Origin of the sequence: Paraplanobispora takensis, assembly GCF_016863195.1 — a bacterium.
GTDB classification, from domain to species: Bacteria; Actinomycetota; Actinomycetes; order Streptosporangiales; family Streptosporangiaceae; genus Planobispora; species Planobispora takensis.
In genome coordinates this window covers 57672-115342 of sequence record NZ_BOOK01000024.1, presented here as the reverse complement: position 1 = coordinate 115342, position 57671 = coordinate 57672, and the positions used below count along the sequence as shown (strand labels likewise).

The following is a 57671-nucleotide window of genomic DNA, read 5'->3' as shown; positions in this document are numbered from 1 at the left end:
CAGCCGCTGCCCGCGTGGTCGGTCAGCCGCGGGTGGGCGGCGGACTCCGCCAGCATGCGGTTGACCAGCTCGGCGCGCTCGTGCTCGCCGGTCGCGTCGACGACCCTCTCCCACGCCTCCAATACGGCGTGCGTACGCTCCAGGTCCTGCGGCGTGACGGGGTGCTCAAGCGCGAGCCCGGCGGCCCGGCAGCGGTCCGCGAGTTCCCCGGCGGTCGCCGGGCGCCGGTTGGCCAGGTCCGCGGCCAGGTTCACGGCATCCTCGCCGTAAGGGTTGAGATGCATAAGACCATTACATCAGTCTGATCCGCATGACGCATCACACCGATGTACGGCCGCCGTCGCAGGACGACGTCGCCGAACTCGTCCGCCCGCGGCATCGGCACCGTCGAGCAGTGGTTCCCCGGCCCCCACTCGCGCAACGGCCGGGTCGGGCACGTGATCGGCGTGGTCACCGACCCGGCGTACCGGCGGCGCGTCATCCGGAGCGGGGAGCCGGATGAGCGGCGGCGAGCCGGCGCACCGCACGTGGCGATACCGGTGGGTCGTCCTCGGGGTCGCCACCTTCACCCAGGCCGCCTCCGGGTTCTTCGTGCAGGGCATCGGGGCGATGGGCGTCCACCTGCAACGTGATCTGAGCCTGAGCACGGCCCAGCTGGGCCTGTTGCTCTCGGCCGCCCAGCTGGTCCCCCTGGCCGGCCTGCCGGTGGCCGGGAAACTGCTGGACCGCTACGACGAGCGCTGGGTCGTCGGAGCGGGCGCCTGCGTCGTCGCCGTGAGCCTGGGGGCGGGCAGCGCGGCGCAGGGATACGGGTCCCTGCTCCTCGTCCTGCTGATCGTGGGCGCGGGATACAGCACCGTTCAGCCCGGTGGCAGCAAGTCGGTGGCGTCGTGGTTCGACGCCTCCCGGCGGGGGCTGGCGATGGGGATCCGCCAGGCGGGCCTGCCGCTGGGCGGCCTGCTCGCCGCGGCCGTGCTCCCCGCCCTGGCCGCCGCGCTCGGCTGGCGTGTGACGCTCGTGGCCGGCGCGCTCGTCGCGCTGCTGGGAGCCGTCGCCTTCATGGGCCTCTACCGTCGGCCGCCCGCCCGAAGCCTCCGCCGGTACGGCACCCCTCATGGCGGCGGCGTCCCTCGCGATGACGGCGTCCCTCGCGATGACGGCGTCCCTCGTGACGACGGCGCTCTTCATGGCTCACAGCCGCGTGTCCCGCTCGCATCGCGGTTCGGCACCCGGCTGCGGCCGCTCCGCGACCCGGCCACGGTGAAGATCATCCTGTCCGGGACGAGCCTGGTCACGGTGCACAGCGGCATAGGCGTCCTGACCGTGCTGCATCTCCACGAGGTGACGGCTGTCGGGGCGGGTACGGCGGCCCTCGTCCTGGTGGCCGCCCAGGGGGCGGGCGCCGCCGGCCGCATCTGCCTGGCGGCCTGGAGCGACCGCAGCGGGTCCGGGCGCTACGCCTCCGTCCTGACCTGCATGGCCGCTGTGACCGCGGGGATGCTGGCGCTCATCACTCCCCTGGGGCGTTCGCCGGTGGCGGCCTGCCTGGTGTTCGTCTGGCTCGGATTCTTCGGGATCGGCTGGTACGGACCGTGGGTCGCCTACGTGGCCGAATCGGCACCACCGGGCAGGACGGGATCCACCCTCGGCTCGGCGATGGCCGTCAACCAGATCGCCGTCGTCGCGGCGCCGCCCGCGCTCGGCCTGCTCAGGGATCTGACCGGCGCTTTCACGCCGGTCTGGGTCCTGCTCTCCGTGATGACCGCCCTCGCCCTGACGGTCACGGCCCGCGCGGGACACACCGGACCGGGTCACGGCGGGGGACCGGCCGCGGGTTCGCCGGTGAAGGTCCGGAAGAGCCGTTCGTGATCGATTCCGACCGTGATGAACGTCCGGCTTCCGGGGGCCGGGAGCGCGCCCCACGCGCCGCTCGCGTCCTGGACCATCTCGACCCGCGCCCAGATGGCGGCGGTGTGGTCGATGGCGAGGCAGGCCGCGGTGGGGTCGTGGAGCAGTTTCCCGCCCGGCTTCTTGCGCAGGTAGCGCTCCATGCCCTCGAACAACAGGGACAGGCCGGCGGAGCGCTCGCGCAGGGGCCGTAGCCGCTCGTGGAACCGCCGGTCGTAGACGACGCCGTGGGTGACGTTCTTGGAGACCAGCTCCCGCCGCCCGAAGCGGTCGCCCGAGGACAGCGCGAGCCTGGCCGCCCGCGGATCGCCGTTGAAGTTGAACGTCGGGCACGTGAGACGGCCCTCGAACTTGGGCAGCCGGTGCTCGGGGGCCACGACGTTGTCCCCGGCGAACCCGCCCTGGGCCACCCAGCGGCTCAGCCGTATCCGCGGGTGCTCGTCGAGCAGCCGCCCGAGGTTGCGCAGCGGCCCGCCGGTCAGCAGGACGGCGTCGGGATGCTCGCGCACGGTCCGGGCGATCAGCTCGGCGGGCGCGGCGTCGGCGTCCGCCGGAGGAGGAGTGCCGAGCCAGCGGTGGTGGAAGGCCGACACGTGCTCCCTGCCGGTTGCGGGATCGTCGGCGCCGACCGGGACGTCGTCGCGTCCCAGCCGCCCGAGCACGTGTCTGACCAGTCCCACCTGCGCCGGGGAGCCGGGGGTGACCGTGACGGCGCGCAGCCGTACCTCCGGGTGCGTCGCGACCAGGCAGAGGGTCAGCACGTCGTCGGGGTCCTGGGTCTCCAGGTCGAAAAGCAGATCCAGTGTCACGCGGCGCCACCTCGTCTCCGGCCGTACGGTGCCCCCTAATCAGGGGGCACCCACGGTTCCAGAGACTCCCGCGTATGGCGTCACCACACAGGACGGGCCGTCGCCGGTGCCGGGTCACCATGCGGGCGCGTGCCGGTCAGTCTCCTGACGGAGCGGCCGTCATCCGCGTGAGGGACACCGTACGGCGCCGCCCTCCGGGCGGATGACGGCGGGGAGGCTCAGTGGTGGCCGGGCACCGTCACGGGTGCGCTGAACGGGAGCACGAAGAGCGGTCCCGTCACCACGGCGCGCTCGCTGCCCGGGCCGAAGGGGAGATCGGCGATCTGCCGGCAGGTGCCGCGATCCTCGATCCCGTAGACGGCGTTCCGGCCGTCGCGTCCGGAGTTGAAGCGGCCGATGAGCGAGATGCGGTCCCGCACCCTTCCCTTCTCGTCGACGAAGAAGCCGTGGATCGGCGCCGTGGCGGAGAAACCGTCGGCGGTCAGGACCTCCTGCACCAGGTCGGAGATCAGGAAGCGCAGCGTCCTGCCCTCGGCGTCGGTCACGGTCCCTTCGAGCACGCCGACGAACGGGGTGAAGATGCCGGGTGAGCCGGTGGCGAAGCCCTCGGTGTAGGGCAGCGGCCGCTTGGCGAACTGCGAGATCCGCCAGGTGCGTTCGAAGGTGCCGGTCCTGATGGTGTACGTGCCGTTCTTGCACTCGAAGGGGCGCAGCGTGCGCCCGGTGAGGTCGATCGTCTGCCGCTCGATCGGGTTGCCGCCGGCCGGGTCGCCGAACCTCTCCTCGTCGATGCGCACGTCGATGTCGCGCGGCGAGAGCTTCAGCACGAAACCGGGGCCGATCGCCGTGACCCGGAACCGGCTCTCCTTGATCTTCAACCCGGGGGCGCCGGGCTGTCCGGGGCCGCCGGGCCGCGCGTGAGCGGCGGTCGCGGGCAGGAGGCCGACGGCCAGTGCGGCGAGAACGGTGACGGCGCTTCGGATGACGGGGGCAGCGGGACTCATGGGCCCTCCCTCGCAGTCGCGATGATCAAGGCATCGTATAGCGGGCGCCGAGGGCATGTCGATCATGCGGGCCGGCCGGGGCCTCGCCGAGAGGCATCGTCGCTGGTCACTGCTATATTCACGCGACGCGGCACACCCTCGGGGGGTCCGCGATGTGCGGTTCCGGAACGGACGGAGAACGATGACCCCTGAGCGGCGCCCGGTCACGCGGGAGGAACTCGAGAAGGCGGCCCGGGGGCGGGCCAGGCTCGAAGACGTCGTCACCTCGGACCCCGGCCTCACCGGCGTCTGGCTGCCCCGCCTTGAGGCGGACTTCCTGGACGCCTCCGGGGCGGACCTGTCCGGAGCCAACCTCTCCAACGCCCACCTCATGGACTGCGACTTCGCCGGCGCCCGATGCGGCCGGGCGGGGTTCAGCGGAGCCACGCTCTTCCAGTGCCGGTTCGAGAACGCCACCGGCGACGGCGCCTCCTTCTTCGGCGTGCAGTCCACGATGAGCCAGTGGCGGCGGGCCGACCTTCCCCGAGCGTCCTTCCAGCAGGCGCTGCTGTCGCACGCGGACTTCCAGGAGGCGGGCCTGGAGGAGGCGGCGTTCGACCGGGCCGACGGTGAGGCGGTGACCTTCCGCGGCGCCCGGCTCGCCCGCGCGTCGTTCCGGGGTTGCGGGCTGCCGGGAGCGGACTTCCGCGGGGCCGACCTGCGGGAGGCGGACTTCAGCCTCGCCGATCTCACCGGCGCCGACTTCACCGGGGCTGTGCTCGACGGGGCGATGTTCGGCGGCGCCGTCGTCGATTCCGCGCGTTTCGACGGAGACGGGCCCGCCGTCGAGCCGCCTCCGCCCGCCGTCGACCGTGCCTCGGCCGTACGGGAGTACCTGCGCCGCGCCGACGGCCGGGGGGCCGTCGAGCTCTACCGCCGCCGCCCGGAGGCCTGGGTGTGGGACGCACTGGACGGGCGGGACCTGGACCGGGCCGCGACCGGGGAACTGCTCCGGCTGCTGCTCGCCGACGACGCGCTGCTCGTGCTGCACCGTGCCTGCCGGGCCACGGCGGACCTCGCCCGGCGGGAGGGCATGGCGCTCGACGTCGTGGAGGAGCTGTCGGCGCTGCTGGCCTGCGGCACCGCGGTGCACGCGCCCGAGCACGGGGGCCAGAGGCGCTTCACCATGGACCCCGGAGGGGAGGCCGCGTTCGCCCTGGGCCGGCTCATGCGCCACCCCGGCACCGGGCCGGCCGCCGAGGCGGCACTGCGCACGGGCCTGGAGGGCAAGGCGGCCGTGACGGAGCGCTGCGCCGCCGGTCTGGTGGTGCACCTCGCGGGGGAGGGCAGGTGGGCGGAGATCGGCGAGATGCTCTCATCCGACAGGCCGCGGGTCCGCAAGGGTGTCGTCCTCGGCCTCGAACGGCATCTCGCCGACGCGGGCCGGACCGCCAAGGACGCGGAGACGAAGAAGCCGCCGCCGCAGGACGTGCGCTCCGCCTTCGCACTGCTGGAGGAGCTGTGCGCGCACTCCGACCCCAAGATCGCCGGGCTCGCCCGGACGCGCAGACGGTCCGTTGACTGGATCCGCCGCTGCTTCACCGGTTTCGACGGTCCGTAACCGCAAGCGCCTCGGCGGTCCGCCGTAGGGAAACGGTGACATGCGGCGGACAACGCGCGCATATCCGGCGCCGATCGTGGTTCGTCATGAACGAGCCACGCATGATCCCAGCTCGGCCCCGTGATCGGCTCTACGCCGTGCTCACGCTGGTGCTCGCCGTGTTCCTGCTGCCCGCGGCGTTCCTGCGCCGTCCCGGCCGGGCCCGCGAACTGGCCTGCCGCTGGGCGCTGAGAATGCGATTTCCCGCCGAGGACCTCACCGGGCTCACCGACGGCGCCCTGGCCGCGTTCACCGCGGCGCGCACCCGGGCGCTGTGGCGTCACGGTCAGCTCATCGGCCTCACCTCGGGATACCGCGATCCCGCCGTCCAGCAGCGGATGTTCGACGAGGAGGTGCGCCGCTCCGGCTCCCCGGCGTCGGCGCGCATGCTCGTGCTGCCGCCGGCGCAGTCCGGCCACGTCAAGGGCGTCGCGCTGGACGTGCGTCCCCATGAAGGCGCGCGCTGGCTGGAGGAACACGGCGCCCGCTACGACCTGTACCGCATCTACGACAACGAGTGGTGGCACTTCGAGTACCGCCCGGACAGCGGCGGCAGGCCGCCGCGACGGCTGCCCCACCCCGGCGCGGGCCATGCCGGCGAGGCCGTGACACAACCATGACGTGGCGCTGACGAGGCGGGGACACGGTCGGCCGACAGTGGACGGGGCCGACCGGCTCCGGCCCCCGGCGGCGGGTCCGGCCGTCTCCGTACCACCGAGGAAGGCTGATCGATCGTGACCGAACGCGTACGCGTGGCCGTGCTGGCGGGTGGACCGTCCGCCGAGCACGAGGTGTCGCTGCAGTCGGCGCAGGCCGTGCTCGACGCTCTGCCGAGGGACCTGTACGAGCCCGTCGCCGTCGTCATCGACCGGCGGGGCGGGTGGCCGGTGGAGCTGCGGCGCGACCTGGCGGATGTGGTCTTCCCCGTGCTGCACGGGCCGTTCGGCGAGGACGGCGTCGTCCAGGGGCACCTGGAGTCGCTGGGCATCCCGTACGTGGGCTGCGGCGTCCTGGCCTCGGCCGTGGCCATGAACAAGGTCGCGATGCGGCGCGCGTTCCTGGCGGAGGACATTCCGGTCACCCCGCATGTGTGGTTCACCGGGCACGAATGGCGCACCACCACCGACCACTGGGGCCTGGTGAAGTCGCTCGACTGGCCGATGTACGTCAAACCGGCCGGGATGGGCTCCTCCATCGGCGTCTCCCGTGTCACCTCCATGGAGGAACTGCGCGCGGGCGTGGACCTGGCCCTGGCCTACGACCGGGTGGTCGTCGTCGAACAGGGCGTGACCGCGCGCGAGATCATCTGCGGTGTGCTCGGCGGCCATGACGCCCCGGACGCCTCGGTGCCCGGCGAGCTCATCGTGCCCGGCCACTGGCTCGACTACGAGGCCAAGTACCTCAGCCGGGCCGAGATCGCCACCATCCCCGCCGTGCTGCCGGAACGGGTGGCCGAGGACGTGCGCGAGCTGGCCCTGCGCGCCTTCCGGGCGATCGACGGCTACGGCCTGGCCCGTGTCGACTTCCTCTACGAGGAGGACACCGGCCGCCTGCACGTGCTGGAGATCAACACCATGCCCGGTTTCACCTCCCGTTCCGTCTACGCCAGGGCCTGGGCCGCCGGCGGCGTGCCGTACCCGGACCTGCTGCGCCGCCTCATCGACCTCGCGTTCGCCCGGAGCGGCTCGTGACCACCCCGTACAAGCCGGCGAAACGGAGTTCCATGCGCGCGATCGGTCTCATCGGCGGGCTGAGCTGGGAGTCGACGGTGATCTACTACCAGATCATCAACCAGCGGGTACGCGAGCGTCTCGGCGGCAGCCATTCGGCCGACAGCCTCATCTGGTCGGTCGACTACACGACCGTCGAGGATCTCATCTTCGCCGACCGCTGGGACGAGGTGAGTGCGCTGCTGGCCGATGCCGGCAGGAAACTGGAGGAGCTCGGCGCCGGGGTCCTGCTCGTCTGCAGCAACACCTTCAGCCGGGTGAGCGACGACGTGGCGCGGGCCGCGAGCGTGCCCGTGCTGCACATCGCCGACGCCGTGGGCGCGCAGGTCCGTGCCAGGGGGATGGGCAAGGTCGGCCTGCTGGGCACCCGCTTCACCATGGAGCAGCCCTTCTACCGGGATCGGCTGGCCGCCCACGGCTTCGAGGTGGTCCTCCCGCGACGCGGGCAGCGGGAACTGGTCCATTGCGTGATCTTCGACGAGCTGGTGCGCGGGGTGCTCCGGGAGTCGTCCAGGGACGCGTACGCCCAGATCATCGCCGATCTCGCGGCCGACGGGGCCGAAGGCGTCATCCTCGGCTGCACGGAGATCGAGCTCCTGATCACCGAGAAGGACACCGCCGTCCCGCTGCTGCCGAGCGCCCGGCTGCACGCGGAGGCGGCGGCCGGCTTCGCGCTGGACGGCTGACGCGCCCCCGGCCTGCAGGGCTCACCCGTCCAGTTCGCCGACCGGTTCGAGCACGAAGACCGGGATCTGACGGTCGGTCCTGCGCTGGTAGTCGGCGTAGTCCGGGTACGCCTCCACCGCCCGGCTCCACCACAGGGCCCTCTCCTCGCCGGACACCTCGCGTGCCCGGTAGGTCCGGGTCACCGTGCCGTCCTGGAGTTCGACGACCGGCTCGGCGACCAGGCCGGCGTACCACTGCGGGTTGACGGGCGCGCCGCCCATGGAGGCCACGGCCGCGTAGCGCCCCTCGTGCTCGACGCGCATCACCGGCGTCTTGCGGACCTTGCCGGTCTTGGCGCCCCGGTAGGTCATCAGCACGGTGGGCCGGTCCTTGATCGTGACGCCGTCGGTCGTGCCGGTGCGCAGGATCTGCTCGACCTGCTCGCGGACCCACCCCAGCGCGCTCGGCTCGTAGTCGTCTGTCGGCATCAGGCCATGGTCGGCAGTGCGCGGCGATTGCGCAACCGGGGCGGGCCGGCGGCCGGGTGAGGTGCGGGCGCGCCTGGTGTCCACGTTGCCGGTCAGGGCGTTGAGGATGCCGGGCAGCTCGGCCACCGTCTCGGCGGGCAGGCCGGTCACGGTCTCCTCCGCCAGTGCGCACCACAGCTGCTTGACCTGCTCGGCCAGCGCTCTGCCGCCGTCGGTGAGCTCGACGACGCTGGCGCGCCTGTCGGAGGGCGCGGGACTTCGGCGGATGTGGCCGGTGGCTTCGAGCTTGCGGGTCATGAGCGTGACGCTGGGCGGCTCGCAGCCGAGCGCCTCGCTGAGCTGGGCCTGGATCATCGGGCCGGTCCGGTCGAGTTCGAGCAGGAGCACTTCCTGGCCGGGGTGCAGGCCGAGCGGGGCCAGCAGCGTCGCGGCCCTGGCCCGGTGGCGCAGGCTCAGCAGGCGGATGGCCTGGTTGAGGGCGTCGGCGGTCTCGAAGTCCATGGCTCTCCTTGACAGATTAGTTATGCGAATAACATTATGCGCATAACGTTATTCGCATAACTAATCCTATACCGAGGGAGTCCGCATGCCCGTGAAGGTCGTAGTCGTCCGCGGCGCAGTGAGGCAGTCATGACAAGCGCCGGAACCGCGACCCGGCGGGCCGCGCCGCGCACCGGCCCGGCATGGGTGATCATGACGCTGGTGTGCGCCTGCCAGTTCATGGTGATCCTGGACGCCTCCATCATCAACGTCGCCCTTCCCGCGATCCGCCGGGATCTCGGCTTCACGCCCACCGGCCTGCCCTGGGTGGTGAACGGCTACCTGCTCACCTTCGCCGGGTTCATGCTGCTGGGCGGCCGCGCCGCCGACCTGTTCGGCCACCGCCGGATGCTGGTCGCCGGGCTGGCGCTGTTCTCCGTCTCAAGCCTGGCCGCCGGCCTGGCGACCACGCCGGAGATCCTGGTGGCGGCTCGTCTCGCGCAGGGCATGGGAGCCGCCATGCTGGCCCCGGCGACGCTGGCGGTGATCAACACCGGTTTCACCGAGGGGCGCGCGCGTGCCCGGGCGTTCGGCGCGTGGTCGGCCGCGGGCGGGGTGGGCGGGATGGCCGGAGCGGTCGCGGGCGGCGCCATCACGACCGGCCTGTCGTGGCGGTGGGTCTTCCTCATCAACGTGCCGATCGGCGCCGCGCTGATCGGCACGGCCGTGATGTCGCTGGCCGGTACGCGAAGCAGCCGGCGGGAACCGCTCGACCTCGCCGGCGCGGTCACGGGGACGGCGGGGCTGGCCGCGCTGATCTACGGGGTCATGCAGAGCGCCGATCACGGCTGGGCGTCCGTGCCGGTCGCCGCGCCGATCGTGGCGGGCCTGCTCCTGCTCGCCGCGTTCATCGTGGTGGAGGCGCGTTCCGCCCATCCGATGATGCCGCTGCGGCTGTTCGGGATCCGGGGGGTGGCCGTCGGCAACGGCATGCTGCTGCTGTTCGGCGGGATCGCCATGGCGATGTGGTACTTCACCTCGCTGTTCCTGCAGAACGTCCTCGGCTACGACGCGTTCAGGACCGGGCTCGGGCAGACGCCCGCCGCGGTGACGTTCGTGGTGGTCGCGCGCCTGACGGCCGCCCTGCTGCCGCGGACCGGGGTGCGCCCCGCGGTGCTGGCCGGCTGCGGCTGCTTCGTGGCCGGTTTCGGCTGGCTGGCCCAGGCCGGTGCCGGCAGCGGCTACGTCACCGGCGTGCTCGGGCCCACCCTGCTCGTCGCGGCCGGCATCGGGCTGACCTTCCCCACCCTCATGGCCGCGGCGACCGCCGGGGTTCCCGAGGCGGACGCGGGGACCGTCGGCGGCCTGGCCAGTACCGCCAACCAGGTGGGCGGGTCGGTGGGCCTGGCGGTGCTCGCGTCGGCCGCCGGCGCCAGAGCCGCGATGGAGGCCGACGGGAGCTCCCCGGCCGCCCTCGCCGCAGGCTACGACCTGGTCTTCCTCATGGCGGCCGGGCTCGGCCTGGCCGTCGCGGCGATCAGCCTGCTGCTGCCGCGGCAGCGGCGCGGCTGACCGCCGGCGCCGCAGCCCACTGCGATCCGCCGCCCCGCAGGACTTTCGGGGACACTGGGCGGAGCAACCCATCCGAACGGAGAACATGAACCCACATTCCGAGGCGGGCAGCCGCCTGACCGCGCTGGGCACGCAGTTGCTCGAAGTGCACATCTGGCTCCGGGAGATGCTGGAGGACCTCCAGGACGGCATCGACGACTACTTCGACGGCAAGGGGCTTCCGCCGCGCGACCTGCGTGCCCACTGCATCTCCTTCTGCACGGCGTTGACGCGCCACCACACCGGCGAGGACAGGGGCGCCTTCCCGCTGATCGCCGAGGAGTTCCCCGAACTGCGCAAGGTGCTCTCCGACCTGCGCGCGGACCACAGTCAGCTGGACTGGATCCTGGGGAACCTGCAGAAACTCCTCGACTCCCTCCCGGAGAAACCGGACCCGGCCACCGCCGCCAAGGTGCGCGAGGAGGTGGACGCGCTGTCGGCGATCATGCAGACGCACTTCATCTACGAGGAGAAGAAGCTGATCTCCGTCCTCAACTCGATGGACGTGCCCGAGTGGCGCGAGAACCGGCCCGACTTCCTGCTGATCGACGACGAGGACTGATCGACGGCGAGGACTGATCGAGGACGAGAGCCGATCGACGGTGCGGGCGGGACCTAGTGTTGTGACCAGAAAGGTTCACCGGGCTCGCCGTCTCCGCCTTCCACCTGGTGTCCCGCCTCCTTCAAGGCGATGACGGCCTGCCGCTCTCTGTGTTGGGGGACCAGAACCAGATCGGCGTGGGAGGTCGAGGCGACGAACACCGGGATCGCCGCTGCTGCCAGCGGGTTGACGATCGCCGCCAGCATGCCGGGGACGTCCAGGCCATGGGCTGTGGCACCGCCGTAGAAACCGATCCACCGTTCCTCCGCGTCCGCGGGCCGGGCCGCGCGGACAACGGTCAGCCCTTCGGGCCCGCGGACAAGCGCGACCCAGTCGTTCTCGGGCGAGGCTGCATGCGGAAGCTGCTCGACGACGAAGGCTGGGGAGACGATGCGCAGGTGTTGAGCCGTGGGGGAGATCATGAGTGCGTGTCTACCAGAGATCCCGCGGCTCCACGCCTGTTCGCCGGTAGCACCCGGCGAACATCTCCGGTCACGGCACTAGGCCCGGCCGACGACGGTGCCGGCGCGGTCGATGACCACCACGTCGACCGCGACCGGCGCCCCGCGGAGCACGGACTCGGCGGTACGGCGGGCCCCCTCGGCGATCAGGTCCCCCAGGGGCAGGCCCTCCTCCTGGCACAGGCGCAGCGCGTGCAGCGCCGTGTTGGCGGTCAGCACCCGCCCGGTCAGGGCCTCGTCGCCGCCCGCGGCGCGGGCGAGTCCGGCGAGCAGGGCCGGGTTGACCTGGGAGCGTCCCGAGTGCAGGTCGAGGTGCCCGTCGGCGAGCTTGGACAGCTTGCCCACGCCCCCGGCGATCGTCAGCCGCGGCACGGGGTGCCTGCGCAGGTACTTCAGCACCGCCCCCGCGAAGTCGCCCATGTCGAGCAGCGCGTCCTGCGGCAGGCCGTACAGCTCGGCGGCGACCTTCTCGGAGGTGCTCCCGGTGCACCCGGCGACGTGCGTGTACCCGGCCGCGCGGGCCACGTCGATCCCGCGCCGGATGCTGTCGATCCAGGCCGAGCAGGAGTACGGCACCACGATGCCGGTCGTGCCGAGGATCGACAGCCCGCCCAGGATGCCCAGCCTCGGGTTCCAGGTCCTGGCGGCCAGCTCCTCGCCGTGCTCCACGGAGATCTCCACGACCACGTCGCCCGTCCCGCCGTGCCGGGCGGCCACCTCGGCGACGTGCTCGCGCATCATCCGCCGGGGGACGGGGTTGATCGCGGGCTCGCCCACCTCCAGCGGCAGGCCCGGTTTGGTGACGGTGCCGACGCCGGGGCCCGCGACGAACACCACGCCGGTGCCGGGGGCGCCGTGCCGTACGGTCGAGGAGATCAGCGCGCCGTGCGTCACGTCGGGGTCGTCGCCCGCGTCCTTGACCACCGAGGCCGTCGCCGTACCGTCCGCGAGACCCTCCCGGGCCAGGGCGAACGCCGGGCGCTGCCCCCTCGGCAACGTGATCTCCACCGGGTCGGGGAAGTCGCCGGTCAGCAGCGCCGTGTAGGCGGCGGCGGTCGCCGCCGTCGCGCACGCGCCGGTGGTCCACCCGTGGCGCAGGGGCGCGCTCACGGCTCGCGCACCGGCCGGTACGGTGTCCCGGTGCCGCGGGACGTCCTGCGCCGGGGCGGCCAGGTGGCCGCCCCGGCACGGGGGGTCCCCGGCGCGACGGACGGCGGGGCCTGGGCGCCCCGCGGAGCGGGAGACGAAGGGATGACGGCGTGCTGAACGTGCTCGTGCTGGGCGGCACCGACGAGGCCAGGCGGCTGGCCGCCGCACTGGCCGGGCGGGAGGGGACGCACGTGGTGTCCTCGCTGGCCGGACGGGTGCGCGATCCGAAGCTGCCGGTGGGCGAGGTGCGCGAGGGCGGCTTCGGCGGCCCGGACGGGCTGGCCGCCTGGCTGGCGGAACGCGGGATCGACGTCGTGGTGGACGCGACGCACCCGTTCGCCGCCCGGATGACCGCCTCGGCGGTCGAGGCGGCCGGCCGGGCCGGGCTGCCGCTGCTGATCCTGCGGCGGCCGGGCTGGAGTCCGGGCCCCGGCGACGACTGGCGGCCGGTGCCGTCCCTGCACGCCGCGGCCGAGCTGCTGCCCGCCCTGGGGGAGCGGGTGTTCCTGACCACCGGCCGCCGCAGCCTGCCGGTCTTCGCGGGCCTGGCGGACCTGTGGTTCCTGGCCCGCTCGGTGGACCCGCCCGAGGGCCCGATGCCGCCCCGGGCGCGGGTGCTGCTCAGTCGCGGCCCGTTCACCGTCGAGGGCGAGCTGGCCCTGATGCGCGAGCACCGCATCGACGTGGTGGTCACCAAGGACAGCGGCGGCGAGATGACCACGGCCAAGCTCCGCGCCGCCCGCGAGCTCGGCCTGCCGGTCGTGGTCGTACGGCGCCCGCCCGCGCCGGAGGGCGTGCCCGCGGTCCGGAGCGTCCAGGAGGCCGTCGCCTGGCTGGAGACCGTCGCTCATGCCGGATAGCGCCGGGGGGTGAAGACCACCCGGCGGCCGTCACCCCGGTCGGCCACCCGGGTGGTCGACGACCCGATCAGCAGCAGGCAGCGCATGTCCACCGCGGCCGGGTCGAGCTCGGCGAGAGTGGTCACCGTCATGCTCTCCCCCGTCCCGCCGACGTCACGGCCGATGATCACCGGGGTCTGCGGTGCGCGGTGCTCCAGCAGCAGGTCACGGGCGGCGGCCACCTGCCAGGTCCGGCTCTTCGACGCCGGGTTGTAGATCGCCAGCACCAGATCGGCCCGGGCCGCCGCGCTGATCCGCCCGGCCACCACGTCCCACGGCTTGAGCAGGTCCGACAGCGACAGCACGCAGTAGTCGTGGCCGAGCGGGGCCCCGGCCCGGCTCGCCACCGCGTGCGCCGCGGTCAGTCCCGGCAGCACCCGTACCGGCACGCCCGAGAAACGGGGCTCGCAGGACACCTCCAGCACCGCGCTGGCCATCGCGAACACCCCCGGGTCGCCCGAGGAGACGACCGCCACCCGGGACCCGGCCATCGCCAGCTCCAGCGCGTGCGCGGCCCGCTCGGCCTCCACCCGGTTGTCGGTGGCGTGCCGGCGCTGGCGCGGGTTGGGCGGGACCCGGTCCAGGTAGGGGCCGTAGCCGACGAGTTCGTCGGCGGCGGCCAGCGCCTCCTGCGCCTCCGGGGTCAGCCACGGCCGTCCCGCCGGGCCCAGGCCGACCACCACGACCTCACCGATCCGGCCCGCCTGCCCGGCCGTGCCCGCCTCCGTGCGGTCTGCCGTCTTCATCCGCTCTGCCGTGCCCGTCCGGTTCCGGCCGTCCGGCCCGGCCTCCGCCGCCGGGGCCGTACCCGCACCCGCGAGGCCCGCCGGTGCGGGCAGGTCCGCGTTGACCGGGCTGGTGATCAGGGCCAGCGAGAAGTACGGCACGCTGTCCGGGTCGACCTCGGCGAGCGGGGCCAGACGCTGGCCGCCGGTGGTGGCCCGCTCCACGTACCAGGCCTCGTCGAGCCGGCCCGCCTTCTCCAGCGCGTCGCGGACCTTGGTGAACGTCCGGCCGAGCTTGAGGACCGCCGCCGAGTCGGTGGCGGCCAGCCGCTCGGCGAGCACCTCGGCGGGCAGGGTGCCGGGCAGGATCGTCAGCGTCTCGTCCCGCTCGACCAGCGGCCGCCCGAGGACCGCCGAGGCCCCGCTCACCGAGGTCACGCCGGGGACGACCTCGGTGACGTAGCGGTGCGCCAGGCGCTTGTGCATGTGCATGTAGGACCCGTAGAACAGCGGGTCGCCCTCGCACAGCACCACCACGTCGCGCCCGGCGTCCAGGTGGGCGGCCAGCCGCAGCGCGCACTCGGCGTAGAAGTCGTCGATCGCCCCCTGGTAGCCCCCGGGGTGGTCGGTGGTCTCCGTGGTGAGCGGGTAGATGAGGGCCTCCTCGATCTGGCCCTCCCGCAGGTACGGCGCCGCGACCGAGCGGGCGATGCTCCGGCCGTGCCGGGCGCTGTGGTAGGCGATCACGTCCGCCGCACCGAGCAGCCGGGCGGCCTTGACGGTCACCAGCTCCGGATCGCCGGGCCCGAGCCCCACGCCCCAGAGCCGTCCCGTCCGGCCGGGGGAGGGGGAGGCGTCCGGGGATGCGGCGTCGGCCGGGACGGGCCCCGTGGTCTCGTCGGTCATGCCGGTCACTCCTCCTCGCTGGCGATCGCGTTGACGGCGGCGGCGGTCATCGCGCTGCCGCCGCGGCGGCCGTGCACGACCAGGTACTCCAGGCCCGCCGGGTGCTCGGCCAGGGCCTGCTTGGACTCGGCGGCGCCGATGAACCCGACCGGGACGCCCAGGACGGCGGCCGGTCGCCCCGCGCCCTCCTCGACCATCTCCAGCAGCCGGAACAGCGCGGTCGGCGCGTTGCCGATCGCGACCACCGATCCCTCCAGCCGGTCCCGCCACAGCTCCAGGGCGGCGGCGCTGCGCGTGGTGCCCAGCTTGCCGGCGAGCTCCGGCACACGCGGGTCGCCGAGGGTGCAGACGACGTCGTTGCCCGCGGGGAGACGGCGGCGGGTCACTCCGGAGGCGACCATCATCGCGTCGCACAGCACCGGGGCCCCGGCGTCCAGCGCGGCCCGCGCCGCCGCCACGACACCGGGCGACCAGCCCAGGTCGGCGACCAGATCCACCATCCCGCAGGCGTGGATCATGCGGACCGCCACCCGGGCGACGTCCTCGGGCAGCCCGGCCAGGTCGGCCTCGGCGCGGATGGTGGCGAACGAACGGCGGTAGATCTCCGCGCCGTCGCGGACGTAGTCGATCACTTTTCCCCTCTGCCCGCCGCCACCGCGGCAGCGGTCTGTTCGATGTCCGCACAGGTCAGGCTCCGGCCGTCCAGGTCCACGCGGTAGCCGTCGCCGGTCGCGACCACCTCCACGACCCGCCCCCTGGGGCGACCGCAGCGCCGCTCGCAGCCCGCCCAGTGCACCGGGAGCGTACCGCCCCCGGCCGCGTCCCGCCCCTCACCCCCGGACCGCCCCCCGCTCCCGGCCGGGGGCCGCTGCCCGCTCTCGGACCGGGGCGACCAGCCGGGGCCGGAGCCGGAGGCGACGGTGGCCGCGGTGGCCGCGGTGGCGATGGCGGTGGCCGCGTCGGCCCGGACGTCGGTCAGGGACTTGGCGCAGCCGGGGAGGCCGGTGCATGCGCTCACCCCGTCCCACGGAGATCCTGGGCCGGTCACCAGCCCGGCGCCGCGGAGCCCGGCGATCGCCGTCTCGGTCTCGGGGCGGGTCAGGCCGGGCAGCACGGCGCCCCGCCACGGCGTGAGCCGTACCTCGCCCGAGGCCGCGACGCCGGCGAGCACCTCCGCCTGGGCCGAGGTCAGCCGTCCCAGCGGCACCGTCACCCCCAATGCGGCGCGGCCGTCCCGACCGGGGATCACTCCCACGGGCCCCCGTACGGCGGGCCGGAGCCGTACCGGCTCCCCGGAGCGCAGACCGAGGGCGGCGCGGACACGGGCCACCACCGGGGCGGGGCCTCCGGGCAGCTCCCCGATCCGCCAGACGGTGGTCCCCCGGGCGGCCAGGGGCGCCAGCTCCGCCAGGAACGCCTCGGCGACGGCGAGCAGGGCGGGCACCGCGGCGTCCAGGGGTACGCGCAGGCCGCTGTCGGCGCCCGCGACGATCAGCGCGGCCTCGCCCGTGCCGAACGGCAGCAGCCCGGCGTCGGCCCCGAGCCCGGCCACGTCGCCCCGCCCGTCGTCCAGGGCGAACAGGAACCGCCCGGGAAGGGCCGCCAGGGCGGGGCGGGCGCACAGCAGCCGGTCCAGCTCGGCGGCCGGCGGGCCGACGTCCACCACGCCCGACCCGTCGCAGCCGGTCAGCGGGGAGGCCAGGATGTTGCGGACCTTCTCGTGGGTGGGGGAGGGCAGCAGTCCCGCCCGCGCCATCCGGTCCGCGAAACCGGACCCGGCGCCGGTCTCGCTACGGAGGCCGCGCACCTGGACGTTGGCGCGGGAGGTCAGCTCGATGACGCCGGTGCCGTGCGCGGCGGCGGCGTGAGCGAGTTCGCGCAGCTGGGCGGCTGTCAGCCGGCCGCCGGGAACCCGGATCCGCGCCAGCCCGCCGTCGGCGGCGCTGTGCATCTGAAGGGCCCCGGGACACGCGTCGAGTCGCGATCGTCCGGAGAAGTCGGGAATGACCACGCAGAGGATGCTAACGCCAGTTTCCTGCGGAGATCAGACTGCCGTAGTCTCGTCGTCAGCGATGGCAGAGGGAGGAAGCCGGTGTGAATCCGGCGCGGTCCCGCCACTGTGACCGGGGAGCGAACCCCGCTCGTGCCACTGTCCGCAAGACGGATGGGAAGGCCGGGGGGAGCGGCGATCCGGGAGCCAGGAGACTCCGGCCGTCGTGTCCGACGACGACCCGGGGCGAGGACCCCGAGGGAGGAAGCCCCCGTGTGCCCTTCGCCATGCCCCCGCCGTCACCGCGAACTCCCAGGGACGTGACGCATGATCCTCCTGCTGTCGACCTCCGACACCGACCTGCTCAGCGCCCGCGCCGGCGGGGCCGGCTACCGGCTGGGCAACCCCGCCCGGCTCTCCGCCGACGATCTGCCGCCCCTGCTGGAGGGCGTCGAGCTGGTCGTGGTCCGGCTGCTGGGCGGCCGCCGGGCCTGGGAGGAAGGGCTGGACGCCCTGCTCGCCGGGCCGCGGCCGGTGGTCGTGCTCGGCGGAGAGCAGATGCCCGACGCCGAGCTGATGGAGCTGTCTACGGTGCCCGGCGGCGTCTGCTCCGAGGCGCACGCCTACCTCGCCCACGGCGGCCCGGCCAACCTCGGCGAGCTCCACCGGTTCCTGTCCGACACCGTGCTGCTGACCGGCCACGGCTTCGCCGCCCCCGCGCCCACCCCCTCGTGGGGCGTGCTGGAGCGCGAGGCGCGCCGTACGGAGGGACCGGTCGTCGGCGTCCTGTACTACCGCGCCCACCACGTCGCCGGGAACACCGCGTTCGTCGAGAGCCTGTGCTCGGCGATCGAGGACGCGGGCGGGCGCGCGCTGCCGGTCCACTGCGCCTCCCTGCGTACGGCCGAGCCGGAGCTGTTGGAGACCCTGCGGCAGGCGGACGCCCTGGTGGTGACGGTGCTCGCGGCCGGGGGCACGCGTCCGGCGACCGCGTCGGCGGGCGGTGACGACGAGGCGTGGGACGTCGGGGCGCTGGCCGGGCTGGACGTGCCGATCCTGCAAGGGCTCTGCCTGACGAGCAGCCGCGCCGTGTGGGAGGCCAACGACGACGGCCTGTCGCCGCTGGACGCCGCCACCCAGGTCGCGATCCCCGAGTTCGACGGCCGGATCATCACGGTGCCGTTCTCGTTCAAGGAGATCGACGCCGACGGGCTCACCGTCTACGCGGCCGACCCCGAGCGGGCCGCGCGGGTGGCCGGGATCGCGGTACGGCACGCCGCGCTGCGGCACGTCCCGGCGGCTGAGCGGCGGATCGCGCTGATGCTGTCGGCCTATCCCACCAAGCACTCGCGGGTCGGCAACGCCGTCGGCCTGGACACCCCCGCGAGCCTGGTGCGGCTGCTGGCCGCGATGCGCGAGCACGGTTACGACATCGGCGCCGACGGCGAGCTGCCGGGCGTGGCCGGGCAGGACGGCGATACGCTCATCCACGCGCTGATCGCCGCGGGCGGGCAGGACCAGGAGTGGCTCACCGAGGAGCAGCTCGCCGCCAACCCGGTGCGCATCGCGGCGCGCGACTACGCAGCCTGGTACGGCACGCTCCCGCAGGACCTGCGCGAGGGGATCGAGCGGCACTGGGGCCCGCCGCCCGGCGAGCTGTTCGTGGACCGCTCGCGCGATCCGGAGGGCGAGATCGTGCTGGCGGCGCTGCGGGCCGGCAACGTCGTGGTGATGGTCCAGCCGCCGCGGGGCTTCGGCGAGAACCCGATCGCCATCTACCACGACCCCGACCTGCCGCCCAGCCACCACTATCTGGCGGCCTACCGCTGGCTGGGCGACGGGTTCGGCGCGCACGCCGTGGTGCACGTCGGCAAGCACGGCAACCTGGAGTGGCTGCCCGGCAAGTCCGCCGGGATGTCCGCCTCCTGCGGCCCGGACGCCGCGCTCGGCGACCTGCCGCTGATCTATCCGTTCCTGGTCAACGACCCGGGCGAGGGCACCCAGGCCAAGCGCCGCGCCCACGCCACGCTGGTGGACCACCTGGTCCCGCCGATGGCCCGCGCCGACACCTACGGGGACATGGCCCGGCTGGAGCAGCTCCTCGACGAGCACGCCTCCATCGCCGCCATGGACCCCGCCAAGCTCCCCGCGATCCGCGCCCAGATCTGGACCCTGATCCAGGCGGCCAGGCTCGACCACGACCTCGGCGTCGAGGACCGTCCCCACGAGGCCGAGTTCGACGACTTCCTGCTGCACCTGGACGGCTGGCTCTGCGAGGTCAAGGACGTCCAGATCCGCGACGGCCTGCACGTCCTGGGTGCGGCCCCGGAGGGCGGGACCCGCGTCGACCTGGTCCTCGCCATGCTCCGAGCCCGCCAGATGTGGGCCGGCGCCCAGGCGCTCCCCGGCCTGCGCGAGGCCCTCGGCCTGGTCGAGGACGGTACGGCGGGCCGTACCGGAACCGACGAGGCCGAGACGCTGGCCCGCTCCCTCGTCGAGGCCATGGAAGCCCGCGCCTGGGACCCGGAGGCCGCCCCCGGGGTGACCGCGACCATCCTCGGCTCCGCCTCGGAGCAGGCGGAGCGGATCCTGCGGTTCGCCGCCACCGAGATCGTGCCGAGGCTGGCGCGGACCACCGATGAGATCGGGGCGATCCTGCACGCGCTCGACGGCGGGTACGTGCCCGCGGGGCCGAGCGGTTCTCCGCTGCGCGGGCTGATCAACGTGCTGCCGACCGGGCGGAACTTCTACTCGGTCGATCCCAAGGCCGTGCCGAGCAGGCTGGCCTGGGAGACCGGGCAGGCCATGGCGGACTCGCTCCTGGAGCGCTATCGGGCCGACACGGGGGAGTGGCCGCGTTCGGTCGGGCTGTCGGTCTGGGGGACCAGCGCCATGCGCACCGCGGGCGACGACGTGGCCGAGGTGCTGGCGCTGCTCGGGGTCAGGCCCGTCTGGGACGAGGCCTCGCGGCGGGTGACCGGCCTGGACCCGATCCCGCCCGACGAGCTCGGCCGTCCCCGCATCGACGTCACGGTCCGCATCAGCGGGTTCTTCCGGGACGCCTTCCCGCACGTGGTGGCCATGCTCGACGACGCCGTACGGCTGGCCGCGGGCCTGGAGGAGCCCGAGGAGGACAACTACGTCCGGGCCCACGTGCTGGCCGACGCGGACCGGGGCGACCGGGCGGCCTTCCGGATCTTCGGGTCCCGCCCCGGCGCCTACGGGGCCGGGCTGCTGCCGCTCATCGACAGCCGCAACTGGCGCGACGACGCCGATCTCGCCGAGGTCTACGCGGTCTGGGGCGGTTTCGCCTACGGCCGGGGCGTCGACGGCGTCGCGGCGCGCGAGGACATGGAGACGGCCTACCGGCGCATCGCGGTGGCGGCCAAGAACGTCGACACGCGAGAGCACGACATCGCCGACTCCGACGACTACTTCCAGTACCACGGCGGCATGGTCGCCACCGTGCGCGCCCTCACCGGCCGGGCCCCGGCCGCCTACATCGGTGACAGCACCCGCCCCGACGCCGTGCGCACCCGGAGCCTCTCGGAGGAGACCTCCCGGATCTTCCGCGCCCGCGTGGTGAACCCGCGCTGGCTGGCCGCCATGCGCCGGCACGGCTACAAGGGGGCCTTCGAGCTCGCCGCCACCGTCGACTACCTGTTCGGCTACGACGCCACCACCGGCGTCGTCGCCGGGTGGATGTACGACAAGCTCGCCGAGACCTACGTCCTGGACCCGGAGAACCAGGCCTTCCTGGCCGAGTCGAACCCGTGGGCGCTGCACGGCATCGCCGAGCGCCTGCTGGAGGCCGCCGACCGGGGGATGTGGGAGCACCCCGACCCGGAGATCCTCGCCGGTCTGCAGGAGGTCTACCTCAAGGCCGAGGGGGACCTGGAGGACGGTCGGGGATGACCCGCAGGCCGGGGACCGGGACGCCGGTCCCCGGCCCGGTGCGCTCTCAGTCCCTGTCCCGGTGGAACCCCGCCCGGGCGGCCGCCTGCTCCCTGCAGAACAGATGGGTGGCGTTCAGCGGGTCGACGGAGTAGCCCGGCTGTCCGGCCACGTTTGCGCCCGGGACCCCTCATGACCGGGACGTCACCGGCTCCGGCTCCCCGGCCGGGGCGGAGGGCTCCTCGTCGATGAGGGCGTTCTCGTCGAACGGGGCGTTGCCGGACAGGACCTCGGCCGCGCGGTCGCGGTCGAACTCGCCGGTCCACGTGCCGACCAGGATGGTGGCGACCGCGTTGCCGGCGAAGTTGGTCAGCGCCCGCGCCTCGGACATGAAGCGGTCGATGCCGACGATGAGGCCGACGCCGTCGACGAGATCGGGCCGGTGGGACTGCAGGCCGCCGGCGAGGGTCGCCAGGCCCGCCCCGGTGACCCCGGCCGCCCCCTTCGAGGCGATGATCATGAAGACGAGCAGGGAGATCTGCTCGGCCAGCGACAGCGGCGCGCCGGTGGCGCTGGCGATGAACAGGGTCGCCATCGTGAGGTAGATGGCGGTGCCGTCCAGGTTGAAGGAGTAGCCGGTCGGGACCGTGATGCCCACGACCGGGCGGCTGACCCCCAGGTGCTCCATCTTGGCGATCAGGCGCGGCAGGGCCGACTCCGAGGAGGAGGTGGACAGGATCAGCAGGAACTCGCGGCCCAGATAGCGCAGCAGGGACAGCAGGTTGACCCGGGCGACCAGCCAGAGCAGCGGGCCGAGCACGCCCAGCACGAACGCCAGGCAGGTGATGTAGAAGGCGAGCATGATCGTGCCGAGGCTCTTGAGCGCGTCCACTCCGGTGGCGCCGACCACGGCGGCGATGGCGCCGAAGGCGCCCACCGGGGCCGCCCACATGATCATGGCGAGGATGCGGAAGACGAGGCGCTCGATGTGGCGGACGCCGCGCAGGATCGGGGCGCCCTGCCCGCCCATGGCCTGCAGGGCGAACCCGGTGAGCAGGGCCACCAGGAGGGTCTGCAGCACCTGGCCCTCGGTGAAGGCCGACACCAGGGTGGTCGGGATGATCCCGAGCAGGAAGGTGACCGTGTCGCTCTCGCCGCCCTTGGCCGCCTCGGTCTTGGCCGCCTGGCGCAGTTCGTCGGTCAGGGCCAGGCCCTGACCGGGGTCGATCAGGTTGCCCACGACGAGGCCGATGGCCAGCGCGACCGTGGACATGGCGATGAAGTACCCGAGCGCCAGGCCGCCGACCCGGCCGACCTTCGCCGCCTGGGTGACCGAGCCGACGCCGAGCACGATGGTGCAGAAGATGATCGGGCTGATCATCATTTTGATGAGGTCGACGAAGGCCGTGCCGAGCGGTTTCAGTGCGACGCCCGCATCGGGGGCCACGAGACCGACGACGATCCCGGCGGCCACCGCGACGATCACCGCGATGTAGAGATATTTGGTCCTGTCCTGTCCGGTGGTGCTCATCAGGGCTCCCGCCTGGGTGATGGTCCGTTCGAGCGACTATCTGCCCAGGCTGTGACCGCCGTCACTATTGCGTGAGTTTCGTTCGTGAGCGAAAAGAGGCACCCGGTCGCGGGCGGTGCTCAGCCGAGCTCGGAGCGGCCCACCCGCCAGTAGCCCATGAACGCCACCGACCTGCGGTCGACCCCGGCCTCCTGCACCAGCAGGCGGCGCAGGAGCTTGACCATCCCGGCCTCGCCGGCCAGCCAGGCGTAGAAGCCGTCACCCGGGCGGGCGGCCGGCTCGGGCACCTCCCACAGGATCTCCGCGTCCACGTCGACGTCCTCCAGGGCGGCCGGTGCGCCGCCGGAGACGGCCAGCTCCCGCAGGGCCTCGCGTACGGCGGGCACCAGCAGGTCACCGTGGCGGGCGCCCTCGCCGGCTCCGTCGCGCGGCAGCCAGACGACCCGCACGCCCGGGGCGAGGCCGAGCGGGAGCGCGTCGCCCGCCTCGGGCACCTCCAGCAGGATCGTGGCCTGCGCGTCGGCGGGCAGGGCCTCGGCGATGGCGGCGATGGCGGGGACCGCGGTCTCGTCGCCGGCCAGCAGCAGGTGGGTCGTCCCGGCGGGGGGAGCCCACTCCTGCCCGCCGGTGGGCCCGTCGAAGGCCGCGTTGGGGCCGATCACCACGGCGCGGTGGCCGGGGGCGGCGTAGGTCGCCCACCGGGAGGCGGGGCTGCTGTCGCCGTGGAGCACGAAGTCGACGTCCAGCTCCCCGGCGGCCTGCCGTACGGCGCGCACGGTGTAGGTGCGGATCGGGTTGCGCAGCGCCTCCGGGAGCGTCCGCCAGCGCTGGTACCAGTCGGAGCCCTGGCCGATCGGGCTGAAGGTGCCGTCGGGCAGCGGGAGGATGACCTTGATGCGCTGGTCGTTGCCCTTGTCGGCGAACAGGGCGAGGTCGTCGCCGGTGAAGGTGATCCTGACGAAGCTGGGGCTGAGCCGCCGGACGCGCAGGACGCGGACGTCGAAGGGACGGTAGGCGGGGACGTCCTCCACCTGTTCCGCGGTCTGCTCGGTGGTCACGGTCATGGGCGCCGCTTTCGCTCGAAGGTACCTGCCAGGAGCAACTTAGCTTTGCCTAACCTAATTAATCAACTTCCGAGGGGATCGGGGCGGGCTCGGCGTCCTGCGGCGCGTGCGGGCGCCGCCCCCGTCTGCGGTGCCTGCCGCCGGCCGGCGGGCGCGGCTGCCACCGGGCGGCAAGGAAGGTCCAGCCCACGACCAGCGCCAGCAGCATCGCCAGCGGGGCGGGCTCCATCAGGGGGAACGTCCCGTCCGAGTCGTACAGGACCAGGGACACGGAGTTGGCGGCGGGGGTGGGGTCGACCTCGACCGGCTTGGGTCCGGAGGCGCTCGCGTCCTGCGGGGGGATCTGATCGAGGGTCTCCTTGACCTTCCGGGGCAGCCCGTAGCCGACGACCTTGTCCCCGTCGCGGGCCTTGCGCTTGAGCCAGACCCGGTCGACGTTGGCCTCGATTGTGTGGATCGTTCCACCCTCGACGCGCTCCACGATGCCCACGTGGTCGACGCCCTTGATGTCCTTGCCGCCGGACCAGTCGAAGAAGACCAGGGCCCCGGGCTCCGGCACGTCCGACCAGGCGCCGTTGGTCTCGAACCAGCGGGCGTGGGAGGGCGTCCAGGCGAACTGGCCGACGTACTCCTGCACCCCCGCCCGTTCCGCGGCCCAGGCGATGAACATGTCGCACCACGGGGCCGTGCGGTACTGGGGGTCGCCGACCTGGGCGGAGTACCAGTGGCCGAACTTGGTGTGCTGTCCAGGGCGCTCGCGGTAGCCGAGCTCCGCCACCATGACCTTCAGCAGATCGTCACCGATCGGATCCACGGCTGCCCGCCACTCCGTTCACTCGCCCCCGCCCTCAGGTGAAGGTCACCATCCGACAACGCCGAACTGTATTCGCGTAAACCCGGATAAGTCGGGCGAATGGCTGATGAATGCCGGATTCGATGGATGAAGCGAAATGAAACGGTCCATCGTCTACCATGCGCGGCAGCCGAGTCGTCTCCGGCCGTCCGCCGCGGTGGGGATCAGCCTCCCGTGGCGGCGGGCGGGACGGGGTGCAGGTGGCGTCCCGAGCCGAGCCGCCCGGCGCTGAGGGCCAGCTCGGCGGCCAGCTCGGGGAGCCGGTCGTCGCCCAGCCGTACGGCGGGGCCCTGGATGGCCAGGGCGGCCAGCACGTTGCCGTTCCCGTCGCGGACGGGGACGGCGAGGGCGCGGACGCCCGGCACGCGCTCCTCGTGGTTGACGGCGCAGCCGCGCGCCCGGATGCGTCCCAGCTCCGCCTCCATCGCGGACCGGGTGGTGATGGTCGCCTCGGTGTAGCGGGTGAAGGGCTCCTCCATGTTCACGCTCGGGTCCCCGAAGGCCAGCAGGGCCTTGCCCATCGCGCACACGTGGATCGGGTTGCGCTGCCCGGGCTCCTGCTCGTAGCGGAGCGGCTGGCGGGAGGGCACCTGGAGCAGCACCACCACCTCGTCGCCGATGCGCACCCCCAGATTGACCGCCTCGCCCGTCAGGTCGCGCAGCCGCTCCAGCTCGGGGAGCATCGTGCTGGTGCCGAGCCGCTCCAGGGCGAGCCGGCCCAGCGTCGCGGTGGTGATGCCGAGGTGATAGCGCTCGGTGGCGGGATCCTGGCCGAGCATCCCCGCGGCGTGCAGGGCGCGGACGATGCGGTGCGCGGTGCTGACCGAGAGCCGGAGCCGCTGCGCCACCTCGGTGGCCGACAGGCTCGGCGCGCGCTCGAACGTGCGCAGGACCGCGATGGCGCGCTCGATCGCCTGGGTTCCCTTGCGCGCGGGGTCGTCCGGTTTCGGGTTCGTCGGATCCACCCCGACAGCCTACGGCTCGCCGCACCGTCTCCGGCATATTTCCTACACTCTTGACGGGTATTTAGGGGATTACTACCATGTGGGAAGTCGATCTCGCGAGGGATCTGTGTGTTCATCTGAGAGGACCCCCGCCATGCCTGTCCGCCGACTGCTGTCGCCACTGGCGCTGCTAACTTCAGTCGTTCTCGCCCTTACCGCCTGTGGCGGCACGCAGTCGGCCGCCCCCGGTTCTCCCACCGGTGGGACGACTCTCAAGTGGGGGTGGACGCTTCCCACAACGTGGGATCCGGTCACCTCCAGCGCGGGCAACGACGTCAACGTTCTGTCGCTCGTCTACAGCGCCATCACCCGGCTGGACGACAAGGGCGAGGCCACGCCGGGCCTGGCCACCGGCTGGAAGTACGCCGAGGACGGCAAGAGCGTCGCCTTCACGCTGCGGCCGGGCCTGACCTTCTCCGACGGCTCCCCGCTCGACGCCACCGCCGTGCGCAAGAGCCTCCTGCGGGGCCGCGACCAGAAGGACTCCCTGATCGCCTCCCAGCTGCGCAACGTCGAGGACGTCGAGGTCGTCTCGCCGACCGAGTTCGAGGTGGTGCTGGAGCAGGCCGACTACCAGATCCCCGCGCTGCTGGCGGGCAAGACCGGCATGGTGGTCAACCCCAAGGCGTTCGAGGCCGACGCCAAGGGCGTCAGCACCAAGCCCGCCGGCTCGGGGCCGTTCACCCTCAACCGGCTGGTCCCCGGCTCGCACGCCAACCTGGTGCGCAACCCCTCCTACTACGACGCGGCGAACATCCACCTGGACGCCTTCGAGGTCAAGGCGGTCACCGAGCCCGCCACCGTCGTGGCCGGCCTGCAGTCGGGCCAGTACGACGTCGCCCAGCTGCCCCCCGAGCAGATCGAGGCGGCCAGGGCCGCGGGGCTCCAGATCGACCTCATCCCGTCGCTGACCGTGCGGGTCCTGGACGTCAACAACAAGATCGCGCCGTTCGACGACCCCAAGGTGACCGAGGCGCTGAAGTACGCCGTGGACCGCAAGGCCCTGCTGGAGACCAGCAACTTCGGCGTCGGCGAGGTCAACGTGCAGCCCTTCCCGAAGGGCCACCTCGGCTACAACCCCGAGCTGGAGAACCTCTATCCGCACGACCCCGCCAAGGCCAGGCGACTGCTCGCCGAGGCCGGCCACCCGAACGGCATCGACGTCCCGCTGACCACCGGGGCGCCCCAGGGACTGCCCGAGCAGGTGCAGGAGCAGCTCAAGGAGGCGGGCATCAGGACGACCATCAAGCTGATCGCCCCCGCACAGCACACCCAGCTCGTCTACGTCCAGCACAACGTGGCGCTGGCCCCCGACGGCTTCGTCGGCCGGGAGTCGCCGCTGCAGGCGCTGAGCGTGGTCTACGGACCCGAGGGCCTGATGAACCCCGGGCGCAACACGCCCGAGGCGCTGCTGGAGAAGTTCGAGGAGATCCGCACCACCCCGCTGGACGACCCGGGCTACGCCGGGGCGCTGCAGGAGGCGGTGGCCATCGGGGTCAAGGAACTGCCCAACGTGTGGCTGTTCTCCACCCCGCGGATCTTCGCCCGTAACCCGAAGGTCTCCCCGTTGCCCACCGGCCCCGCCGTACAGCGCTTCGACGGCGTCCGGATCACGAACCCGTGACCGCGCTGCAGAGGCGGGCCCCGGCCTTCGGCGCGATCCGCCGATGGGGGCCCGCCCGGGGGATCGGCCGGGGGATGCCCGTGCTGAACGCGGTGCTGGTGGTGCTGCTGTCCACCTTCGTCACCTTCGGCCTGGGCGCGCTCGGCGACGCCAACCCGGCCGCGGCCGTCCTCGGCGAGACCGCGACCCCCGAGGACATCGCCCGGATGAACCACGAGTTCGGGCTCGACCGGCCCTTCCTGGAGCAGTACGCCACCTGGCTGGGCAACGCGCTCACCGGCGACCTGGGCCGCTCCTGGTTCACCCAGATCCCGGTGGCCGAGAGCATCGCCCAGCGGATCACCGTCGACCTGTCCATCACCGGCCTGGCTGTGCTCATCGCGGTCCTGGCGGGCGGTACGGCGGGCATCGGGGCCGCGGTGCGGGCCGGGGGAGTGTTCGACCGGACGGTGACCGCGGTGTGCGCCGCGGCCTCCACCGTCCCGGCCTTCGTCGTCGGCATCGGGCTGATCGTGCTGTTCTCGGTGGCCGTCCCGATCTTCCCCTCGGGCGGGTACGTCCCCTTCGAGCAGGACCCCGTCCAGTGGCTGCGGCTGATCACCCTGCCCGCGATCGCCCTCAGCCTGGACGCCGCCGCCGACCTGGCCCGGCAGCTGCGCACCGGCCTGGTCGGCGCGCTGCGGGAGAACTACGTGACCGGCGCCGTGGTGCGCGGTCTGCCCGCCCGCCGGGTGCTGTTGCGGCACGCGCTGCGCAACGCGGCCGGGCCCGCGGTCACCGTGCTCGGCCTGCACATCCCCCGCCTCATCGGCGGGGCCGTGGTCACCGAGGCGGTGTTCTCCCTGCCGGGACTCGGCCAGCTCACCAGCGAGGCCGCGCTCAAGCACGACGTGCCCGTCATCCAGGGCGCCCTGCTCGTCACGATCGCCCTGGTGCTGGTCTCCAACCTCCTGGTGGACCTGGCCGTGGCCCGGCTGAGAGGAGCCCGGTGAAAGCCTCGCCCGAAGCCCCGTCGAGCGCCCCGGAGACTCCGGTGAAAGCCCCGAAGGCTCGGGGGGGAGCAGCGTCGGAGATCCCGGGGAAAGTCCGGTCGAAGACGCCGAAGACCTCGGGGAAGGTCCCGCCGAGCGGCCCGCCGGGTGCCTTCGCCCGCGCCTGGCGGCTGCCGTCGGTCAAGATCTCACTCGCCGTCCTGGCCGTCGTCGCGCTGGTCGCGGTCTTCGGCGACCTGCTGGCCCCGTACGACCCGATCGCGCAGAACCCCGGCGCCCGCCTCCGGGGGCCCTCCGCCGAACACCTCCTGGGCACCGACTACCTGGGCCGCGACGTGCTCAGTCGGCTGCTCGCCGGGACCGGCCTGTCGGTGGTCAGCGCGCTGGAGGCCGTCGGGATCGGCCTGGTCCTCGGCGCGGTGCCCGGCCTGGCCTCGGTCTTCCTCGGCAGGGGCTTCGAGTGGACGGCGACGCGGGTGACGGACGCGCTGCTCACCCTCCCCTTCATCATCTTCGCCATCGCCGTGGCCGGCGTCCTCGGCAACGGCCTGCACCAGGCGATGGCCGCGATCGGCCTGCTGCTGGCGCCCCCGTTCTTCCGGGTGACCCGCTCGGTCGCGCTCGGCTTCACCCGCGCGCAGTACGTGGAGGCGGCCGAGCTGCTGGGCGCCTCCCGCGTCCGGATCATGCGCACCCACGTGTTCGGCAAGATCCTGCCCACCGTCGCGGTGACCACGGCCGGGGCGTGCGCGGGCGCGCTGCTGGTGGTCTCCTCCCTGTCCTTCCTGGGCATCGGCGTGCAGCCGCCCGCCCCCACCTGGGGCGGCATGCTCGCCGGCGACCTGGGCTATCTGCACCAGCGCCCGCTGGCACCGTTCGCACCCGCCCTGGTGATCATGATCACCGTCGGGGCGCTGAACGCGCTCGCCGACGCCGTCCGCGACATCACCGGCTCCCACGTCGAGAGCGAGGAGATCCATGTCCGCTGAACCCCTGCTGAGCGTGCGCGACCTGCGGGTCACCGTCTCCGGCGGCCGGGCCGAGGCCGTACGCGGCGTCTCCTTCGACGTGGCGCGCGGCGAGTCCGTCGGACTGGTCGGCGAGTCCGGCAGCGGCAAGACGCTCACCTGCCGCGCCGTCCTCGGCGTCCTGGCGCCCGGCTGCGCCGTCAGCGGCGGGAGCGCCGAGTTCGACGGCCTCGACCTGGTCGGGCTGGACCGGCGCGGCCTGCTCGGCGTCCGGGGACGCCGGATCGGCGCGGTCTTCCAGGACCCGGCCTCCTACCTCAACCCGTCGCTGCCGGTCGGCGGCCAGCTCGCCGAGGTCCTGCGGGTCAAACTCGGCCTCGCCCGGCGCGAGGCCCGCGACCGCTCCGTCGAGCTGCTGGCCGCGATGGGCCTGCGCGACCCCGGCCGGGTCTACGGGCAGTACCCCCACGAGCTGTCCGGCGGCATGCTCCAGCGGGTCCTGATCGCCATCGCCGTCTCCTGCGATCCCGAGCTGCTCATCGCCGACGAGGCGACCACGGCGCTCGACGTGACGGTCCAGGCCGAGGTCCTGGAGCTGCTGGCCCGGCTGCGCGCCGAGCGCGGCCTGTCCATCCTGTTCGTCTCCCACGACCTGGCCGTCATCTCCCGCCTGTGCGACCGGATCGTGGTGTTCTACGGCGGCGAGATCGTCGAGTCCGGGCCCACCGGGCAGGTCCTCGCCCACCCGGCCCACCCCTACACCGAGGCGCTGCTGCGGGTCGCCTCCGAGGGCGACTGGACCCGCCGCTCCCTGGAGGTCATCCCCGGCCAGCCCCCGGCGGCCGGGGCGGAGATCGCCGGCTGCCGCTTCGCCGACCGCTGCGCCGTCGCCGTCGGCCGCTGCCACTCCGCGCGGGTGCCGCTGACCGCGACCGCCCCGGGCCGCGAGGTCCGCTGCGTGCGCGCCGAGGAGCCCGCCCTGGCGGTGGCGGGAGCCGCGCTATGAGCACCGGCGTGAAGGGCGGGACGGGCCGGGACCCGAACGGCGGGGTGGGCCCGGACCTGAACGGCGGGGACGCGCCGCTGCTGCGGGTGCGGGGGCTCGGGGTCCGCCTCGGCAGCCCCGCGGTGCCCGTCCTGGAGGAGGTCGACCTCACCGTCCGCGCCGGGGAGATCGTCGGGATCGTCGGGGAGACCGGGTCCGGCAAGACGACCCTGGCCAGGACCGTCATGGGCCTGCTCACCCCGGCCGCCGGATCGGTCGAGGTGGACGGGGTCGCCGTGTCCGGGCTGCGGGGGGCGGCGCTGCGCGCGCACCGCCGTACCGGGAAGGTCCGCTTCGTCTTCCAGGACCCGCTGCGCTCCCTGGACCCCGACCACACCGTGGGCGCGATCGTGGGGGAGGGGCTCGCGATCGCCGGCGTCCCGGCCGCCGAACGGGCCCGGCGGGTACGGCACGCGCTGGAGCTCGTCGGCCTCGACCCGGCCCTGGCGGCCAGGAGGCCCGCGCAGCTCTCCGGCGGGCAGCGCCAACGCGTCTCGATCGCCCGCGCGATCGTCTCCGAACCCGCCCTGTTGATCTGCGACGAGCCGGTCAGCGCGCTGGACGCCTCCAACCGCAACCACATCCTGCGCCTGCTGGACGAGCTGCGCGAGCGGCTCGGCACCGGCGTCGTCGTCATCTCCCACGACCTCGGCTCGCTGGCCGGGATCGCCGACCGGGTCGCCGTCCTGTACCGGGGCCGGATCGTCGAGGAGGGCCCGATCTCCGAGGTCTTCGACGACCCCCGCCACCCCTACACCGCGCTGCTGGTCGCCTCCGCCCCCCGCGTGCGCGGCACCCCCCGCCACGACCTCGCCCGCCTGCGGGCGCCGTCCACCGGCGGGACGGGCGGATGCGTGTTCGCCCACCGCTGCCCGTTCGCCACCGGCGCCTGCGCCGCCGTGCCCCCGCCCGTCACCCGGGGCGAGCGCACGGTCGCCTGCCACCACACCGGCACCTGGTCCGAGGCGGCCCGCGTCCCCGTCCCCGCCGAATGACGCCCCCCGCCCAGTAAGTCCCACCGAAATGAGAGGAGCCCGGCGATGGTCGAGTTCATCGGTCTTGTGAACACCCGGGAGAGCAGCGAGAGCATCACCGCGCACGGGCCGGTGATCCAGCCGGACTACGTCCGCCGCCTGGCCCGTGCCCACGAGGAGTCCGGCTTCGACCGCGTGCTCATCGCCCACTGGTCCAGCGCGCCCGACGGGTTCATCATCGCCGACCAGGTATTGGCCGCCACCGAGCGGCTCGGCGTGCTCCTGGCCCACCGGCCCGGGTTCGTCGCCCCGACCGTCGCGGCACGGAAGTTCGCCACGCTCGACGCCTTCCACCCCGGCCGGGTCGCGCTGCACGTCATCACCGGCGGCGACGACGCCGACCAGGCGCGCGACGGCGACTTCAGCGACAAGTCCACCCGCTACCGGCGCACCGACGAGTTCCTCGACGTGCTGCGCAGGGAGTGGGCCGAGGAGGCCCCGTTCGACTACGAGGGCGAGTTCTACCGGGTCGCCGGAGCCTCCTCCGGCGTCCGCCCCGACGGGCGCGTCCCGATCTACTTCGGCGGCGCCTCCGACGACGCCGTCCGGGTCGGCGCCAAGCACGCCGACGTCTACGCCTTCTGGGGCGAGCCGCTCGCCGGGATCGCCGAGCGCATCACGCAGGTGCGCGAGGCGGCCAAGCCGTACGGCAGGAGCCCGAAGTTCAGCGTGAGCCTGCGGCCGATCCCCGCCGACACCGAGGAGGCCGCCTGGAAGCGGGCCCGCGAGATCCTGGAGGCCACCGAGGAGCACCTCGCCGGGCTGCGCCGCGAGGTCCCCATCGACGGGCGCGCCCAGGAGGGCTCCCGCCGGCTGCTCGACTTCGCCGACAAGGGCGAGGTGCACGACAAGCGGCTGTGGACCGCGCTGGCCAAGGCCACCGGCGCGGGCGGCAACTCCACCGCACTGGTCGGCAGCTACGAGCAGGTCGCCGAGTCGCTGCTCGACTACGTCGCGCTCGGCGTCGACACCCTGCTGATCCGCGGCTACGAGCCGCTGGCCGACGCCGTCGACTACGGCAACCTCGTCCGGCTCGTCCGCGAGCAGGTCCCCGCGGAGACCTCCGCCGAGGTCTCCGCGGGGACCCCGGCGTGAGCCCGGCAGCGACCACCGCCCCCGTCCAGACCCGCTGAGCACCACGCCCGCCGAGCAGCACGGCTGAGTACCCCGGAAGGAAAGCGCATGCCCATCGAGATCCTCGGCATGGTCGGCACGAAGGACTTCTCCGAGACCCACGGATCCTTCGTCGACGGCCCGCCCATCGACCCGCCCTACCTGACCCGCTTCGCCCGCGCCCACGAGGAGGCCGGCTTCGACCGGGTGCTGATCGGCTACGGCTCCTCCTCGCCCGACGGGTTCGCCGTCGCGGCCTCGGTGCTGCACGCCACCGAGCGGCTGCGCGTGCTGATCGCGCACCGGCCCGGGTTCGTCGCCCCCACCGTGGTGGCCCGCAAGCTCGCCACCCTGGACCAGCTGACCGGCGGCGGCCGGGTCGCCATCCACCACATCACCGGCGGCGACGAGGCCGACCAGCGGCGCGACGGCGACTTCCTCGGCCACGACGCCCGCTACCGGCGCACCGGCGAGTTCATGCAAGTGCTGCGGCGCACCCTCACCTCGCCGGAGCCGTTCGACCACGCGGGCGAGTTCTACCGGTTCGAGGGCGCCTACAGCTCCGTCCGGGCGGACGTCCCCCTCTACTTCGGCGGCGCGTCCCCGGCCGCCGTCGAGACCGGCGCGCGGCACGCGGACGTCTACATGCTCTGGGGCGAGCCGCTCGCCCAGACCGCCGAGCGCATCGCGCGGGTCAGGAAGGAGGCGGCCAGGCACGGACGGGAGATCACCTTCAGCCTCTCCACCCGGCCGATCGTCGCGGCGACCGAGGCCGGGGCGTGGGAGCGGGCCGAGCGGATCAAGGCGGCGACCGCCGAGCGGGTCGGCGGCGGCGCGCTGCGCTGGAGCAGGGGCGCCCGCGAGTCCAGCGCCGTCGGCTCGGCCCGGCTCCAGGAGCAGGGCGCCGAGAAGGAGGTGCACGACGAGCGGCTCTGGTACGGCGTGACCAACCTGACCGGCCCCGGGGGCAACTCCACCGCGCTGGTGGGCACCGACGAGCAGGTCGCCGAGGCGCTGCTGAAGTACCACGACCTGGGCGTCACGACCTTCCTGATCCGGGGCTTCGACCCGGTGGACGACGTCGTGCAATGGGGCGGGGGACTGGTCCCGCTGCTTCGGGAGGGAGCGGCCCGGCGCGAACCCGCGGCCGTCGGCGCATGACCTCTTCCACCCCTGAGGCGCCCGTGAGGGGCGCCTCCACGACCTCTCACTGGGGCGCCTACCGTGCCGTCACCGGCCCGGACGGCGGTCTGGAAATCGTGCCCCACCCCGCCGACCCCGATCCCTCGCCCCTGCTCGGCAACGTCGCGAGTGCGCTGCGCCACCCCACCCGGGTGGCCCGCCCCGCCGTACGGCGGAGCTGGCTGGAGCGCGGCCCGGGACCGCGCGAGCGGCGGGCGGACGAGGAGTTCGTCGAGGTCGGCTGGGACGAGGCGCTGGATCTGGTCGCGGCCGAACTCGACCGGGTCCGGCGGGTTCACGGCAATCAGGCGATCTTCGGCGGTTCGTACGGCTGGGCCAGCGCGGGCCGTTTCCACCACGCCCCCGGTCAGCTCCGCCGCTTCCTCAACACCGTCGGCGGCTGCACCACCTCTCGCAACTCCTACAGCCTGGGGACCTCGCTGGTCCTGCTGCCGCACCTGGTCGGTGACGCCGAACAGGTGCTGCGCCGGGCATCGACCTGGCCGACGATCGCCGCCCACACCGAGTTGATCGTCGCCTTCGGCGGCCTGCCGGGCAAGAACGTGCACGTCACCCCCGGCGGGGTGACCAGGCACATCACCACCGGCCACCTGCGGGCGCTCACCGCCGACATCGCGCTCGTCAGCCCGATCCGGGACGAGGCGCCCGCCGGCGCCCGCTGGTATCCCCTCCGGCCCGGCACGGACACCGCCCTCATGCTGGCCCTGGCCCACACGCTGGTCTCCGAGGACCTGCACGACCGGGCGTTCCTCGACCGCTGCACGACGGGCTTCCCCGAGTTCGCGCGGTCGCTGGAGGGCCGGGACGCCGAGTGGGCCGCGCCGATCTGCGGCGTCCCGGCCGCCGACATCCGCGACCTGGCCCGGCGGATGGCCCGCTCGCGCACCCTCCTCACCGTCACCTGGTCGCTGCAGCGCACCGAGTACGGCGAGCAGCCCGTCTGGGCCGGGCTCGCCCTGGCGGCGCTGCTCGGCCAGATCGGCCTGCCCGGCGGCGGTTTCGGTCACGGGTACGGCTCGATGGGCGACGTGGGCGACCCCGGTCCTGCGGGCCCCGCCGTGCGTCTGCCCTACCTGCCGCAGGGCCGCAACCCGGTGGAGGCGTTCATCCCCGTCGCGCGGATCGCCGACATGCTCCTGCACCCCGGCGAGCGCTTCGACTACGACGGCGCCGTCCACACCTACCCCGACATCCGGCTGGTCCACTGGGCCGGCGGCAACCCCTTCCACCACCACCAGGACCTCAACCGGCTCCGCCGGGCCTTCGCCCGCCCGGACACGATCGTCGTGCACGAGCCGTACTGGACGGCGACCGCCCGCCACGCCGACGTCGTGCTGCCGGCCACCGTCACCCTGGAGCGCGAGGACCTCGGCTCCGGCCGCCGCGACACCCACGTGATCGCCATGCACCGGGCGGTGGAGCCGTACGGCGAGGCCCGCGACGACTACGCGATCCTCGCCGCCCTGGCCGCCCGGCTCGGCACGGAGGCACAGTTCACCGAGGGCCGTACGGCGCGGCAGTGGGTGGAGCACCTGTACGCCTCCTGGGGCGGCGGCCCGCCGTTCGAGGAGTTCTGGGCGGCCGGGGAGGTGGAGCTCGGCACGGGTCCCGGGACCCGAACCGGAACGGCCTCACCGACCCGAACCGGAACGGCCTCACCGACCGGGACCGAGACCGGCGGACCCGCCCCCGACGAGAGCGCGGACGACGACGGCACGCTGTTCGCGGCGTTCCGGCGGGACCCGGAGGCGAACCCGCTCCGCACGCCCAGCGGGCGGATCGAGCTGTACTCCGGGACGATCGCCTCCTTCGGCTACGACGACTGCCCGGGCCACCCGGTCTGGCGCGAGCCGTCCGAGTGGCGGCACGTCGGCCGCTACCCCCTCCACCTGATCGCCGACCAGCCCGCCACCCGCCTGCACAGCCAGCTCGACGTGGGAGCGGTCAGCCGCGCCGCGAAGGTCGCGGGTCGCGAGGCGATCCACCTCCACCCGCTGGACGCGGCCGAGCGGGGCATCGCGGCGGGCGACGTGGTGCGGGTCTTCAACGACCGCGGCACCTGCCTGGCCGGAGCCGTGCTGAACACGAACCTGCGCCGCGGCGTCGTCCGCCTCCCGACGGGGGCCTGGTACGACCCGCTCGGCGACACCTGCGTGCACGGCAACCCCAACGCGCTGACCGCCGACCGGCCTTCCTCGCGGCTCTCCCAAGGCTGCACCGGCCAGCACGCCCTCGTCCAGGTGGAGCGCCTGGACGGGGACCCGCCGCCGGTGACCGTACTCGAACCTCCGGTCCTGCGGAAGGCGGCCCGGTGAGCGGTTCGACGGACAACGCCCGGGGCCGTCGGCTGCTGCTGGCCGCCCTCCGGCCGCACCGGTGGGGCCTGCTGGCCGGCATCGCCGCCGGCCTGGTCTGGTGTGCCGGGAAGGTGGCCGTACCGCGCCTGGTCGGGATCGGGATCGACGACGGCCTCGCCACGGGCGACACGCGCACGCTGGTCGTGTGCGCCGTCGCCGTCGCGGCGATCGGCGTGGTGTCGGGAGCCGCGGCGGGCCTGCGGCGCTACTTCGGCCAGGTGGTCGCCTGGCGGGTGGAGGCCGACCTGCGCGTCAGGATCTTCGCCCACGTGCAGCGGCTCCACCCGGCCTTCCACGACCGCACCCCCGCCGGGCAGCTGATGGCGCGGGCCGCCACCGACCTGCAGCAGATCCAGCAGCCGGTGGTCAGCATCGCGATGATCGTCTCCAACGTCGTCACGGTGCTGGCCGTGACCGTGCTGCTCGCCATGATCGACGCGCCGCTCACCGTCGTGGCCCTCGGGTCGGTGCTGCTCATCGGCGCCGGGACGCGCCGTTTCTCGGCGCGCCTGCAGCCCCTGGCACGGCGGCTGCAGAACGAGCTGGCGGGCCTGGCGTCGGTGGCCGAGGAGACGGTCACCGGGATCCGGGCGGTCAAGGGGTTCGGCGCCGAGGAGGTCGAGGAGGAACGGCTGCGCGGCCGGACCGCCGCGATCCTGGACGCCGCGCTGGGCATGACCCGGCTCCGGGCCGCCTTCCTGCCGCTGATCGAGTTCTTCCCCGCGCTCGGCCTGGCCGCCGTGCTGTGGACGGGCGGCCGGGCCGTCGCCGCCGGTTCGCTCACCGTCGGGGAGCTCGTCCAGTTCAACTACTACGTCCTGATGCTCGTCGGCCCGCTCAGGATGACCGGCATGATCGTCGCCCAGTTCCAGCGGGGATTCGTCGCCGCGACCCTGGTCGACGGGCTGCTCCGGACCCGGCCGGAGATCGTGGACCCGCCCGCGCCGAGATCACTGCCCGCCCGCGACGCCGTACCCGGCGACCCGGCGGACACGGACCGGCGCCCTGCGGGCGGGAAGGGCCGAGCCGGATCTCCGGCACCGGCCGGCGCGGTGCGCTTCGAGAACGTGTGGTTCGGCTACGGCGACGGGCCCGACGTGCTGCGCGGAGTCGACCTGCGGATCGAGCCGGGGGAGACGGTCGCCGTCGTCGGCGCCACCGGCTCGGGCAAGTCCACGCTGCTCTCCCTGATCCCGCGCTTCTACGACGTGCGGCGGGGACGGATCACGCTCGACGGCCTCGACGTGCGCGAGCTGAGCCTGGCCGCGCTGCGCCGCGAGGTCGGAGTCGCCTTCGAGGACGCCTTCCTGTTCGGCGGCACGATCGAGGAGAACGTCGCCTTCGCCGACCCCGGGGCCTCCCCGGCGCACGTCCGGCGCGCGGCGCGCCTCGCCGGGGCCCACGAGTTCGTCTCGGCGCTGCCCGGCGGCTACGGGGCGCCGGTCGGCGAACGCGGGCTCTCGCTGTCCGGCGGGCAGCGCCAGCGCCTCGCGCTGGCCCGCGCCATCCTCGCCGACCCCCGCGTCCTCGTCCTCGACGACGTCACCAGCGCCGTCGACCCGGCCAAGGAGCACGAGATCCGGGACGCGATGGCCGAGGTCATGCGCGGCCGTACCACGATCCTGGTCAGCCACCGGGCCGCCACGATCGCCCTCGCCGACCGCGTCGTCCTGATCGACGGCGGCCGGGTGGCGGCCGAGGGCACCCACGCCGGGCTCGTGGCGGGCTCGGCCCGCTACCGCGAGGTCGTGGCCGCGCACTGGGCGGTGGTCTGATGGTGTGGTCCCTGACCCACGCGGTCTCCGACCGGGACCGGCTCGACCGGGCCGCCGCCGGGCGGGTGGTGCGCCGTACGCTCGGCATGATCCGCCCCTACCGGTGGACGGCCGCCGCGGCCGTGGCGGTCCTCGTCGCCGGCACCTCGGCCTCGCTGACCGGGCCGTGGATCCTGCGCGAGGCCGTCGACCGGGGCCTGGGCGAGCCCGGCGTCCTGGCCGGGGCCGTCCTGGCGTTCCTGGGCGCGGCGGCGGCCACGCTGCTGCTGTCGCGAGCCCAGATCCTCCTGGTCGGCCGGGTCGGCGAACGCTTCCTGCGCGACCTGCGCGAGCGGGTGTTCACGCACCTGCTGCGCATGCCCGCGGCGTTCTTCGACCGCAATCCCACCGGCGTGCTCGTCTCCCGGATGACCTCCGACATCGACGCGCTGCAGGACCTCGTCCAGCTCGGCCTGGCGCAGCTGGTGCAGAACCTGCTCACCCTGGGCCTGCTGGCCGTGGTGCTCACCCTGCTGTCGTGGAAGCTCGCCCTGGTCTGCCTGGTGCTGGCGCCTCTCGTGGCCTGGGCCACGATCCGCTTCAAGCGCCGCTCGGGGCGGGCCTACCTGGCCGTGCGCGACGAGACGGCCGCGACCATGTCCGCGTTGCAGGAGGGCGTCACCGGGGTGCGGATCACCCAGGCGTTCGGGCAGGGGGAACGGCGGCTGGCCGCCTTCCTCGACGGCAACCGGCGGCTGCTGCGGGCCAACGTGACCGCGGTGCGGGTGCAGGCGGAGTACCTGCCGGTTCTGGAGTTCGCCGGGGCCGCCGCCACGGCGCTCGTCCTGGGCGCCGGAGGGCTGATGGTGGCCGGAGGCGAGCTGAGCCTCGGCACGATGACGGCGTTCGTGCTGTACCTGCTCGGCGTCTTCGAGCCGGTGCAGCAGCTCAGCTATCTGTTCAACACCGCCCAGGCCTCAGCCGCCGCGCTCGGCAAGCTGTACGGCCTGCTCGACACCGAGCCGGAGCGCCGGTACGGCACGGCGGACCGGTCGACGCCGGACCGGCCGGCGGAGCTCCCGCCGGGCGGGGAACTCCGGCTCGACCGGGTCGCCTTCGGCTATCCGGGGGCGGCGGCACCGGTCCTGGACGGCGTGTCGCTGCGGGTTCCGCCGGGGGAGCGGCTCGCCCTGGTGGGCCCGACCGGCGCGGGCAAGTCCACGCTCGCCAAGCTGGCCGCGGGGCTGTACGACCCGGACGGCGGGACGGTGACCTACGCGGGCGCCGACCTGCGGGAGGTCTCCCGCGAGGCGCTGCGCCGCCGCGTCGTTTTGGTCCCGCAGGAGGGACATCTGTTCCAGGGCACCGTACTGGAGAACATCCGCTTCGCCCGGCCGGGAGCCTCCGAGAGCGAGGTACGGGCCGCGCTCGACCTGATCGGCGCGACCGGCCGCTTCGACCCGCACGCCGAGGTGGGCGAGCGCGGCGCGCTGCTGTCGGCCGGGGAGCGCCAGCTCGTCGCCCTCGCCAGGGCGGCGCTGGTGGACGCCGACGTGCTCATGCTCGACGAGGCCACCTCCAGCGTCGATCCCGGCACCGAGAGCCGGATCACCGAGGCGATGGACCGGCTGACGGAGGGGCGCACGGTCATCGTGATCGCGCACCGGCTCTCCACCGTCGAGCGGTCCGACCGGATCGCGGTCGTCGAGGACGGCGGCATCGCCGAGCTCGGCACCCACGACGAACTGATCACCAGGGGCGGGCGGTACGCCGCCCTCCACGCGGCATGGGAGGTGGCCAGGTGACGGCACCGCCGGAACCACGGACGCGAGCAGGATCGGAGACGCAGACCGGGACACGGCCGGAGACGCGGACGGGAGCAGGGCCGGAAGTGCGGGTGGGAGCAGGGCCGGGAGCAGGGCCGGAAGTGCGGGTGGGAGCGCGGACGGAGGCACCGCCGGGAACGGGGCCGCAGGCGCAGGCGCAGGCGGGTCCGCGGGCGCAGGCCGGACCGGAGGGGTGGACCGCCGGGCTCGGGGAGGCGCTCGCGGGCATCGCGGAGCGGGCGGCCGAGCACGACAGGCGGGCGAGCTTCCCGCACGAGGCGTTCGAGGCGCTGCACGCCGCCGGGGTCCTCACCCTGACCCTGCCCGGGCGGTACGGCGGGCGCGAGGCCGGCCTGGCGCAGACCGCCGTCGTCGTCGGGGCGGTCGCCGGGGCCGACCCCTCGGTGGCGCTGGTGACCGCGCAGCACCTGATGACGCACGCCGCGCTGCGCGCCCCGGACAACGCCTGGCCCGCCGAGGTCAGGGAGCGGGTGCAGCGCTCGGCGGCCGAGGGCCCCGCGCTGATCAACTCCCTGCGGGTGGAGCCCGACCTCGGCACCCCCGCCAGGGGCGGCCTGCCCGCCACCGTCGCTGCCCGGCAGGGCGAGCACTGGTCGCTGACCGGGCACAAGATCTACAGCACCGGTGTCCCCGGGCTGCGCTGGCTGTCGGTGTGGGCGCGCACCGACGACCCCGAACCGCTGGTCGGGGCCTTCCTCGTCGAGGCGGGCACGCCCGGCTACCGGGTCGAGGAGACCTGGGACCAGCTCGGCATGCGGGCCACCCGCAGCGACGACGTGATCTTCACCGGGGCGCGGATCCCCGCCGGGCACGCCGTGGACCTCAACCCGGCGGGCGCCCCGCCCGCCGGGCGCGGGACCGCCTTCCTGGGCTGGAACAACGTCGTCCTGGGCGCGCTCTACCACGGCGTCGCCCGCGCCGCCCGGAACTGGCTGGTGCGCTATCTGGGCGAGCGCACCCCGGCCAACCTCGGCCGCCCGCTGGCGACCCTGCCCCGCTTCCAGGCGGCCGTCGGGGAGATCGAGGCGTGGCTGCTTACCGGTGACCGGCTGCTGGAGGGCGCCGCCCACGCCGTCGACGCCGGGGACGAGGCGGCGGCCCGCTCCGGCCTGGTCAAGTACACCGTCACGGGCAACGCGATCCGGATCGTCGAACAGGGGCTCGCGCTGACCGGCAACCCCGGCCTGTCGCGGCGCAACCCGCTGGAGCGGCACTACCGGGACGTGCTGTGCGGGCGCGTCCACACCCCGCAGGACGACACCATCCTGACCGGCGCGGGAGCGCTGGCCTTCGGAGAACTCGGAGAAGGAGAAATCCGCAGATGAGCGTCCAGTCGATCGGCGGGCAGGGACCGCGCGAGGTCTTCCTGTCGGCCTTCCGCAGGCACGCCGCCGGCGTCGCCGTCGTCACCGCGCCCGGCCCGGCCGGTTTCACCGCCACCTCGGTGACGTCCATGTCGCTGGACCCGCCGCTGCTGTCGTTCGGCATCTCGGTCGGCTCGTCGAGCTGGCCGGCGATCCGGGAGTCCGAGGGGTTCGTCGTGCACATCCTGGCCGAGGACCAGCGCGACGTGGCCGAGCTGTTCGCCCGCAAGGGCGCGGACCGGTTCGCCGATCCCGGGCGCTGGGAGACACTCCCCACGGGGGAGCCGCTGCTGCGCGGCGCGGCGGCGTGGCTGCTCTGCCGTACCCAGGAGAGGTTCATCGCGGGCGACCACCGGCTGGTCGTCGGCCGCGTCGTCGGCGGGGACGCCGATCCCGCGCACCCGCCGCTGCTGTACCACAACGGAGACTTCGGGGCGCTCGCACCGCACCCCGCCGACCAGAGCAGGAGAGCCTGATGCCCATCGTCATCCCCGAGGACCCGTTCCACCGCAAGCTGCACCGCATCGCGCCCTCCGGGCTCACCTCGGAGACGGCCCAGACCGGCGGCATGCACCGGCGGGCGGCGATCAGCGGCGCCACCGTCGGCTCCGACCGGCTGTGGATGGGGCAGACCCACGTCGCGCCCGCGACGGCCTCGGCCAACCACCACCACGGCGAGTCCGAGACCGCGATCTACGTCGTCAGCGGCACCCCGTCGTTCGTCTTCGTCGACATCGAGGGCGAGGAGCCGGTCGAGGTGCGCATCGACACCCAGCCGGGCGACTACATCTTCGTGCCGCCCTTCGTCCCGCACCGGGAGGAGAACCCGGACCCCGACCTGGAGGCGATCGTGGTGATCGCGCGCAGCACGCAGGAGGCGATCGTGGTCAACCTCGACGAGCTGAGCTGGACCGGCCCGGTCCTGACGTCGCGGTGACGGCCCCCGTGGCGGACACCGTGGCGGACACCGCGGCGAGCAGTACGGCGGGCGCCGGGACGGCCGATGCCGGGGCCGCCGTGATCGAGGTGGTCGAGTACACCGACCCCGGATGCGTGTGGGCCTGGGGCAGCGAGCCGAAGCTGCGCCGCCTCCGCCTGGCCCTGGAGCGGGCCGGGCTGGAGCGGGCCGGGCTGGAGCGGGCCGGGCTGGAGCACGCCGGTGATCTGGAGCGGGCCGACGGGCCGGAGCGGAGTGGGCAGGAGCGGGGCGGGGGCGTGCGCTGGCGGCGCGTGTTCGGCGTCCAGCTCGACGGGCCCGCCGGAGGGCGGGGCGACGCGGCGGCCGTGCTCGCCGGCTGGCACGACGTCGCCCGGCACACCGGTGCCCCGGTCCCGGACGTCCTGGCCTACGCGCACACCACGACGCGTCCGGCCTGTACGGCGGCGGCCGCCGCGGAGCTCCAGGGCGACGACGTCGCCGGCCGGGTGCTGCGCAGGCTGCGCGAGTCCTTCTTCGTGCACGGCCGCCCGGCCGACGACCCGCGGGCCGTCGCCGACGCGCTGCGCGGGACGCCCGGCCTCGACCTCGACCGGCTCCTGGCCGACCTGGACTCCCCGCAGGTGCGGGCGCGTCTGGAGCGCGACTGGGAGGAGACGCGCGACCCGCTCCCCGAGGTCGTCGGCCTGATCGGTGAGGGACCCGCGCCCGGCGCGGCCCGTCCCGACGGCGACCGGCTGCGTTACGGCTTCCCCACCGTCGTCCTGCGCGGACCGGGCGGCCACGCCGTCGTCCCCGGATGGCGGCGGGCGGCGGAGTACCGCGCGGCCGTGGAACGGGTCCTGCCCGGCGGCTGGGCCGAGCCCGCGCCGCTCACCGGCGAGGACGCGGGTGTCGCGCAGGCCGCCGGAGCCGCCGGGGCGGCGTCGTGAGGTTCCACTGGTTCCTGCCGACGGCCGGTGACAGCCGGGGGCTCGTCGGCACGGGGCAGGGGTCGCAGCGGGGGCACGGTCTGGAGGCGGGGAACGGCCGCGCGGCCTTGCGGGCACCCGGCATCGACTATCTCGCGCAGATCGCCCGCGCCGCCGAGTCGCTCGGCTTCGAGGGCGTGCTGACCCCGACCGGCACCTGGTGCGAGGACGCCTGGCTGGTCACCGCGGCGCTCGCCCGGGAGACCGAGCGGCTGAAGTTCCTGGTGGCCTTCCGGCCCGGTCTGCTGTCGCCCACCCTCGCCGCGCAGATGGCCGCCGCCCACCAGCGGCTGTCGCGGGGCAGGCTGCTGTTGAACGTCGTGACGGGAGGGGACTCGGCCGAGCAGCGCCGCTTCGGCGACCACCTGCCGAAGGACGAGCGCTACGCCCGCACCGGGGAGTTCCTGTCGGTCGTGCGGGGTGCCTGGAGCGGCGAGCCGTACGACTTCGCCGGGGAGCACTACCGGGTGGAGGGCGCCACGGTCTCGGCCCCGCCCGACCCGCTGCCGGAGATCTACTTCGGCGGCTCCTCCGCGGCGGCCGGGCCGGTCGCCGCCGCGCACGCCGACGTCTACCTCACCTGGGGCGAACCGCCCGCCCAGGTGGCAGGGAAGATCGACTGGATGCGCGGGCTGGCCGCCGCGCGGGGGCGCGCGCTCCGCTTCGGCATCCGGCTCCACGTGATCGCCCGTGACACCGCGGGGGAGGCCTGGGCGGAGGCCGAACGCCTGCTGGACGGCCTCGACCCCGACGGCATCCGGCGCGCCCGCGAGGCGCTGGGCCGCAGCGAGTCGGTCGGGCAGCGGCGCATGCTGGAGCTGAACGCGGGCTTCGGTACCGGCGGTACGGCCCGCGACCTGGAGATATATCCCAACCTCTGGTCGGGGGTCGGGCTGGTCCGGGCGGGGGCGGGCACCGCGCTGGTCGGCAGCCACGGGGAGGTCGCCGACCGCATCGAGGAGTACGCCGCGCTCGGCGTCGAGGAATTCATCCTCTCCGGCTATCCGCACCTGGAGGAGGCGTACCGGTTCGGCGAGGGCGTCCTGCCCGAGCTGCGCCGCCGGGCCCGGGGCGGGACCGGCGTCCCGGCCGGAGCGGTCGCCGGCCGGGCGGCCTCCGGTGGAGGTCTATGAAGACAAGCGCTTGTTTGGTAAACAGTGAGGCATGGCCGAGAACGCGCCCGACGTCTTCGCCCCCGCGAGGCTCGGGCCGATCAACTTGCGCAACCGCCTGATCAAGGCCGCGACCTTCGAGGGCAGGACCCCGCAGGCGCTGGTCTCCGACGACCTGGTGGAGTTCCACCGGCGGATGGCCGCCGGTGGGGTCGGCATGACCACGGTGGCGTACTGCGCCGTCGCCCCGGAGGGCCGTACCCAGCGCAGGCAGATCTGGATGCGTCCCGAGGCCGTCGCGGGGCTGCGCCGCCTGGCGGAGGCCGCACACGCCGAGGGCGCGGCCGTCTCCGCGCAGATCGGGCACGCCGGGCCGGTGGCGAACCCGGCCTCCAACCGGCTCCCCGCGCTGGGCCCGTCCCGGCGGTTCAACCCGCTGGGGATGACCGCGACCCGCGCGGCGACCCCGGACGACATCGCCCGCATCGTGCGGGCCCACGCCGACGCGGCGCGGCTGGCCGCCGAGTCCGGCTTCGACGCCGTCGAGATCCACTTCGGGCACAACTATCTGGTCAGCGCGTTCCTCAGCCCCCGCCTCAACCGGCGCGACGACGGCTACGGCGGGAGTCTGGCCGGCCGGGCCCGGATGGCCCGCGAGATCGCCCGCGCCGTACGCGACGCCGTGGGCGGCCGGATCGCGATCCTCGCCAAGCTCAACATGGACGACGGGGTCCGCGGCGGCCTGGTGCCCGAGGAGAGCCTGCAGGTCGCGGCCTGGCTGGAGGAGGACGGCGGGCTCGACGCCATCGAGCTGACCGCCGGCAGCTCGCTGCTCAACCCGATGTACCTGTTCCGGGGTGAGGCGCCGGTCAAGGAGTTCGCCGCGGTCTTCCCGCAGCCCCAGCGGCTGGGCGTACGCCTGCTGGGCGGCCGGCTCCTGCGGGAGTACCCCTACCGGGAGGCCTATCTCCTCGACCAGGCCCGTGCCTTCCGCGCCGCCCTGCGCACGCCGCTGGTCCTGCTCGGCGGGATCACCGGGATCACCGGGATGGAACTGGCCATGCGCGAGGGCTTCGAGTTCGCCGCCATGGGCCGGGCGCTGCTCATGGACCCCGATCTGCCGAACCGCGTCCGCGAGGACCGGAGCGTCGTCTCCGGCTGCACCCACTGCAACCGCTGCATGCCGACGACCTACCGCCGCACCCACTGTGTCCTGGTCGAATAGTATTCACCGGATATCACGTGACGGGGGCGGGTTCTCGATGTTCGACGACAAGACGCAGGAGACTCTGCGCCGCCTGCTGGACCTCGCCGAGCACCCCTCCACCTCGCAGGAGGAGCGGACCCTCGCGATCGCCCGCGTCCGGGCTCTGATCATGGTCCCGGAGGACGACGCCCGCCGCGCGCCGGTGACCCCGGCGATGGAGGCGGGCCTGCTGCGCCGGATCACGCCGCTGGCCCGGCGGGTCGAGGAGGACCTGGTCGAGGAGGTCCACGGCGACCTGTACACCTTCAGCACCCGCTACCGGGTCATCGGCGAGGTCGCCGAGGAGATGGCCCACCTGCTGGAGCGCTGGAGCGCCGTCCCCGCCGCCAAGCGCCACCGCCACGAGGAGCCCGTCCGGGTCGCCGCCGCCAGACTCGCCTATCTCCTCCAGCGCCGCGACCTGTTCCGCTCCTCCCGCTGGAACGGCCGCCCTCGCTAGAGCCGGGAACGGGTTCCCGGGGGCGCTCGGCAGCGAAGGCCCCCGGGTACCGCGGGCTCAGTACCGGTAGTGCCCGATCACGGACTGCAGCTCACTGCCCATCCGGGCCAGTTCGGCCGTGGCGCGTTTGGCCTCGTCGATGCCGCCGGCCGCGTTCTGGGCGGCCTCGGCCACTCCGGCGATGTTGGAGGCGATGTCGCTCGTTCCGGTTGCGGCGTCGGTGACGCTGCGGTTGATCTCGTTGGTCGTGGCGGTCTGCTCCTCGACCGCGCTGGCGATGGTCGTCTGGTAATCGTTGATCTTGCTGATCACCTCGGTGATCTGTGCGATCGCCTCGACGGAACCCCGGCTGTCGCTTTGCAGGGCCGCGATCCGGCCGGCGATGTTCTCGGTGGCCTTGGCGGTCTCCTGGGCCAGGTCCTTGACCTCGGAGGCGACCACGGCGAAGCCCTTGCCGGCGTCGCCGGCGCGGGCGGCCTCGATGGTGGCGTTGAGGGCCAGCAGATTCGTCTGCTCGGCGATCGAGGTGATGACCTTGATGACCTCGCCGATCTCCTGCGACGACTCGCCCAGCTTGGTCATGGTCCGGTTGGTCTGCTCGGCGATCGCGACGGCGTCGCCGACGACCCGGGCGGCCTCGTTGGCGTTCTGTGAGATCTCCCGGATCGACATGCCCATCTGCTCGGCCGCCGCGGCCACGGTCTGCACGTTGTGCGCCACCTGCTCGGCCGTGCTGCTGACGACGGCGGCCCGGCCGCTCGCCCGGTCGGCGCTGTCGGCCACCAGCTCGCTGGTGGTCGACAGCTCCTGCGAGGAGGAGGCCAGCGTGTCGGCGCTGCCGGCGACCGTGCGGACCAGATCGAGTTTGCGCGCCAGCTCGTCGTTGAACGTCTCGGCCAGCGCGCACAGCTCCTGGGTGCCGGCGGGGGTGAGCTGGAAGGTCAGATCGTCGTGGTCACGCGTGCGCAGGGAAGCGGTGTAGGCGACGATGACGCCGCCGACCTTCGTCTGCAGCAGGAACAGCACCGCGCCCATCGCGACGGGCAGCAGCACGGCAAGCCCGATCAACAGCTGGATCGAGGTGTCGGTTGTGCCGTTGGCCTCTTCGACGGCCTGTGCCGAGCGGTCGTTCAGCAGCTTCTGGAATTCGTCCATCGGGCCGGTGATGACCGCCTTGTCGGCGGCGTACTGGGCGTCGAACATGATGGTGCGCGCGACCTCGAGCTTGCGCGCCGGGCTGAGCGCCTCGTCGGCCGCGTCGAGCTCGGTCTGCGCGATGGCCGGCGGCATGTCGGCCGCGGTCGCACCGGATGCCTCCAGGACCAGTCGCTGGGACCGGGACTCGGTCTTCACCAGCGCGTCGGAATTGGCCTTGGCCTGGTCGACGAGCGCGAGCTCCTCCTGGCTCGCGCCCAGCTGCTTGAGCCGGTCCAGGGCCTTGTCGCGGGTCTTGGTGACGGTGATCTCGTTCCAGTAGTCGTCCAGGTGCGCGCGGTCCGCGGTGACCGCGTACATGCGCGCCTCGTCGGTGAGATAGTCCGAGGCGGACTGGAGCTGCAGACCCAGGGCCCTGAACTGGGCCTGCCGGTCATAGGCGTCCTTCTCCGCCGTCACAGCGGAGCTCACGAGCGTCACCGCGAGCACCAGCAGGCCGGTGAGCAGCACGAGGGTTCCGACGGCGGCTTTATTGATGGTCGACTGCCGCAGTTTTCGGCCTTGACCAGCGAACATGATGGCGCTCCTTTCCCGTGGTCATTTCCACCCGGACTCGGATGTCTCCTTGGCTATCGGCCGGGAGCGGCGCAGTCGGAGGTATTCGGTGGCAGGAGGTGGCTGAGAGGCCGGTGCCCGCGCCGCTGTCCGATCGCCTGCGGTGTGCGTCACCGGCTCTGGTCTTCCAGACGGCGCAGGCCGCGGTCGGGGAGGCCGCGGAGTGGTCACCGGTGGCCCCGAACGCCCGCAATCGTCTCTTCGACGAGCCTGACAGCCTGGCCATCATGCGGACCCCGGAGTTCAGCGACGCCGTGGCCCTGCCGCAGGACCCCCGTCCGCGGTCCGGGGGACACGGAGGTCAGCCGGGCGGCTGCGCCAGCGGCTTCATCCGGGTCCAGCTGGCCCAGCCGCGCTCGCGCATCAGGTCCAGGAGCCGCTTGACCCGTGGGTCGGACTCGAGGGCGAGCGCGTCCAGAAGGTCGAACGGCAGATCGTCGTGCGCGATGTCGCCGGGGCCGGCCTCGCCGGAGGCGTATGCGTCGGCCAGGCCGGCGGCCATGACGTCGGCGACCTCCTCCAGACGCGGGTCGTCGTCGGCGTCGCTTTCCGCCAGCTCCGACAGGACCCGATAGAGCCAGACGACGCGCGGGTCATGGAGCTGCGCGAATTTTCCGGGCATGACCTCGCGGATGTGATCGGGCCAGCGGGCCGCGACCAGGATCCACCCGTCCCGCTCACCCGCCACCACCCGCTCCGACACCCCGATCTCCCGGAGCCGATCGAGATAGGCGACCACCTCCGGCGGGAGCGCCGGGCTGTCCCCGGCGGCGAGCTGCGCGATCTGCCTGCGGCTGGCCTCGAGCCGTTCGATCTCCTCGCGCAGGTGGTCGTCGATCCTCTCGATCGCTTCGGCGAAGGCCGACGCGTCGGCTTCGAGCATCCGGCCGATCCGGGACAGCGGCACACCGGCGCCGGCGAGGGTGCGGATCTTGATGAGGGACACCGCCGCCGTCGCGCCGTACCGCCGGTAACCCGAGGCGTCCCGCTCCGGCCCCGGTGCAGGATCGCGATCCGGTCGGCGAGCTGTTCGGCCTCGTCCAGATACTGCGTCGTGAGCAGCACCGTCGTGCCCTGCCCGGCCAGCTCCCTGACGGCCTGCCACACCTCGATGCGCCCCTGGGGGTCGAGCCCGGCCGTCGGCTCGTCGAGGAAGACGACCGGCGGATTCCCGGCGAGGCTCATCGCGAGGTCCAGGCGGCGGCGCATGCCTCCGGAATACGCCGCCACCCGCTGCCCCGCCGCCCCGCGCCACCTCGAAGTCCACGCCGCGCAGCACACGCAGCTCTCCGTACGATTTCTCCAGGCCCCGTACGCGGATCGCGGGATCCCGGGCCTGATCGGTTGTCGGCGGGATGCTCATGCCGGCCAGCATGGAGGGTTGACCCAGCGTCAGGGTCAAGCCCTCAGGCCGGATTCGTCGGAGGGTGGCCGACGGGTGAGGGCGGCGGTGACGGCGTCGGTCAGGTGGCGTCCGGCGTCGAGGGCGTCCCTGCCGCAGTCGAGCGTGAACTGCTCCCAGACCGGGATGGAGGTCATCGCCCAGGCGAGGTCGGCGGCGGTCTCGGGGGTCAGGCCGGGCCGGAGCAGGCCGGCGGCGTCGAGCCTGCGGGCGGCGGCCAGGAAACCCGTGCGGAGCTCGCCCATGCGGTCGTCCCAGGCCGCGGCGGTGTCGGGATCGTCGCGGCGGGAGGCCAGCAGCGCCGAGGCGATCGGGCGGATCCTGTCCGCGTAGGAGAGCCAGGCCGCCAGGAAGGCGTGCAGCGCCTCGACGGGGTCCTGTACGGCGAGGGCCCGCTCGCATCGCGGGCGGATGCCGTCGGCGTCGTCCATGTGCCGCACGAGGGCCAGCAACAGGCTCGCCCGGGAGGCGAAGTGGAGGTAGACCGCCTGGCGGGAGACGCCGGTCTCGCGGGCCACGTCGGCCATCGTGAACCCGGTGCCGTGGCCGGCGATGAGCCGTTCGGTGACCTCGAGGATGCGCAGTCGCGTACTTGACACGTGTCAAGCATAGCTCTAGCTTGACACGCGTCAAGCAAGCGACCCGGTGGAGGAAGACCGATGAACAGCACTCACCCGGCAGCCGTCGCCGCGCTCGCCGCGATGGAGGCGGTCGGCGCCGGTGACCGGGACGCCTGGCTGGCCCGTTACGCCCCCGACGCCGTGCTCCATGACCCGGTCGGCGGCTCACCGCTGGATCCGGCGGGCACCGGCCTGGCGGGACGGGCGGCCCTGGAACGGTTCTGGGAGCTCACCGTCGCTCCCAACGACGTCCGGTTCGACGTCGCCGCCGTGCATCCCGCGGGCGACGAGGCCGCGGTCGTGGCCTCCGTGGCGATCCGGTTCCCCCACGGCGCACAGATCTCCTACGACGGCGTCTTCGTCTACCGGGTCGGCGACGACCGGCGAATCGTCTCGGTGCGTGCGTACTGGGATCTGCGTCGGGTGCTGTCCGCGCTCGGTTGACCGCCGTCGCTTCGGGCCCACCCGAGGTCGCCGTCACGGCCGCCGCCTCGATCTTTCCGGGTGCGCGGTGCTCAGTTTCCGCGGCGCCGGCCGTCATATCGGTGTGAGGTCCGGCGATCGGCGCCGGCGGGAGATGCAGGTGACAGGGAGTGGTCGCATGATGTCAGGCAGCTCGGGCGGCGCGGAGGACCCGGTACCCGAGGCACACGTGCCGGGGGGCGGCGGGCCGTACGGCGTCACCGCCGACCGGTACCGCAGGCTTGCCGCCGCCTTCGCCGCGAAGCTGGAAGGCGTCGGTGCGGACGGGTGGGACGATCCGACGCCGTGCACCGACTGGTCGGTGGGCGAACTCGTGGGGCACGTGGTGGCGATGCACGAAGTCCACCTGTTCCAGGTGAACCGCCGGCCGCTCGCCCGACCGGACGTCGAGCGGGATCCGCTCGGCGCCTTCGCGGTGATCCGGGATCAGGTACAGGCCGACCTCGACGACCGGGGCCGGGCGCAGGAGATGTACACCGGCCGGTTCGGCCGGTGGACCTTCGCCGAGGGCATCGATCGAGCGATATGCACCGAGCTCGTCGTCCACGGATGGGACCTGGCCCGCGCCACCGGCCAGGACGACCGGATCGACCCGGTGGAGATCCGGAGGGTCCGGGCCGCGCTCATGAGCATCGGGCATGACGTCGTGCGGGGCATGATGGCGGGTCCCGAGGTGGAGGCCGGCCCGGACGCCGACGAGCAGACACGCCTGCTGGCCTACCTCGGGCGGCGGCGATGACCGGGTCCGAGGCGCCGGCCGCCGCGCCGCCGGCACCGGATCGCCCGCGCCGGGCCACCGTGCGGGAGTGGCTCGGCCTGGCCGTGCTGTGCCTGCCGACCACGCTCGCGGCGGTCGACGTCAACATAACGTTCCTGGCGCTGCCCCACCTGAGCGCGGACCTCGGCGCGAGCGGCACCGAGCAGCTCTGGATATCGGACCTCTACGGCTTCCTCATCGCCGGCCTGCTGATCACGGCGGGCAACCTCGGCGACCGGATCGGGCGGCGGACCGTGCTGCTCGGCGGTGCGGCGCTGTTCCTCGTCGCCTCGATCGCGGCGGCGTACGCTGTCTCGCCGGGCATGCTGATGGGTGCACGGGCGGTGCTCGGCATCGCGGGCGCCACCCTGATCCCGTCGGTCCTGGCGCTGCTGCGCGAGATGTTCGAGGACCCGAAGCAGATGGGCGCGGCCATGGGTGTGTGGGGCACCTCGCTGATGGCCGGCATGGTGCTCGGCCCGGTGCTCGGCGGCCTGCTGCTCAGGTCGTTCTGGTGGGGGTCGATCTTCCTCATGGCGGTGCCGGTCATGGCGCTGCTGCTGCTGACGGCGCCGTTCCTGGTGCCGGACTCCCGCGACCCGGCCGCGCGCAGGCTGGATCTCCCCAGCGTGGTGCTGTCGGTGGCGGCGGTGCTGCCGTTCGTCTACGGGCTCAAGACCTTGGCGCGCGACGGCTGGGAGACGGCGCCGGTGGTGGCGTCGGCCGCCGGTCTCCTGTTCGGGGTGATGTTCGTCCTGCGGCAGCGTCGCCTCACCAACCCGCTGCTGGACCTCGGCCTGTTCGGCACCCGGGCGCTGTCGGCCACGTTGGTGCTCGCGCTGCTCATCGCGTTCGTGATGGGCGGGGTCGGTTTGATGGGAACGCTGTACCTGCAACTGGTCGCAGGCCTCTCGCCGTTCGAGACCGGATTGTGGCTGCTGCTGCCGTCGGTGGTCATGATCGTCGTCGGGAACGCGGCGCCCGCGCTCGCGCGCAGGGTGCGTCCCGCCCACATCCTCATGACCGGGTCGATCATCGCCGCGGCCGGCATGGTCGTGCTCACCCGGGTGCCCGACACCTCCGGCCTGGCGGTACTGCTCACCGGGATCACGGTCGTGTACGTCGGCGGCGCGTCGGTCGGCCCGATGGCGCCGTTCCTGGTGATGTCGGCGGCGCCGGCGCGGAAGGCGGGAGCCGCCGGCTCGCTGGCCTCGACCGCCGGCGAGCTGGGTGTCGCGCTCGGCGTGGCGATCCTCGGCATCATCGGCACCGTCGCCTACCGGAGCCGGGTCGAGGTCCCCGACGGCGTGCCGCAGGAGGCCGCCGCCGCGGCCCGGGACAGCATCGCCGGTGCGGTCGCGGCCGTGCCGGCGCTGCCGGCCGATTCCGGTACCGCGTTGCTGGCCTCGGCACGTGCGGCGTTCACCGATGGAGTGCATATCATCGCGATCGTGTCGGTCGTCATCTTCCTGGCGCTCGCGGTGGTCGCGCGGATCGGCCTCGGGCACCTGCCGTCCCTCGGCGACATGCCGAGGCCGGGCATGCCGGCGGAGTCCGGCCAGAGGGTGGAGGAGCGCCGGTGAGCCCGGTACAGATGCTCGACGAGCCCGCGTTCAGCGCTCTGGTGCAGGCGCACCGGCACGAGTTGCGGGTGCACTGCTATCGGATGGTCGGGTCGTTCTCGGACTCCGAGGACCTGGTGCAGGAGGCCCTGCTGCGGGCCTGGCGCAAGCGGGACACCTTCCAGGGGCGGTCGACCGCGCGGGCCTGGCTCTACCGCATCACGACCAACGTGTGCCTCGATTTCCTCGACAGCGTCCAGCGCCGGCCCCGCGCCGAGGGCGCGGCCGGCGCGACGGCGGCCGGATCGGCGGCGCGGTCACCGGATCTGACGCCCTGGCTCGAGCCGTACCCGGACCTGCTGCTCGACCGGGCCGCGCCGCACGACGCCGAGCCCGACGCCGCGGTCATCGAGAAGGAGACGATCGAGCTGGCGTTCCTGATCGCCGTCCAGCATCTGCCGCCGAGGCAGCGGGCCGTGCTCATCGTGCGCGACATCCTGGGCTGGCCGGCCGCGGACACCGCGGACATGCTCGGCCTCAGCGTCGCTTCGGTGAACAGCGCGCTGCCCCGGGCCCGCGCCACCCTGCGCTCCCACCTCCCCCCACGGCGGCTGGAATGGGCGCCCGCCGCGGATCCGACGGAGGCCGAACGCACGCTCATACAGCGCTACATGGCGCTGCTGGAGCGCGCGGACACCGGCGCCATGGCCGAACTGCTCCACGAGGACATCCGCGTGACCATGCCGATGCCGCAGCCGTGCGAGTCCAGTACGCGGGAGAGGCTGTGGGCCGGGCGCGAGGCGTTCACCGCGGCGCTCGCCGAGATCCTGGACCCGGCCGCACCCGGCTATCTGGGACACTGGCGCCGGCTGCCGACCCGGGCCAACCGGCAGCCGGCGGTCGCGCACTATCTCCGCCGGCCGGGTGACACGCTGTACCGGGCCCAGGTGCTGGAGGTGCTGTGGGTGGCCGAGGGCCGGATCGCGGAGATCACCTCGTTCGCTCCCGACCTGCTGCCCGCGTTCGGCCTCCCCGCCACCTGCTGAACCAGCCCCCGGGGCCCCGGCGGAGTCGGTGGCCACGTCCGGCCACGTGGCTGTCCACATCGACCGGGAACACGTCGCGGACGGGTCGAGGGGGTCACGCCGTGGCCGTTCATCGGCAAGATGTTCCCGCAGGACAAGGTGTGCTCCAGATTCGCGCCCGCGCTCGCCATGCACGCGGGCAGGCTGTGCCGCATATTCTCCGACGAGAACCGGCAAGGCGGCCTGTACTGCTCGTGGAGTGAAGGCGTCGATGAGAAGGGCCAGCCGGCTCCCTGGAGCGAGCCGCAGTGGACGGTCTCGGCCGGGCTGCCCGGTCCGGAGCGAATCCGGACCGGGCCCGCGGCCGTACGGTCTGCCGGGCAGGTCAGTGACCCGCGGCGCTCTCCATGACCAGGCGCTCGTCGCCCGACAGCGTGTTGAGCGGCTTCTCCTTGATGAACAGCACCGCCACCAGCGCGAGCGCGGTCAGCGGCACGCCGATGAGGAACAGCTCGGCGGTGGCCGTGGCGTACACGTCCTGGATGACGCGGACCACGGGGGCCGGCAGCGCGGAGATGTCCGGGACGGACTGGCCCTCCCCGCCTCCGCCTCCGCCGCCGGCGGACGCCAGCGGGCCGAGCTTCTCGGTCATGAGCGTGGTGATCCGGTTGGCGAGCACCGCGCCCAGGGCGCTGACGCCGACCGCGCCGCCCATGCTGCGGAAGAAGGTCAGCACCGAGGTGGTGACGCCCAGGTCGTGGGCGGCCACGTCGTTCTGCGCGGCGAGGACCAGGTTCTGCATGAGCATGCCGACGCCGATGCCGAGCACCGCCATGTAGACCGACAGCAGCAGCGTGCTCGTCTGCCCGTCGATCGTGGACAGCAGGCCCATGCCGGCGAGCATGACGACGCCGCCGGCCACCAGGAAGCCCTTCCACCGGCCCCACTTGGTGATGAGCTGGCCCGCCACCGTCGAGGAGACCAGCAGGCCGAAGACCATCGGCAGGCTCATCAGGCCCGCGACGGTCGGGGACTTGCCGAGCGCCACCTGGAAGTACTGCGACAGGAACACCGTGCCGCCGAACATCGCCACACCGACCAGCACGCTGGCCACGGTGGCCAGGGTGACGGTGCGGTTGCTGAAGATGGCCAGCGGGATGATGGGCTCGGCGGCCCGCGACTCCACCCACAGGGCCAGCGCCAGGACGGCCAGGCCGCCGCCGACCAGGCCGGCGGTCCACCAGGAGGCCCACTCGAACTGGTTGCCCGCCAGCGACGACCAGACCAGCAGCGTGCAGACGCCCAGCGTGATCAGGAACGCGCCGAGATAGTCGACCTTGACCTCCTTGCGCACCACCGGCAGGTCCAGCGTGCGCTGCAGCAGCACGATGGCCAGGATCGTGAACGGCACGCCGATCAGGAAGCACCAGCGCCAGCCGAGCCAGGAGGTGTCGACCAGCACGCCGCCGATGAGCGGGCCGGCGACGGTGCCGACGCCGAAGACGGCGCCGAAGACGCCGGCGTAGCGGCCGAGCTCACGCGGCGGGATCATGGCCGCCATCACGACCATGGACAGCGCGGTCATGCCGCCGGCGCCGATGCCCTGCACGACGCGGCTGACGATGAGGATCTCCACGTTCGGGGTGAGGCCCGCGATCAGCGAGCCGACCACGAACAGCCCCAGCGAGAGCTGGATCAGGAGCTTCTTGCTGTACAGGTCGGCCATCTTGCCCCAGAGCGGCACCGTGGCCGTCATGGCCAGCAGCTCGGCGGTGACGATCCAGGTGTAGACGGTCTGCGAGCCCTGCAGGTCGGTGATGATGCGCGGCAGGGCGTTGGCCACGACGGTCGAGGCCAGGATGGACACGAACATGCCCACCATCAGTCCCGACAGCGCCTGCAGGACCTTGCGGCGGGAGGTCTGGGTGGGCGCGTCCACGAGAGCGGGCGGCTCACTGGTGCTGGTCATTCTTCCTCGGTTTCTCAGGGAGGGGAGCGGTCGAGCAGGGGTGGTCGCAGGGAGGGTGAGGGCTCACCGGGGGTCGGGCAGGCCGGCGGCCAGCCGGTCGAAGGCCTCATCCAGCAGACCGGCCAGCGGCGGGACGCCGTCCGCGGCACTCCAGCGGATCATCGCCACCCGGAAGGCGGTGGAGGCCACGGCGGTGACGAGCGCGGGATAGCCGTCGGCGGCGGGATCGACGCCGACCCGCTCGGCCACCGCGGCCGTCAGGCACCGTTCGGCCTCGGCGTTGCCGGCGATGAGCCGTGGCAGCAGCGAGGGGTTCTGCTCCAGCACCCGCAACCGCAGCAGCCACTGCTCGCGCTCTTGCTGCACGAGCTCGGCCACGGACCGCAGCACCAGGCGCAGCGCCTGCAACGCGGGCTCCGAGACGGGTACGGCGGCCAGCTTCCCGGCCAGCTCGGCCTCGTTCTCCGGACTGCGCCCGATGAGGGCGTCCTCCTTGGAGGGGAAGTAGTTGAAGAACGTGCGGGAGGAGACGTCCACAGCCCCGGCGATGTCCTCCACGGTCACCTGGGCGAGACCGCGCTCGGCGACCAGTGTCAGAGCGGCGCGTTCGAGCGCCGCCCGGGTCTCGAGCTTCTTGCGGTCCCTGCGGCCCAGCTCGTCACTGCTGTTCACGGTGGGCACAACGACGGGGGAGGGGAGAAAATTTCAGGATCTGAAAAATTTCACGATGTGAATTCCGATGGGCCCGGCCGCCGATGCCGCCGGGCGTGCTCGCCCACCAGACGCGCGACCAGATCGGGATGGGTCAGGGGGACCCAGTGCCGGGCCCGGACCCGGTGGACCTCCGCCACCGGCGCCCACCGCAGGGCGGTCTCGGCGGTCTCCGGTCTCACGTAGGCGTCCATGAGGGGCAGCACGAGCCGCACCGGCACCGGCGTGCGCCGCTCCCGCGGGTGGCGCAGCCGGGCGGGGATGTTCGCGCGGTAGAGCCCCAGGCCGGCCACCGCGTCGAGCCGGCCGGAGGGGCGGTGGCGCTCGGCCCGCGCCAGCAGCCGCCCGCCGAGCCCGGAGCGCCAGGCCAGCTCGGGCAGGACCGGCAGCCGGAAGAACCCGATGTACCACGACGACAGCGTCTGCCGCAGGGTGCGCAGCCGGCCGGCGGTCCGCACCCAGTGGCCTATGTGGTCGAGGCAGGGCCCGGAGATGGAGGTGTAGGAGGCGAAGAGCTCGGGCATGGTGCACACCGCCTCCCAGCCCTGGATGGACCCCCAGTCGTGCCCGGCCAGGTGGACCGGCTCACCGGGGCTCACCGCGTCGATCACGGCGCGCAGGTCGGCCATCAGGTGCGCGAAGCCGTACGGCTCCCGCCCGCGCGGCCGGTCCGAGGCCCCCGCGCCCCGGACGTCGTAGGTCACCACGTGGAAGCTCGCGGCCAGCCGCGCGGCGACCGGCTCCCAGACCGTGTGGTCGTCCGGATAGCCGTGCACGAGGACGAGGGTCGGGCCGGCCGGATCACCCTGCTCGTAGACGGCCAGGCCGACGCCGTCACCCTTGACCATCCGCACGGTGCGAGCCCTTCCGCCGAGCCTTATTGGATAATTAGTCAATAATGCGGCCGGGCCTCCCGCCGGTCAACGGGGCGGCCCCGTGCCATCCGGCCGGACGGGGCCGCGCCGTCCTCACCCCTCCGCCTTCTCCGCGGTTCCGGGCGCCGTCAGGTCGAGCCGGTCGAGGGGCTCGGTGGCCGGGCCCTGCAGGATCGACCCGTCCACGTCGAACCGTGAGCCGTGGCAGGGGCACTCCCAGGTGCGCTCGGCGTCGTTGAAGCCGACGACGCACCCCAGATGGGTGCAGACCGCCGAGACCGCGTGGAGCTGCCCGTTGTCGTCGCGGTAGACCGCGCAGCGCTGCCCGTCCACCTTCAGGACCGCCCCCTGACCAGGGGCCAGCTCCGTCACCTCGTCGGCCGATCCCGCACCGAACCGGTCGCCGACGAAGTGGGCGGCCACGGACGCCTGCATCTTCAGCGCGCTGCCCGCCTCCCGCAGCGGGTGCAGCCGCCGGGGGTCGTACAGCCGGTCCCAGGGGCGCTCGCGCCCGGCGATCTGCTCGGTGAGCAGCAGGCCCGACATGACGCCGTTGCTCATTCCCCAGCCGCCGAAACCGGTGGCGACGTAGGCGTGCCGGGCGCCGGCGTGCATCGGGCCGACGAAGGGCAGGCCGTCGGTGGTGTCGTTGTCCTGGGCCGCCCAGCGGTAGGCGATCTCCGTCGCGCCGAACCGCTCGGCGGTCCAGGCCGCCAGCCGGTCGAAGCGCTCGCCCACCGAGCCGGCACCGGGCTTGAAGTGCTCGCCGGTGACGATCAGCAGGCGCCGGCCCTGCCCGTACGGCGACGTGCGGACCGAGCGGGTGTTCTGCTCGGTGGTGATGAACATGCCGGCGGGGTCGCCGGCCTCCGGGATCACGGCGGCGACCACCAGCTCGCGGCGGGGCTCCATCCTGGCGAACAGCAGGGCCCGGTCGAAGACCGGATAGTGGGTCGCGACGATCACGTCCCGGGCGGTGACCGTCCTGCCGTCCGCGGTCCGCAGGCGGCACGGCTCGCCCTCGTCGAGGGCGACGACGCGGCTGCCCTCGAAGACGA

At 73.6% G+C, this 57671-nt stretch carries 50 protein-coding genes, 1 pseudogene and 1 riboswitch (2 of these 52 cut by a window edge); of the genes and pseudogenes, 30 read left to right on the top strand and 21 right to left on the bottom strand.

Going from position 1 to position 57671, the window contains the following annotated elements:
* Nucleotides 1-284 carry the 5' portion of a CGNR zinc finger domain-containing protein gene (locus Pta02_RS17255; protein WP_203875857.1) on the bottom strand. It extends 241 nt beyond the left edge of the window, so 284 of the gene's 525 nt are visible here — the first part of the coding sequence; its start codon is at nt 282-284; its stop codon lies beyond the left edge, outside the window.
* A 214-nt stretch (nt 285-498) separates the two neighbouring features.
* Between Pta02_RS17255 and Pta02_RS17250 the strand changes: the two genes are divergently transcribed.
* On the top strand, nt 499-1869 hold the full coding sequence (locus Pta02_RS17250) for an MFS transporter (RefSeq protein WP_203875856.1): 1371 nt from the start codon (nt 499-501) through the stop codon (nt 1867-1869).
* Here Pta02_RS17250 and Pta02_RS17245 read toward each other — a convergent pair.
* Nucleotides 1812-2717 carry a nucleoside hydrolase gene (locus Pta02_RS17245; RefSeq protein ID WP_239130795.1) on the bottom strand — a complete coding sequence of 302 codons (906 nt, stop codon included), beginning with the start codon at nt 2715-2717 and terminating at the stop codon, nt 1812-1814. The genes Pta02_RS17250 and Pta02_RS17245 overlap by 58 nt on opposite strands.
* A 218-nt stretch (nt 2718-2935) precedes the next feature.
* Nucleotides 2936-3721, bottom strand: a complete 786-nt coding sequence (locus tag Pta02_RS17240) for a hypothetical protein (RefSeq protein WP_203875855.1) — start codon at nt 3719-3721, stop codon at nt 2936-2938.
* A gap of 181 nt (nt 3722-3902) precedes the next feature.
* On the opposite strand from Pta02_RS17240, the gene Pta02_RS17235 reads away from it, so the two are divergent.
* From Pta02_RS17235 to Pta02_RS17220, 4 genes are all read left to right on the top strand, one after another.
* Entirely contained in the window at nt 3903-5321 is a 1419-nt protein-coding gene (locus tag Pta02_RS17235; RefSeq protein ID WP_203875854.1) for a pentapeptide repeat-containing protein, read from the top strand.
* Between the two features lie 101 nt (nt 5322-5422).
* The gene (vanY-N, locus tag Pta02_RS17230; protein ID WP_239130793.1) at nt 5423-5980 is read left to right on the top strand and encodes a D,D-peptidase/D,D-carboxypeptidase VanY-N; all 558 of its coding nucleotides are present in this window, start codon (nt 5423-5425) and stop codon (nt 5978-5980) included.
* Between the two features lie 114 nt (nt 5981-6094).
* Complete coding sequence (locus tag Pta02_RS17225; protein WP_203875852.1) at nt 6095-7051, top strand: D-alanine--D-alanine ligase family protein; 957 nt, start codon at nt 6095-6097, stop codon at nt 7049-7051.
* Nucleotides 7052-7083: 32 nt separating this feature from the next.
* Entirely contained in the window at nt 7084-7776 is a 693-nt protein-coding gene (locus Pta02_RS17220) for an aspartate/glutamate racemase family protein (protein ID WP_203875851.1), read from the top strand.
* A 21-nt stretch (nt 7777-7797) separates the two neighbouring features.
* Here Pta02_RS17220 and Pta02_RS42185 read toward each other — a convergent pair whose 3' ends face one another.
* A complete protein-coding gene (locus Pta02_RS42185) occupies nt 7798-8745 on the bottom strand; it encodes a nitroreductase/quinone reductase family protein (RefSeq protein ID WP_203875850.1) in 948 nt (315 codons plus the stop codon).
* Between the two features lie 129 nt (nt 8746-8874).
* Here Pta02_RS42185 and Pta02_RS17210 point away from each other — a divergent pair, with 129 nt between their 5' ends.
* On the top strand, nt 8875-10296 hold the full coding sequence (locus Pta02_RS17210) for an MFS transporter (protein WP_203875849.1): 1422 nt from the start codon (nt 8875-8877) through the stop codon (nt 10294-10296).
* Nucleotides 10297-10381: 85 nt separating this feature from the next.
* The gene (locus Pta02_RS17205) at nt 10382-10897 is read left to right on the top strand and encodes a hemerythrin domain-containing protein (protein ID WP_203875848.1); all 516 of its coding nucleotides are present in this window, start codon (nt 10382-10384) and stop codon (nt 10895-10897) included.
* A gap of 53 nt (nt 10898-10950) precedes the next feature.
* On the opposite strand, the gene Pta02_RS17200 is transcribed toward Pta02_RS17205, so the two are convergent.
* Both Pta02_RS17200 and Pta02_RS17195 read right to left on the bottom strand, forming a co-directional pair.
* Complete coding sequence (locus Pta02_RS17200) at nt 10951-11358, bottom strand: ACT domain-containing protein (protein ID WP_203875847.1); 408 nt, start codon at nt 11356-11358, stop codon at nt 10951-10953.
* A gap of 78 nt (nt 11359-11436) precedes the next feature.
* Entirely contained in the window at nt 11437-12507 is a 1071-nt protein-coding gene (locus Pta02_RS17195) for a cobalt-precorrin-5B (C(1))-methyltransferase (RefSeq protein WP_203875846.1), read from the bottom strand.
* Nucleotides 12508-12656: 149 nt separating this feature from the next.
* Between Pta02_RS17195 and Pta02_RS17190 the strand changes: the two genes are divergently transcribed.
* The gene (locus Pta02_RS17190; RefSeq protein ID WP_239130791.1) at nt 12657-13406 is read left to right on the top strand and encodes a cobalt-precorrin-6A reductase; all 750 of its coding nucleotides are present in this window, start codon (nt 12657-12659) and stop codon (nt 13404-13406) included.
* On the opposite strand, the gene Pta02_RS17185 is transcribed toward Pta02_RS17190, so the two are convergent.
* Genes Pta02_RS17185 through Pta02_RS17175 form a run of 3 tightly spaced genes read right to left on the bottom strand, consistent with a single transcriptional unit; the run spans nt 13394 to nt 17087 of the window.
* Complete coding sequence (locus Pta02_RS17185) at nt 13394-15076, bottom strand: precorrin-2 C(20)-methyltransferase (RefSeq protein ID WP_239130782.1); 1683 nt, start codon at nt 15074-15076, stop codon at nt 13394-13396. The genes Pta02_RS17190 and Pta02_RS17185 overlap by 13 nt on opposite strands.
* Before the next feature lie 5 nt (nt 15077-15081).
* Nucleotides 15082-15708, bottom strand: a complete 627-nt coding sequence (locus tag Pta02_RS17180) for a precorrin-8X methylmutase (protein ID WP_203875845.1) — start codon at nt 15706-15708, stop codon at nt 15082-15084.
* Nucleotides 15705-17087 carry a ferredoxin-like domain-containing protein gene (locus Pta02_RS17175; RefSeq protein WP_203875844.1) on the bottom strand — a complete coding sequence of 461 codons (1383 nt, stop codon included), beginning with the start codon at nt 17085-17087 and terminating at the stop codon, nt 15705-15707. The genes Pta02_RS17180 and Pta02_RS17175 overlap by 4 nt, the downstream gene beginning before the upstream one ends.
* Before the next feature lie 27 nt (nt 17088-17114).
* A riboswitch (cobalamin riboswitch) is annotated at nt 17115-17300 on the top strand.
* Nucleotides 17301-17393: 93 nt separating this feature from the next.
* On the opposite strand from Pta02_RS17175, the gene cobN reads away from it, so the two are divergent.
* Complete coding sequence (cobN, locus tag Pta02_RS17170; protein WP_203875843.1) at nt 17394-20981, top strand: cobaltochelatase subunit CobN; 3588 nt, start codon at nt 17394-17396, stop codon at nt 20979-20981.
* 169 nt (nt 20982-21150) lie between these two features.
* On the opposite strand, the gene Pta02_RS17165 is transcribed toward cobN, so the two are convergent.
* From Pta02_RS17165 to Pta02_RS17150, 4 genes are all read right to left on the bottom strand, one after another.
* Nucleotides 21151-22491 carry a cation:dicarboxylate symporter family transporter gene (locus Pta02_RS17165; RefSeq protein ID WP_203875842.1) on the bottom strand — a complete coding sequence of 447 codons (1341 nt, stop codon included), beginning with the start codon at nt 22489-22491 and terminating at the stop codon, nt 21151-21153.
* A gap of 119 nt (nt 22492-22610) precedes the next feature.
* Nucleotides 22611-23555 carry a siderophore-interacting protein gene (locus Pta02_RS17160; protein WP_203875841.1) on the bottom strand — a complete coding sequence of 315 codons (945 nt, stop codon included), beginning with the start codon at nt 23553-23555 and terminating at the stop codon, nt 22611-22613.
* Between the two features lie 58 nt (nt 23556-23613).
* Complete coding sequence (locus Pta02_RS17155; RefSeq protein WP_203875840.1) at nt 23614-24369, bottom strand: CHAP domain-containing protein; 756 nt, start codon at nt 24367-24369, stop codon at nt 23614-23616.
* A gap of 203 nt (nt 24370-24572) precedes the next feature.
* Nucleotides 24573-25373: an IclR family transcriptional regulator gene (locus Pta02_RS17150; protein ID WP_203875839.1), complete on the bottom strand. Its 801-nt coding sequence runs from the start codon at nt 25371-25373 to the stop codon at nt 24573-24575.
* Nucleotides 25374-25506: 133 nt separating this feature from the next.
* Here Pta02_RS17150 and Pta02_RS17145 point away from each other — a divergent pair, with 133 nt between their 5' ends.
* From Pta02_RS17145 to Pta02_RS17070, 17 genes are all read left to right on the top strand, one after another.
* Nucleotides 25507-27036 carry an ABC transporter substrate-binding protein gene (locus Pta02_RS17145; RefSeq protein WP_203875838.1) on the top strand — a complete coding sequence of 510 codons (1530 nt, stop codon included), beginning with the start codon at nt 25507-25509 and terminating at the stop codon, nt 27034-27036.
* Nucleotides 27033-28028 carry an ABC transporter permease gene (locus Pta02_RS17140; protein ID WP_203875837.1) on the top strand — a complete coding sequence of 332 codons (996 nt, stop codon included), beginning with the start codon at nt 27033-27035 and terminating at the stop codon, nt 28026-28028. Before Pta02_RS17145 ends, Pta02_RS17140 begins: the two co-directional genes overlap by 4 nt.
* A gap of 41 nt (nt 28029-28069) precedes the next feature.
* Nucleotides 28070-29017, top strand: coding sequence for an ABC transporter permease (locus Pta02_RS17135; protein WP_203875836.1), 948 nt, complete (start codon nt 28070-28072; stop codon nt 29015-29017).
* Nucleotides 29007-30002, top strand: coding sequence for an ABC transporter ATP-binding protein (locus Pta02_RS17130; protein ID WP_203875835.1), 996 nt, complete (start codon nt 29007-29009; stop codon nt 30000-30002). The genes Pta02_RS17135 and Pta02_RS17130 overlap by 11 nt, the downstream gene beginning before the upstream one ends.
* Complete coding sequence (locus Pta02_RS17125) at nt 29999-31036, top strand: ABC transporter ATP-binding protein (protein WP_203875834.1); 1038 nt, start codon at nt 29999-30001, stop codon at nt 31034-31036. The genes Pta02_RS17130 and Pta02_RS17125 overlap by 4 nt, the downstream gene beginning before the upstream one ends.
* 45 nt (nt 31037-31081) lie before the next feature.
* Nucleotides 31082-32170, top strand: coding sequence for an LLM class flavin-dependent oxidoreductase (locus Pta02_RS17120; RefSeq protein WP_203875833.1), 1089 nt, complete (start codon nt 31082-31084; stop codon nt 32168-32170).
* A gap of 87 nt (nt 32171-32257) precedes the next feature.
* Entirely contained in the window at nt 32258-33349 is a 1092-nt protein-coding gene (locus Pta02_RS17115) for an LLM class flavin-dependent oxidoreductase (protein ID WP_203875832.1), read from the top strand.
* Nucleotides 33346-35706, top strand: coding sequence for a molybdopterin-dependent oxidoreductase (locus Pta02_RS17110; RefSeq protein WP_203875831.1), 2361 nt, complete (start codon nt 33346-33348; stop codon nt 35704-35706). Before Pta02_RS17115 ends, Pta02_RS17110 begins: the two co-directional genes overlap by 4 nt.
* Complete coding sequence (locus Pta02_RS17105; protein ID WP_203875830.1) at nt 35703-37523, top strand: ABC transporter ATP-binding protein; 1821 nt, start codon at nt 35703-35705, stop codon at nt 37521-37523. The genes Pta02_RS17110 and Pta02_RS17105 overlap by 4 nt, the downstream gene beginning before the upstream one ends.
* Complete coding sequence (locus tag Pta02_RS17100; RefSeq protein ID WP_203875829.1) at nt 37523-39307, top strand: ABC transporter ATP-binding protein; 1785 nt, start codon at nt 37523-37525, stop codon at nt 39305-39307. The genes Pta02_RS17105 and Pta02_RS17100 overlap by 1 nt, the downstream gene beginning before the upstream one ends.
* A gap of 128 nt (nt 39308-39435) precedes the next feature.
* Nucleotides 39436-40674, top strand: a complete 1239-nt coding sequence (locus Pta02_RS17095) for an acyl-CoA dehydrogenase family protein (RefSeq protein ID WP_239130780.1) — start codon at nt 39436-39438, stop codon at nt 40672-40674.
* The gene (locus tag Pta02_RS17090) at nt 40671-41189 is read left to right on the top strand and encodes a flavin reductase family protein (protein WP_203875827.1); all 519 of its coding nucleotides are present in this window, start codon (nt 40671-40673) and stop codon (nt 41187-41189) included. The genes Pta02_RS17095 and Pta02_RS17090 overlap by 4 nt, the downstream gene beginning before the upstream one ends.
* Nucleotides 41189-41650, top strand: a complete 462-nt coding sequence (locus Pta02_RS17085; RefSeq protein ID WP_203875826.1) for a cupin domain-containing protein — start codon at nt 41189-41191, stop codon at nt 41648-41650. Before Pta02_RS17090 ends, Pta02_RS17085 begins: the two co-directional genes overlap by 1 nt.
* A gap of 8 nt (nt 41651-41658) precedes the next feature.
* On the top strand, nt 41659-42582 hold the full coding sequence (locus Pta02_RS41245) for a DsbA family protein (RefSeq protein ID WP_239130778.1): 924 nt from the start codon (nt 41659-41661) through the stop codon (nt 42580-42582).
* Nucleotides 42579-43754 (top strand): LLM class flavin-dependent oxidoreductase, encoded by a 1176-nt coding sequence (locus Pta02_RS17080; protein WP_239130770.1) that lies wholly within the window; start codon nt 42579-42581, stop codon nt 43752-43754. The genes Pta02_RS41245 and Pta02_RS17080 overlap by 4 nt, the downstream gene beginning before the upstream one ends.
* A gap of 31 nt (nt 43755-43785) precedes the next feature.
* The gene (locus Pta02_RS17075; RefSeq protein WP_203875824.1) at nt 43786-44958 is read left to right on the top strand and encodes an NADH:flavin oxidoreductase; all 1173 of its coding nucleotides are present in this window, start codon (nt 43786-43788) and stop codon (nt 44956-44958) included.
* A 37-nt stretch (nt 44959-44995) separates the two neighbouring features.
* Complete coding sequence (locus Pta02_RS17070; protein WP_203875823.1) at nt 44996-45439, top strand: hypothetical protein; 444 nt, start codon at nt 44996-44998, stop codon at nt 45437-45439.
* Nucleotides 45440-45496: 57 nt separating this feature from the next.
* Here Pta02_RS17070 and Pta02_RS17065 read toward each other — a convergent pair whose 3' ends face one another.
* From Pta02_RS17065 to Pta02_RS17050, 4 genes and pseudogenes are all read right to left on the bottom strand, one after another.
* Nucleotides 45497-47170: a methyl-accepting chemotaxis protein gene (locus tag Pta02_RS17065; RefSeq protein WP_203875822.1), complete on the bottom strand. Its 1674-nt coding sequence runs from the start codon at nt 47168-47170 to the stop codon at nt 45497-45499.
* Nucleotides 47171-47510: 340 nt separating this feature from the next.
* A complete protein-coding gene (locus Pta02_RS17060; protein ID WP_203875821.1) occupies nt 47511-48155 on the bottom strand; it encodes a MerR family transcriptional regulator in 645 nt (214 codons plus the stop codon).
* A 32-nt stretch (nt 48156-48187) separates the two neighbouring features.
* Nucleotides 48188-48454: pseudogene (locus tag Pta02_RS41240) on the bottom strand (ATP-binding cassette domain-containing protein); the annotation flags it as partial.
* A 153-nt stretch (nt 48455-48607) separates the two neighbouring features.
* Nucleotides 48608-49210 (bottom strand): TetR/AcrR family transcriptional regulator, encoded by a 603-nt coding sequence (locus tag Pta02_RS17050; protein ID WP_203875820.1) that lies wholly within the window; start codon nt 49208-49210, stop codon nt 48608-48610.
* A 60-nt stretch (nt 49211-49270) separates the two neighbouring features.
* On the opposite strand from Pta02_RS17050, the gene Pta02_RS17045 reads away from it, so the two are divergent.
* The 4 genes from Pta02_RS17045 to Pta02_RS17030 all read left to right on the top strand — a co-directional run bounded on the left by Pta02_RS17045 (nt 49271) and on the right by Pta02_RS17030 (nt 53079).
* Entirely contained in the window at nt 49271-49675 is a 405-nt protein-coding gene (locus Pta02_RS17045) for a nuclear transport factor 2 family protein (RefSeq protein ID WP_203875819.1), read from the top strand.
* Nucleotides 49676-49832: 157 nt separating this feature from the next.
* Nucleotides 49833-50453, top strand: coding sequence for a TIGR03086 family metal-binding protein (locus tag Pta02_RS17040; protein ID WP_203875818.1), 621 nt, complete (start codon nt 49833-49835; stop codon nt 50451-50453).
* On the top strand, nt 50450-52054 hold the full coding sequence (locus Pta02_RS17035) for an MFS transporter (protein WP_203875817.1): 1605 nt from the start codon (nt 50450-50452) through the stop codon (nt 52052-52054). The genes Pta02_RS17040 and Pta02_RS17035 overlap by 4 nt, the downstream gene beginning before the upstream one ends.
* Nucleotides 52051-53079, top strand: a complete 1029-nt coding sequence (locus tag Pta02_RS17030; protein ID WP_239130769.1) for an RNA polymerase subunit sigma-70 — start codon at nt 52051-52053, stop codon at nt 53077-53079. Before Pta02_RS17035 ends, Pta02_RS17030 begins: the two co-directional genes overlap by 4 nt.
* 364 nt (nt 53080-53443) lie before the next feature.
* On the opposite strand, the gene Pta02_RS17025 is transcribed toward Pta02_RS17030, so the two are convergent.
* The 4 genes from Pta02_RS17025 to Pta02_RS17010 all read right to left on the bottom strand — a co-directional run.
* On the bottom strand, nt 53444-55027 hold the full coding sequence (locus Pta02_RS17025) for an MDR family MFS transporter (protein WP_203875816.1): 1584 nt from the start codon (nt 55025-55027) through the stop codon (nt 53444-53446).
* Nucleotides 55028-55090: 63 nt separating this feature from the next.
* Complete coding sequence (locus Pta02_RS17020) at nt 55091-55699, bottom strand: acyl-CoA-like ligand-binding transcription factor (protein ID WP_203875815.1); 609 nt, start codon at nt 55697-55699, stop codon at nt 55091-55093.
* 50 nt (nt 55700-55749) lie between these two features.
* Nucleotides 55750-56586, bottom strand: a complete 837-nt coding sequence (locus Pta02_RS17015) for an alpha/beta fold hydrolase (RefSeq protein ID WP_203875937.1) — start codon at nt 56584-56586, stop codon at nt 55750-55752.
* Nucleotides 56587-56706: 120 nt separating this feature from the next.
* Nucleotides 56707-57671 carry the 3' portion of an FAD-dependent oxidoreductase gene (locus Pta02_RS17010; RefSeq protein ID WP_239130767.1) on the bottom strand. It continues 541 nt past the right edge of the window, so only the last 965 of its 1506 coding nucleotides appear in the window; the start codon falls outside the window, past its right edge; it ends in the stop codon at nt 56707-56709.

Coding starts and splice junctions, on each gene's coding strand:
- Pta02_RS17035 (WP_203875817.1), top strand. CDS start 50,450: ATGACCGGGTCCGAGGCGCCGGCCGCCGCGCCGCCGGCACCGGATCGC.
- Pta02_RS17090 (WP_203875827.1), top strand. CDS start 40,671: ATGAGCGTCCAGTCGATCGGCGGGCAGGGACCGCGCGAGGTCTTCCTG.
- Pta02_RS17160 (WP_203875841.1), bottom strand. CDS start 23,555: ATGACCGTGACCACCGAGCAGACCGCGGAACAGGTGGAGGACGTCCCC.
- vanY-N (WP_239130793.1), top strand. CDS start 5,423: ATGATCCCAGCTCGGCCCCGTGATCGGCTCTACGCCGTGCTCACGCTG.
- Pta02_RS17200 (WP_203875847.1), bottom strand. CDS start 11,358: ATGATCTCCCCCACGGCTCAACACCTGCGCATCGTCTCCCCAGCCTTC.
- Pta02_RS17085 (WP_203875826.1), top strand. CDS start 41,189: ATGCCCATCGTCATCCCCGAGGACCCGTTCCACCGCAAGCTGCACCGC.
- Pta02_RS17250 (WP_203875856.1), top strand. CDS start 499: ATGAGCGGCGGCGAGCCGGCGCACCGCACGTGGCGATACCGGTGGGTC.
- Pta02_RS17235 (WP_203875854.1), top strand. CDS start 3,903: ATGACCCCTGAGCGGCGCCCGGTCACGCGGGAGGAACTCGAGAAGGCG.
- Pta02_RS17065 (WP_203875822.1), bottom strand. CDS start 47,170: ATGTTCGCTGGTCAAGGCCGAAAACTGCGGCAGTCGACCATCAATAAA.
- Pta02_RS17210 (WP_203875849.1), top strand. CDS start 8,875: ATGACAAGCGCCGGAACCGCGACCCGGCGGGCCGCGCCGCGCACCGGC.
- Pta02_RS17165 (WP_203875842.1), bottom strand. CDS start 22,491: ATGAGCACCACCGGACAGGACAGGACCAAATATCTCTACATCGCGGTG.
- Pta02_RS17145 (WP_203875838.1), top strand. CDS start 25,507: ATGCCTGTCCGCCGACTGCTGTCGCCACTGGCGCTGCTAACTTCAGTC.
- Pta02_RS17040 (WP_203875818.1), top strand. CDS start 49,833: ATGATGTCAGGCAGCTCGGGCGGCGCGGAGGACCCGGTACCCGAGGCA.
- Pta02_RS17015 (WP_203875937.1), bottom strand. CDS start 56,586: ATGGTCAAGGGTGACGGCGTCGGCCTGGCCGTCTACGAGCAGGGTGAT.
- Pta02_RS17220 (WP_203875851.1), top strand. CDS start 7,084: ATGCGCGCGATCGGTCTCATCGGCGGGCTGAGCTGGGAGTCGACGGTG.
- Pta02_RS17070 (WP_203875823.1), top strand. CDS start 44,996: ATGTTCGACGACAAGACGCAGGAGACTCTGCGCCGCCTGCTGGACCTC.
- Pta02_RS17045 (WP_203875819.1), top strand. CDS start 49,271: ATGAACAGCACTCACCCGGCAGCCGTCGCCGCGCTCGCCGCGATGGAG.
- cobN (WP_203875843.1), top strand. CDS start 17,394: ATGATCCTCCTGCTGTCGACCTCCGACACCGACCTGCTCAGCGCCCGC.
- Pta02_RS17120 (WP_203875833.1), top strand. CDS start 31,082: ATGGTCGAGTTCATCGGTCTTGTGAACACCCGGGAGAGCAGCGAGAGC.
- Pta02_RS17110 (WP_203875831.1), top strand. CDS start 33,346: ATGACCTCTTCCACCCCTGAGGCGCCCGTGAGGGGCGCCTCCACGACC.
- Pta02_RS42185 (WP_203875850.1), bottom strand. CDS start 8,745: ATGGACTTCGAGACCGCCGACGCCCTCAACCAGGCCATCCGCCTGCTG.
- Pta02_RS17100 (WP_203875829.1), top strand. CDS start 37,523: ATGGTGTGGTCCCTGACCCACGCGGTCTCCGACCGGGACCGGCTCGAC.
- Pta02_RS17125 (WP_203875834.1), top strand. CDS start 29,999: ATGAGCACCGGCGTGAAGGGCGGGACGGGCCGGGACCCGAACGGCGGG.
- Pta02_RS17025 (WP_203875816.1), bottom strand. CDS start 55,027: ATGACCAGCACCAGTGAGCCGCCCGCTCTCGTGGACGCGCCCACCCAG.
- Pta02_RS17115 (WP_203875832.1), top strand. CDS start 32,258: ATGCCCATCGAGATCCTCGGCATGGTCGGCACGAAGGACTTCTCCGAG.
- Pta02_RS17075 (WP_203875824.1), top strand. CDS start 43,786: ATGGCCGAGAACGCGCCCGACGTCTTCGCCCCCGCGAGGCTCGGGCCG.
- Pta02_RS17185 (WP_239130782.1), bottom strand. CDS start 15,076: ATGACCGACGAGACCACGGGGCCCGTCCCGGCCGACGCCGCATCCCCG.
- Pta02_RS17130 (WP_203875835.1), top strand. CDS start 29,007: ATGTCCGCTGAACCCCTGCTGAGCGTGCGCGACCTGCGGGTCACCGTC.
- Pta02_RS17205 (WP_203875848.1), top strand. CDS start 10,382: ATGAACCCACATTCCGAGGCGGGCAGCCGCCTGACCGCGCTGGGCACG.
- Pta02_RS17240 (WP_203875855.1), bottom strand. CDS start 3,721: ATGAGTCCCGCTGCCCCCGTCATCCGAAGCGCCGTCACCGTTCTCGCC.